General features: G+C 57.0%; 54 protein-coding genes (2 of these 54 running past the window's edge). 32 read left to right on the plus strand and 22 right to left on the minus strand.

The window, feature by feature from the left end; translation table 11 throughout:
* From ahr to IFU29_RS14260, 3 genes are all read right to left on the minus strand, one after another.
* On the minus strand, nt 1–678 hold the 5' portion of the coding sequence (gene ahr / locus IFU29_RS14250) for an NADPH-dependent aldehyde reductase Ahr (protein ID WP_191934501.1). 339 nt of this gene lie to the left of the window's left edge; the window shows 678 of its 1,017 coding nt (coding positions 1–678); it begins with the start codon at nt 676–678; its stop codon lies off the left edge, out of view.
* A 154-nt stretch (nt 679–832) separates the two neighbouring features.
* A complete protein-coding gene (gene proP, locus IFU29_RS14255; protein ID WP_191934502.1) occupies nt 833–2,338 on the minus strand; it encodes a glycine betaine/L-proline transporter ProP in 1,506 nt (501 codons plus the stop codon).
* 257 nt (nt 2,339–2,595) lie between these two features.
* The gene (locus IFU29_RS14260; protein WP_191934503.1) at nt 2,596–4,167 is read right to left on the minus strand and encodes an EAL domain-containing protein; all 1,572 of its coding nucleotides are present in this window, start codon (nt 4,165–4,167) and stop codon (nt 2,596–2,598) included.
* 309 nt (nt 4,168–4,476) lie between these two features.
* On the opposite strand from IFU29_RS14260, the gene IFU29_RS14265 reads away from it, so the two are divergent.
* Nucleotides 4,477–4,806 (plus strand): DHCW motif cupin fold protein, encoded by a 330-nt coding sequence (locus IFU29_RS14265; protein ID WP_191934504.1) that lies wholly within the window; start codon nt 4,477–4,479, stop codon nt 4,804–4,806.
* A gap of 51 nt (nt 4,807–4,857) precedes the next feature.
* Here IFU29_RS14265 and uxuA read toward each other — a convergent pair whose 3' ends face one another.
* Together uxuA and IFU29_RS14275 are read right to left on the minus strand one after the other, a co-directional pair.
* A complete protein-coding gene (gene uxuA / locus IFU29_RS14270; protein ID WP_191934505.1) occupies nt 4,858–6,045 on the minus strand; it encodes a mannonate dehydratase in 1,188 nt (395 codons plus the stop codon).
* Nucleotides 6,046–6,104: 59 nt separating this feature from the next.
* Nucleotides 6,105–7,394, minus strand: coding sequence for an MFS transporter (locus IFU29_RS14275; protein ID WP_191934506.1), 1,290 nt, complete (start codon nt 7,392–7,394; stop codon nt 6,105–6,107).
* 214 nt (nt 7,395–7,608) lie between these two features.
* On the opposite strand from IFU29_RS14275, the gene IFU29_RS14280 reads away from it, so the two are divergent.
* Nucleotides 7,609–8,295 carry a FadR/GntR family transcriptional regulator gene (locus IFU29_RS14280; RefSeq protein ID WP_191934507.1) on the plus strand — a complete coding sequence of 229 codons (687 nt, stop codon included), beginning with the start codon at nt 7,609–7,611 and terminating at the stop codon, nt 8,293–8,295.
* 62 nt (nt 8,296–8,357) lie between these two features.
* Here IFU29_RS14280 and IFU29_RS14285 read toward each other — a convergent pair whose 3' ends face one another.
* The 4 genes from IFU29_RS14285 to IFU29_RS14300 form a co-directional block, all read right to left on the minus strand.
* Nucleotides 8,358–9,395 (minus strand): AI-2E family transporter, encoded by a 1,038-nt coding sequence (locus IFU29_RS14285; RefSeq protein WP_191934508.1) that lies wholly within the window; start codon nt 9,393–9,395, stop codon nt 8,358–8,360.
* A 94-nt stretch (nt 9,396–9,489) separates the two neighbouring features.
* A complete protein-coding gene (locus tag IFU29_RS14290) occupies nt 9,490–11,145 on the minus strand; it encodes an ABC transporter permease (protein WP_191934509.1) in 1,656 nt (551 codons plus the stop codon).
* 45 nt (nt 11,146–11,190) lie between these two features.
* A complete protein-coding gene (locus tag IFU29_RS14295; protein WP_191934510.1) occupies nt 11,191–12,165 on the minus strand; it encodes an ABC transporter substrate-binding protein in 975 nt (324 codons plus the stop codon).
* Nucleotides 12,162–12,866 (minus strand): ABC transporter ATP-binding protein, encoded by a 705-nt coding sequence (locus tag IFU29_RS14300; RefSeq protein ID WP_191934511.1) that lies wholly within the window; start codon nt 12,864–12,866, stop codon nt 12,162–12,164. Before IFU29_RS14300 ends, IFU29_RS14295 begins: the two co-directional genes overlap by 4 nt.
* A 170-nt stretch (nt 12,867–13,036) precedes the next feature.
* Here IFU29_RS14300 and IFU29_RS14305 point away from each other — a divergent pair, with 170 nt between their 5' ends.
* Complete coding sequence (locus tag IFU29_RS14305; RefSeq protein ID WP_191934512.1) at nt 13,037–14,230, plus strand: MFS transporter; 1,194 nt, start codon at nt 13,037–13,039, stop codon at nt 14,228–14,230.
* A gap of 133 nt (nt 14,231–14,363) precedes the next feature.
* Here the strand turns inward: IFU29_RS14305 and IFU29_RS14310 are convergent, their stop codons facing one another.
* Nucleotides 14,364–15,179 carry a TIM barrel protein gene (locus IFU29_RS14310; RefSeq protein ID WP_191934513.1) on the minus strand — a complete coding sequence of 272 codons (816 nt, stop codon included), beginning with the start codon at nt 15,177–15,179 and terminating at the stop codon, nt 14,364–14,366.
* Nucleotides 15,180–15,697: 518 nt separating this feature from the next.
* Here IFU29_RS14310 and IFU29_RS14315 point away from each other — a divergent pair.
* Together IFU29_RS14315 and iolB are read left to right on the plus strand one after the other, a co-directional pair.
* Nucleotides 15,698–17,203, plus strand: coding sequence for a CoA-acylating methylmalonate-semialdehyde dehydrogenase (locus IFU29_RS14315; protein ID WP_191934514.1), 1,506 nt, complete (start codon nt 15,698–15,700; stop codon nt 17,201–17,203).
* A gap of 48 nt (nt 17,204–17,251) precedes the next feature.
* Nucleotides 17,252–18,073 carry a 5-deoxy-glucuronate isomerase gene (gene iolB / locus IFU29_RS14320; protein ID WP_191934515.1) on the plus strand — a complete coding sequence of 274 codons (822 nt, stop codon included), beginning with the start codon at nt 17,252–17,254 and terminating at the stop codon, nt 18,071–18,073.
* Between the two features lie 114 nt (nt 18,074–18,187).
* Here iolB and IFU29_RS14325 read toward each other — a convergent pair whose 3' ends face one another.
* Both IFU29_RS14325 and IFU29_RS14330 read right to left on the minus strand, forming a co-directional pair.
* The gene (locus IFU29_RS14325; protein ID WP_191934516.1) at nt 18,188–19,027 is read right to left on the minus strand and encodes a MurR/RpiR family transcriptional regulator; all 840 of its coding nucleotides are present in this window, start codon (nt 19,025–19,027) and stop codon (nt 18,188–18,190) included.
* Nucleotides 19,028–19,260: 233 nt separating this feature from the next.
* Nucleotides 19,261–21,183, minus strand: coding sequence for a bifunctional 5-dehydro-2-deoxygluconokinase/5-dehydro-2-deoxyphosphogluconate aldolase (locus tag IFU29_RS14330; RefSeq protein WP_191934517.1), 1,923 nt, complete (start codon nt 21,181–21,183; stop codon nt 19,261–19,263).
* A 596-nt stretch (nt 21,184–21,779) separates the two neighbouring features.
* Here IFU29_RS14330 and iolD point away from each other — a divergent pair.
* From iolD to iolE, 4 genes are all read left to right on the plus strand, one after another.
* Nucleotides 21,780–23,720: a 3D-(3,5/4)-trihydroxycyclohexane-1,2-dione acylhydrolase (decyclizing) gene (iolD, locus tag IFU29_RS14335; protein WP_191934518.1), complete on the plus strand. Its 1,941-nt coding sequence runs from the start codon at nt 21,780–21,782 to the stop codon at nt 23,718–23,720.
* 199 nt (nt 23,721–23,919) lie between these two features.
* Complete coding sequence (locus IFU29_RS14340; protein ID WP_191934519.1) at nt 23,920–24,933, plus strand: Gfo/Idh/MocA family protein; 1,014 nt, start codon at nt 23,920–23,922, stop codon at nt 24,931–24,933.
* A 95-nt stretch (nt 24,934–25,028) separates the two neighbouring features.
* Nucleotides 25,029–25,913: a sugar phosphate isomerase/epimerase family protein gene (locus IFU29_RS14345; RefSeq protein ID WP_191934520.1), complete on the plus strand. Its 885-nt coding sequence runs from the start codon at nt 25,029–25,031 to the stop codon at nt 25,911–25,913.
* 44 nt (nt 25,914–25,957) lie between these two features.
* Nucleotides 25,958–26,854 (plus strand): myo-inosose-2 dehydratase, encoded by an 897-nt coding sequence (gene iolE, locus IFU29_RS14350; RefSeq protein WP_191934521.1) that lies wholly within the window; start codon nt 25,958–25,960, stop codon nt 26,852–26,854.
* An 87-nt stretch (nt 26,855–26,941) separates the two neighbouring features.
* Here iolE and IFU29_RS14355 read toward each other — a convergent pair whose 3' ends face one another.
* Nucleotides 26,942–27,502, minus strand: coding sequence for a DcrB family lipoprotein (locus IFU29_RS14355; protein ID WP_062748255.1), 561 nt, complete (start codon nt 27,500–27,502; stop codon nt 26,942–26,944).
* Nucleotides 27,503–27,599: 97 nt separating this feature from the next.
* The gene (locus tag IFU29_RS14360; RefSeq protein WP_191934522.1) at nt 27,600–28,265 is read right to left on the minus strand and encodes a 7-cyano-7-deazaguanine/7-aminomethyl-7-deazaguanine transporter; all 666 of its coding nucleotides are present in this window, start codon (nt 28,263–28,265) and stop codon (nt 27,600–27,602) included.
* A 206-nt stretch (nt 28,266–28,471) separates the two neighbouring features.
* Here IFU29_RS14360 and tusA point away from each other — a divergent pair, with 206 nt between their 5' ends.
* On the plus strand, nt 28,472–28,717 hold the full coding sequence (tusA, locus tag IFU29_RS14365) for a sulfurtransferase TusA (RefSeq protein WP_062748262.1): 246 nt from the start codon (nt 28,472–28,474) through the stop codon (nt 28,715–28,717).
* A gap of 84 nt (nt 28,718–28,801) precedes the next feature.
* Here the strand turns inward: tusA and IFU29_RS14370 are convergent, their stop codons facing one another.
* Both IFU29_RS14370 and IFU29_RS14375 read right to left on the minus strand, forming a co-directional pair.
* Nucleotides 28,802–31,069 carry a zinc/cadmium/mercury/lead-transporting ATPase gene (locus tag IFU29_RS14370; RefSeq protein ID WP_191934523.1) on the minus strand — a complete coding sequence of 756 codons (2,268 nt, stop codon included), beginning with the start codon at nt 31,067–31,069 and terminating at the stop codon, nt 28,802–28,804.
* Between the two features lie 92 nt (nt 31,070–31,161).
* Entirely contained in the window at nt 31,162–31,788 is a 627-nt protein-coding gene (locus tag IFU29_RS14375) for a lysoplasmalogenase (protein WP_191934524.1), read from the minus strand.
* A 142-nt stretch (nt 31,789–31,930) separates the two neighbouring features.
* On the opposite strand from IFU29_RS14375, the gene IFU29_RS14380 reads away from it, so the two are divergent.
* Complete coding sequence (locus tag IFU29_RS14380) at nt 31,931–32,296, plus strand: DUF2500 domain-containing protein (protein WP_191934525.1); 366 nt, start codon at nt 31,931–31,933, stop codon at nt 32,294–32,296.
* Between the two features lie 100 nt (nt 32,297–32,396).
* On the opposite strand, the gene IFU29_RS14385 is transcribed toward IFU29_RS14380, so the two are convergent.
* A complete protein-coding gene (locus IFU29_RS14385; RefSeq protein ID WP_191934526.1) occupies nt 32,397–32,666 on the minus strand; it encodes a DUF1145 family protein in 270 nt (89 codons plus the stop codon).
* The gene (gene rsmD / locus IFU29_RS14390; protein WP_191934527.1) at nt 32,656–33,261 is read right to left on the minus strand and encodes a 16S rRNA (guanine(966)-N(2))-methyltransferase; all 606 of its coding nucleotides are present in this window, start codon (nt 33,259–33,261) and stop codon (nt 32,656–32,658) included. The genes IFU29_RS14385 and rsmD overlap by 11 nt, the downstream gene beginning before the upstream one ends.
* Before the next feature lie 175 nt (nt 33,262–33,436).
* Between rsmD and ftsY the strand changes: the two genes are divergently transcribed.
* The 9 genes from ftsY to IFU29_RS14435 all read left to right on the plus strand — a co-directional run bounded on the left by ftsY (nt 33,437) and on the right by IFU29_RS14435 (nt 41,325).
* Nucleotides 33,437–35,026, plus strand: a complete 1,590-nt coding sequence (ftsY, locus tag IFU29_RS14395; protein WP_191934528.1) for a signal recognition particle-docking protein FtsY — start codon at nt 33,437–33,439, stop codon at nt 35,024–35,026.
* Nucleotides 35,027–35,031: 5 nt separating this feature from the next.
* A complete protein-coding gene (ftsE, locus tag IFU29_RS14400) occupies nt 35,032–35,700 on the plus strand; it encodes a cell division ATP-binding protein FtsE (RefSeq protein WP_191934529.1) in 669 nt (222 codons plus the stop codon).
* On the plus strand, nt 35,690–36,685 hold the full coding sequence (gene ftsX / locus IFU29_RS14405) for a permease-like cell division protein FtsX (protein WP_191934530.1): 996 nt from the start codon (nt 35,690–35,692) through the stop codon (nt 36,683–36,685). Before ftsE ends, ftsX begins: the two co-directional genes overlap by 11 nt.
* 290 nt (nt 36,686–36,975) lie before the next feature.
* Nucleotides 36,976–37,830 (plus strand): RNA polymerase sigma factor RpoH, encoded by an 855-nt coding sequence (rpoH, locus tag IFU29_RS14410; RefSeq protein WP_191934531.1) that lies wholly within the window; start codon nt 36,976–36,978, stop codon nt 37,828–37,830.
* Nucleotides 37,831–38,035: 205 nt separating this feature from the next.
* On the plus strand, nt 38,036–38,881 hold the full coding sequence (locus tag IFU29_RS14415; protein ID WP_191934532.1) for an AraC family transcriptional regulator: 846 nt from the start codon (nt 38,036–38,038) through the stop codon (nt 38,879–38,881).
* A gap of 146 nt (nt 38,882–39,027) precedes the next feature.
* Nucleotides 39,028–39,702, plus strand: coding sequence for an AzlC family ABC transporter permease (locus IFU29_RS14420; protein ID WP_118665916.1), 675 nt, complete (start codon nt 39,028–39,030; stop codon nt 39,700–39,702).
* Complete coding sequence (locus tag IFU29_RS14425) at nt 39,702–40,016, plus strand: AzlD domain-containing protein (protein ID WP_118665308.1); 315 nt, start codon at nt 39,702–39,704, stop codon at nt 40,014–40,016. Before IFU29_RS14420 ends, IFU29_RS14425 begins: the two co-directional genes overlap by 1 nt.
* Nucleotides 40,013–41,179, plus strand: coding sequence for a fatty acid desaturase (locus tag IFU29_RS14430; RefSeq protein ID WP_198424995.1), 1,167 nt, complete (start codon nt 40,013–40,015; stop codon nt 41,177–41,179). Before IFU29_RS14425 ends, IFU29_RS14430 begins: the two co-directional genes overlap by 4 nt.
* A complete protein-coding gene (locus tag IFU29_RS14435; RefSeq protein ID WP_191934533.1) occupies nt 41,179–41,325 on the plus strand; it encodes a hypothetical protein in 147 nt (48 codons plus the stop codon). Before IFU29_RS14430 ends, IFU29_RS14435 begins: the two co-directional genes overlap by 1 nt.
* A gap of 53 nt (nt 41,326–41,378) precedes the next feature.
* Here IFU29_RS14435 and panM read toward each other — a convergent pair whose 3' ends face one another.
* Complete coding sequence (gene panM / locus IFU29_RS14440; protein ID WP_191934534.1) at nt 41,379–41,765, minus strand: aspartate 1-decarboxylase autocleavage activator PanM; 387 nt, start codon at nt 41,763–41,765, stop codon at nt 41,379–41,381.
* 389 nt (nt 41,766–42,154) lie between these two features.
* On the opposite strand from panM, the gene IFU29_RS14445 reads away from it, so the two are divergent.
* The 10 genes from IFU29_RS14445 (at nt 42,155) to ugpQ (ending at nt 52,251) form a co-directional block, all read left to right on the plus strand.
* Nucleotides 42,155–43,270 carry a branched-chain amino acid ABC transporter substrate-binding protein gene (locus IFU29_RS14445; RefSeq protein ID WP_062747716.1) on the plus strand — a complete coding sequence of 372 codons (1,116 nt, stop codon included), beginning with the start codon at nt 42,155–42,157 and terminating at the stop codon, nt 43,268–43,270.
* Between the two features lie 87 nt (nt 43,271–43,357).
* Entirely contained in the window at nt 43,358–44,284 is a 927-nt protein-coding gene (gene livH, locus IFU29_RS14450) for a high-affinity branched-chain amino acid ABC transporter permease LivH (RefSeq protein ID WP_191934535.1), read from the plus strand.
* Nucleotides 44,281–45,555: a high-affinity branched-chain amino acid ABC transporter permease LivM gene (locus IFU29_RS14455; RefSeq protein WP_062747712.1), complete on the plus strand. Its 1,275-nt coding sequence runs from the start codon at nt 44,281–44,283 to the stop codon at nt 45,553–45,555. The genes livH and IFU29_RS14455 overlap by 4 nt, the downstream gene beginning before the upstream one ends.
* A complete protein-coding gene (gene livG / locus IFU29_RS14460; RefSeq protein ID WP_191934536.1) occupies nt 45,552–46,319 on the plus strand; it encodes a high-affinity branched-chain amino acid ABC transporter ATP-binding protein LivG in 768 nt (255 codons plus the stop codon). Before IFU29_RS14455 ends, livG begins: the two co-directional genes overlap by 4 nt.
* 1 nt (nt 46,320) lies before the next feature.
* Entirely contained in the window at nt 46,321–47,034 is a 714-nt protein-coding gene (gene livF / locus IFU29_RS14465; RefSeq protein ID WP_191934537.1) for a high-affinity branched-chain amino acid ABC transporter ATP-binding protein LivF, read from the plus strand.
* A gap of 267 nt (nt 47,035–47,301) precedes the next feature.
* Complete coding sequence (gene ugpB / locus IFU29_RS14470) at nt 47,302–48,618, plus strand: sn-glycerol-3-phosphate ABC transporter substrate-binding protein UgpB (RefSeq protein ID WP_191934538.1); 1,317 nt, start codon at nt 47,302–47,304, stop codon at nt 48,616–48,618.
* A 90-nt stretch (nt 48,619–48,708) separates the two neighbouring features.
* Nucleotides 48,709–49,596: a sn-glycerol-3-phosphate ABC transporter permease UgpA gene (gene ugpA, locus IFU29_RS14475; protein ID WP_191934539.1), complete on the plus strand. Its 888-nt coding sequence runs from the start codon at nt 48,709–48,711 to the stop codon at nt 49,594–49,596.
* Nucleotides 49,593–50,438: a sn-glycerol-3-phosphate ABC transporter permease UgpE gene (gene ugpE / locus IFU29_RS14480; protein ID WP_062747702.1), complete on the plus strand. Its 846-nt coding sequence runs from the start codon at nt 49,593–49,595 to the stop codon at nt 50,436–50,438. Before ugpA ends, ugpE begins: the two co-directional genes overlap by 4 nt.
* A 2-nt stretch (nt 50,439–50,440) precedes the next feature.
* On the plus strand, nt 50,441–51,511 hold the full coding sequence (locus IFU29_RS14485; RefSeq protein WP_191934540.1) for a sn-glycerol-3-phosphate import ATP-binding protein UgpC: 1,071 nt from the start codon (nt 50,441–50,443) through the stop codon (nt 51,509–51,511).
* Nucleotides 51,511–52,251, plus strand: a complete 741-nt coding sequence (gene ugpQ / locus IFU29_RS14490; RefSeq protein ID WP_191934541.1) for a glycerophosphodiester phosphodiesterase — start codon at nt 51,511–51,513, stop codon at nt 52,249–52,251. The genes IFU29_RS14485 and ugpQ overlap by 1 nt, the downstream gene beginning before the upstream one ends.
* A 108-nt stretch (nt 52,252–52,359) precedes the next feature.
* Here the strand turns inward: ugpQ and IFU29_RS14495 are convergent, their stop codons facing one another.
* A complete protein-coding gene (locus IFU29_RS14495) occupies nt 52,360–52,650 on the minus strand; it encodes a DUF2756 domain-containing protein (protein WP_062747695.1) in 291 nt (96 codons plus the stop codon).
* Nucleotides 52,651–52,805: 155 nt separating this feature from the next.
* Here IFU29_RS14495 and ggt point away from each other — a divergent pair, with 155 nt between their 5' ends.
* Nucleotides 52,806–54,554: a gamma-glutamyltransferase gene (gene ggt / locus IFU29_RS14500; protein ID WP_191934542.1), complete on the plus strand. Its 1,749-nt coding sequence runs from the start codon at nt 52,806–52,808 to the stop codon at nt 54,552–54,554.
* 43 nt (nt 54,555–54,597) lie between these two features.
* Here the strand turns inward: ggt and IFU29_RS14505 are convergent, their stop codons facing one another.
* Nucleotides 54,598–55,740, minus strand: a complete 1,143-nt coding sequence (locus tag IFU29_RS14505) for a phytanoyl-CoA dioxygenase family protein (protein WP_191934543.1) — start codon at nt 55,738–55,740, stop codon at nt 54,598–54,600.
* 10 nt (nt 55,741–55,750) lie between these two features.
* Nucleotides 55,751–56,581 (minus strand): SDR family oxidoreductase, encoded by an 831-nt coding sequence (locus IFU29_RS14510; RefSeq protein ID WP_191934544.1) that lies wholly within the window; start codon nt 56,579–56,581, stop codon nt 55,751–55,753.
* A gap of 314 nt (nt 56,582–56,895) precedes the next feature.
* On the opposite strand from IFU29_RS14510, the gene IFU29_RS14515 reads away from it, so the two are divergent.
* Nucleotides 56,896–56,966, plus strand: the start of a protein-coding gene (locus tag IFU29_RS14515) for a PDZ domain-containing protein (protein WP_191934545.1). The gene runs 1,117 nt beyond the window's last position; only the first 71 of its 1,188 coding nucleotides appear in the window; the start codon lies at nt 56,896–56,898; its stop codon lies off the right edge, out of view.

A 56,966-nucleotide genomic window follows, 5' to 3' on the forward strand; every position in this document is an offset into this window, starting at 1 on the left:
CGCTTTCAGCGCTTCCGGGTCACGGCTGTTGATGACTTCATCGGCACCCATATCCAGGATGGACTGCTTTTTATTGGCTGTGGAGCTGAAAGCCACCACTTCGGCTCCCATCGCCCGCAGGATCTTAATTGCGATATGGCCCAGACCGCCGATGCCGATGACGCCCACGCGGCTGGTGGCCGTGATATTGCTCATCAGCAGCGGTTTAAACACGGTAATGCCGCCGCACAGCAGCGGACCGGCTGCGGCTGCATCCAGGCTTTCCGGTAGCGGGATCACCCACTGCCAGTCAGCGCGCAGTTTCTCAGCAAACCCACCGTTGTTCAGGATGGTCGGGGTGGTGCCTTTTTCGCAGTTCACCTGCTCGCCGTTGATACAGGCATCACAGTGCTGACAGCTTTTTGCCGTCCAGCCAATCCCCACGCGCTGGCCGATGGACAGGCCTTTATTTTTTGCCGCCTCACCCAGGGCGGAAACGCGCCCGATCACTTCGTGGCCGGCAATGGTCGGATACTGAGAGATACCCCATTCGTTGTCGATCATCGACAGGTCAGAGTGGCAGACGCCACAGTATTCAACCTCGACTTCCACTTCCTCTGTGCTCAGTTCGCCTGCGTCGTATTCATACAGTTCAAGAGCCTGTCCTGCTTGCATGGCCGCGTAGCTTTTAATTTTCATTTCATACCTCAGATTCGGTTTACGGTCAGGGGGGAGAGTTTAGCTGTTCAGGGAAACAATGTGGCTTTTTGCCGCACGTAAGGTTTATCTGAAGGACTGACTGCGGAGAAAATGGACAAAAAGAAGGGCGGCCCTGTTCTGGCCGCCCGGATGTTTATTCGTTGATACGCGGATGCTGATCGATCAGGCGGGAGCGTTTCGCTTCCAGCTCACTGATCTGCTCGCTGATATCTTCGATTTTCTGCTCGATGTTATCGTGATGCTCTTGCAGGATCTCTTTGGCTTCCGCCATATCCGACGCCGCTGGCGTGGCACCGCGCAACGGCATGTTGGCGGTTTCTTTCATGGTCAGACCGGTAATCAGACCAATCACAGCGACCACCATCAGATAGTAAGCCGGCATATAGAGATTGCTGGTCGTTTCGACCAGCCATGCCGCGATGGTCGGGGTCAGACCTGCCACCAGTACCGAGATGTTAAAGGCACTGGCCAGCGCACTGTAGCGGATGTGGGTCGGGAACATCGCTGGCAGAGAGGAGGCCATCACACCGGTAAAGCTGTTCAGGATAACCGCCAGCAGCAGCAGGCCGGCAAATATCAGCCCCATCACGCCGCTGTTGATCAGCATAAACGCCGGAATAGACAGCACCAGCAGTGCGATGCTGCCGATAATCACGAACGGACGACGACCAAACTTATCGCTCATCAGACCCATGACCGGCTGCACAAACAGCATACCCAGCATAATAGCGATGATAATCATCACGCCATGATCTTCCGAGTAGTGCAGGTTATGCGACAGGTAGCTCGGCATGTAGGTGAGCAACATGTAGTAGGTAACGTTAGTAGCAATCACCAGACCCACGCAGGAGAGCAGGCTTTTCCAGTGTTTGGTGGCAATCTCTTTAAACGAGACTTTAGGGCCTTCTGCCAGGCCTTCACGATCACCCTGTTCCAGCTTGTCGACATGCTGCTGGAAGGCCGGGGTTTCTTCCAGCGCATGGCGCAGATAGAGCCCGATGATACCCAGCGGCAGCGCCACGAAGAACGGAACACGCCAGCCCCACTCAAGGAAGCGGGCTTCGCCGATCACCGCAGAGATCAGCACGACCAGGCCGGCACCGAGCACGAACCCGGCAATGGAGCCGAAGTCCAGCCAGCTACCCATAAAGCCACGCTTACGGTCCGGGGAATACTCGGCAACAAAGATAGATGCGCCGGTGTATTCGCCACCAACCGAGAAGCCCTGCGCCATTTTACACAGCAGCAGCAGGATCGGTGCCCAGATGCCAATCGAGGCATAGGAGGGAATTAAGCCAATACAGAAGGTACTGATCGACATAATGATGATGGTAATCGACAGAATTTTCTGGCGACCATATTTGTCACCCAGGGCACCAAAGAACAGGCCACCTAACGGGCGAATTAAGAAAGGAACGGAGAAAGTTGCCAGTGCGGCAATCATTTGTGTACCTGGATCAGCGCCGGGGAAGAAAACCTGCCCCAGTGCATAGGCGACAAACCCATATACGCCGAAATCGAACCATTCCATCGCATTGCCCAGCGAGGCAGCGGTAATGGCTTTACGTAATCTGGTGTCATCAATAATGGTGACGTCTTTTATCCCAATAGGCTTAACACGCTTCCTACGTAGCTTCATAAAGAACACCCTGTAATTATCTGTTTTCCAACTCAATATTCACACTGTTCAGGTCAGGCCCGTGTTGTCTGCCTGACCTGTCACGGGTGAAAAACCTGCAGCACAATACGCTATCAACAGTTATGGCCAGGGGCCATAACGGCACGGCAGCGCATTCCGCCAGCTATACAGTATATAGACACTTCGCACTCGGACATAATTCCAGTCGGAAACTTCTTACTCCAGAGGGAAAAAACGGCATGGAAACCGCCGCTGATCTACACCGGGCCAGCCGAAGGTGTGCGCTGCTGTTCAATCCACTGCATCAGCGCCGCGTTGTCCATCGGACGGGCATAGTAGTAACCCTGAATGTACTCCACGCCCCGATTTTTCAAATAGTCCCGCTGCAGTGTCGTTTCCACGCCTTCTGCCACTATGTTCAGCGCCAGCTTCTGTGCCAGCAGGATAATGGCATCCAGCACCGGCGTCGTGCCTTCCAGCGTCTCGATGGCGTTGACAAAGCCTTTATCGATCTTCAGATAGTCGATCGGGAAGGTTTGCAGATAGGACAGTGAGCAGTGGCCGGTACCGAAATCATCAATGGCGACTTTCATGCCTTCGCGCCGCAGCTCTGCCAGTTTGTCTCCCACTTCTTCGCCGTCGCGGATCAGGCTGCGTTCCGTCAGTTCCAGCGTAATACAGGCATTAAGATGGGCAATATCATGGGAAAACTGGCGCATATCACTAACAAATTCATCATGTTGCAGGTGATCGGCCGCCAGATTAATACCAATGTTAAAATCAGCGGGAACCTGCCAGCTGGCGCAGTCTTTTGCCACCAGCGCCAGCAAATGCCGGGTGAGGGGAATAATCATTCCTTCATCTTCGGCCGCGGCAATGAACACATCCGGGCGCACCCAGCTTCCGTCCGGGCGTTGCCAGCGCAACAGCGCTTCGGCCCCGGATAACTCGCCGGTCGCCAGATTACACACCGGCTGATAGTTGACGGTGAATTCGCCACGGGCGATACCCCGGCCAATTTCATCGTGGAATGAGCTTCTGCGCTTCAGCCAGTTAAGCGTGATCATGATGAACAGCAGGGACAGGATGATCGCCATGGGCAGGAAAGTGAACAGGATCTGTCGCCAGCTTTGCAGCGCCTCGGCACGCGGCGAGGTAATGGTTACCGTTATCGGATAGCGGTTGTCGGAGCGGGTATAACGGGTGGTGCCAAGGATGCCCTGGTAGATATACAGCGGTCTGCCGCTGGAAATACGGTAGCCGCCGCCAAACTGCATGGTGATATGGTAGCCATGCTTGATACCGGCTGCGGTCATAAAGTCGATCAGGTACTGCCCCTCCACCAGCGCATAGCGACCAAAACCATGACTATCTTCGCGCATAAAGATCACCGCAGGGCGATCTTTCATACTGTAGGTTCCGGCTACGGAGAGCATCCATGATGCTGCGCGGTGTTCAGGCGGTGGCACCAGAATCATACTTTTTACGCTGCCCCTGATCGCCCCGAAGGCTGAGGAACAATAGACCTGATCGCCTTTCGCCACGCCCACAGACCGAAAGTAAGGGTAGATCGTGCCGTACTGCTGAAGCATTGAGCGGATCGCCGGGCAGTCCTTGTCCCTGAACGTATCGAGGTGGTCGGTCATTGACCACGCCAGCTGGCTGATATGAGCGGCCTGCTCAAGCATCATAGACGCCGTGAGCTTTTGCTGATGAACCACGCTTTTACGCGCTTCAATAAATGTGAATATCAGGCAAAGTACCAGCGGTAACAGCCCGGCAAGGATTAACCAGATTTTCTCATGCTTAGGCTTTACGAGTGCTTGCAAGCGCTTCCCCTGTTAACGGCATAAATAGATCGCAGCGGCGGTGTACGACCAATTATTGTCCTGTGCTGTCCCTGAGTGATTCCCGCACCGGAGAGCGTTAGTATTATGCCAATTATTGTTTAATGCGCTATCTCTCACCATGAAATCTTTTTGTCACAGGGGGCGGCGCACAGCGGATGCCTCACCCCGTGCGTCAGGGAAGCCGGCAACGCAGTGTGATTCTCTGGGGCAGGGGCGACATCCTGCACTTGCCGCCGTTAACGTGCTGACGTAGTGTATTTTTTTGTCACCCCTTATGGAAGCCAGACAATGAACATCAGTGACATTCCTTTCGGCACCACGGCCTGGTCGGCGCTGGAAGCAACGGAACACCCGGGCGAAACGGGTACTGCCTGGTGGCGCACCCGGCAGTTCGGCGAGATACGCGTCAGGATGGTGGACTATACCGCAGGGTATCTGGCCGATCACTGGTGCAGCAAAGGGCACATTCTGCTGTGCCTTTCCGGTGAGTTACACACTGAGCTGGAGGATGGGCGGGTATTTACTCTGACGGCGGGCATGAGTTACCAGGTGGCGGATAACGCAGAAGCACACCGTTCCTGGACGGAGAACGGTGCACAGCTTTTTATTGTCGACTGACGCCTGTCCTGCAAACAGCAGGTGCGCTGGCGACACCTGCTGTTTCCGACATCAGTCAGCGTTAAAAAAGGTCTGTTTTAACGCCAGCTCCACGCCACGAATTTCCGCCAGCCCCTTCAGACGTCCAATCGCTGAATAGCCGGGATTGGTTTTTTTATGCAGGTCATCCAGCATCTGATGGCCGTGATCCGGACGCAGCGGAATCGCCCGCAGGTTGCCTGCGCGGCGGCGCTTCTGCTCTTCGGCGAGGATCACCTTAATTACGCCGACCATATCCACATCCCCCGCCAGATGCGCGGCTTCGTGGAAGCTGTTCGGGTTCGCTTCGCGCTGTGTTGAGCGCAGATGGGCAAAGTGAATGCGGTCAGCAAAGGTTTCGGCCATTTTCACCAGGTCATTATCCGCGCGCACGCCGTAGGATCCGGTACAGAAGGTGAAACCGTTGTGTACGCTGTCGACGGTCTCTTTCAGCCACTGCATATCGTCGATCGTCGACACGATGCGCGGCAGGCCGAGGATCGGACGCGGTGGATCGTCCGGGTGTACCGCCAGTACGATACCTGCTTCCTGGGCCACCGGGACGACGGCGCGCAAAAATTCTGCCATATGTTCGCGCAGCTTCGCGTGGTCGATGCCGTCATACTGCGACAGCTGTGCCTGAAACTGTTCCAGCGTATAGCCCTCTTCGGCCCCCGGCAGCCCGGCGATAATATTGCGCGTCAGGGTGTCGATTTCCTCCTGACTCATGGCGGCAAAACAGGCGGCGGCCTGTTGCTGCTCATCTGCGCTGTAATCCTGCTCTGCATTAGGGCGTTGCAGGATATGCAGCTCGAATGCCGCAAAGGCGATATGGTCGAAGCGCAGCGCTTTGGCACCATCCGGCAGCGTCCAGCCGAGGTCGGTGCGCGTCCAGTCCAGCACCGGCATAAAGTTGTAGCATACGGTGTCGATACCGCAGGCACCGAGGTTGCGCAGCGACTGCTGATAGTTGGCGATGTATTTTTGGTAATCACCGCGCTGCGTTTTAATCGATTCGTGGATTGGCACGCTTTCCACCACCGACCACACCAGGCCTTTTTCTGCCAGCAGGGCCTGGCGTGCTTTTATCTCCGCCACCGGCCAGACGTCGCCGTTAGGGATGTGGTGCAGGGCGGTGACAATACCGGTGGCCCCCGCCTGGCGGGCGTCGTCCAGTGATACCGGGTCTTTAGGACCGTACCAGCGCCATGTGTGTTCCATGTGATCTCCTTGCGGGGCTCTCTGCTGAGATCGCCCCGGATAATGAATGGTTCGGTTAATTAATCCGCAATCGGGTCTTTGACGATAAAGAAGTAGGCCAGTGCGCCCGCGAAGGTAACGCAGGAGCAGATCACCAGCGCCATATTGAACGAACCGGTGGTATCGACCACCCAGCCGGTGACAATCGGCGCGAAGGAGGCACAGATAAAGCTGCCGAAGTTCTGAATACTGCTGACCGACGCCACCATGCGTGACGGGGCCATGACCTGCACCAGACCCCATGCTGAGGTACCGGCAAAATGGACAAAGAACAGCGCCAGACTGATAAAGCCGACGGCCATGGCGGTCGAGGTGGACTGCACTACCAGCAGGGTACAGGCCGCCGAACAGACCAGGCCAAAACAGATCAGGGCTTTACGGGTTTTTGCCAGCCCATAGCCACGGCGGGCGAGGCGGTCGGCCACGGTACCGTTCACCAGCATCCCTATTGAGCCAAACAGGAACGGAATGGCGGCGACCCAGCCGGTACTGGCCAGGCTCAGGCCGCGTTCGGCCTGGAGGTAACCCGGCAGCCAGGAGAGATACAGCCAGCCGGTGTAATTCACGCCACTGAAGCCGAGGATCATCCCCCACACGGTGCGTTTTTTAAACAGCGCGCCCCACTCTTTCAGGGACACGCGGGTTTTCTGCGACGGTGTGGATCCCTGGTTCAGGTACTGTTCTTCTTCCGGGGTCAGCGCAAAACGGTCGCGGTTACGATACCAGGCATACCAGCAGAGGGCGATGGCAACCCCGGCTACGCCGATAATCACAAACATCATGCGCCAGCCGAAGGCCAGCATCAGTGCCACAAGGATCGGCGGTGCGAAGGCCTGGCCGAAGGTGGTGGAGGAGTTGAAAATGCCCATCGGCAGGCCGCGCTCGCGGGCATTAAACCAGTCATTCACCACCTTGACGCCGCTGGGCATAAACGGTGCTTCACCGATGCCCAGCCCGATACGCAGCATAATAAAGTGGCTGAAGCTGTTCACCGCACCGGCCATTGCCTGCATCACCGACCAGAACAGCAGGCCGCCGCCAAGCACGATACGCGGGCCGAAGCGGTCCAGCAGCAGTCCGCTGGGTAGCTGGGAGATACCGTAAGAGAGGGAAAACGCCGAGAGCAGCACGCCAAATTCCGTGGCAGACAGGCCGAGATCGCTGCGGATCGCCGCATTGGCGATCGACAGGGAGCCGCGATCGAGGAAATTGATAATCCCGGCGAGAAACAGCAGGGTGAGCGACACCGTCTGTATCCGCTTGAGCCGGCTGGATTTTTGGAGAGGTGATTCAAAGGCTGAAACCGTCATCGGCGTTCCTTGTACGGCTCAACGGCCGTTTTTATGTCAGAGCGTCACAGGGGAAAGTGTCTGGCCCAGTGGTCAGGCCGCTGGACCAGAGAATAAACGTGAAAGGCTGTTCAATACCGTGATGGTGATCGCAGCATGCGGATCGAGGGCCATTTACACGCGACCGAAGCGCTGTGATAAGCTCTGCTCATCACATCGTCCGCGTGGAATGGGTATGGAATTACCGACACTGAAAGTTGAGCGCCTTTACCGGCAGATTTCTAACCTGCTGATTGGCTGCATTAAAAAGGGACAGTTTCCCGCCGGGGCGATCCTGCCGCCGGAGCGTGAGTTAGCCAAACAGCTGGGCGTCAGCCGTTCATCGATTCGTGAGGCGCTGATCGCGCTGGAGATCACCGGCTGGGTTGAAATCCGCACCGGTAACGGCGTGTACGTGATGGACCCGCTGCCGCAGACTGAGGCCGCCCCGGCGGAGGAGGAGTTCAGCCTGAAGGCGCTGATTCAGGCGCGTCAGGTGTATGAAGCGATGACGGCAGAGCTGGCCGCACGCAACGGCAGTGACGATCAGCGTGCAGAGCTGCAGGAGATCACCCAGGATCTCATCCAGTTACACGTCAATGACGACAAGTTTCTGCGGGAAGATAAGCGCTTCCACCTGCTGATTGCCGAGATGACGGGCAACGAGGTGCTGCGCGACATGATGGAATACCTGTGGAATAAGCGAAAGAGCTCACGCTTCGTGCGGCTGGAAAGCCACTACGCGGAGAGTGATTTTCCGCGTGAGATGAATCAGGACCATGAGGATATTGCCCGGGCAATCATTGCCCGCGATGCGGTACATGCCCGTGCCTGTATGGAGCGCCATTTACAGCATGTCTACGATCGCTTGTTTATTGAGTAACGCGGCGGGCAGGGCGGGTGGAGCGAAAAAAGGTCCGCCCCGACCCGACGCCTGTCACCGTGTTACAGCGATTTGCGGCCGTTGCCTAACAGGATCGCCAGCTTGCTGCCGCCGGGGGTGGTCTCCATCAGAATTTTACACACGCTGGTGAGCGGAACCGACAGCAGCATGCCCACCGGGCCGAGCAGCCAGCCCCAGAAAATCAGCGACAGAAACACCACCAGGCTCGACAGGCCCAATCCGCGTCCCATCACCCGGGGTTCCAGCAGGTTGCCCAGTAGCATATGAATAGCGATAAACAGCGCCCCTACCAGCCCGGCTTCCAGCGGCGTGTTCAGCAGCAGCGCCTGTAAAACCGGGGGAATGCCGGCGATCACCGGCCCGATATTGGGAACAAAATTCAGCACAAAGGCCACCAGGCCCCACAGCAGCGCAAACTTTACCCCCAGCGCCATCAGCGCCAGCCATACCAGAATACCGGTCGCCAGGCTGATCAGCGTTTTCAGTGCCAGATAGTGCGTCACGCCTTTCAGCGCTCTGTGCAGCCCGGCAATGCGGATCTGCGGATTGACCAGGGCATAGCGCAACTTGTACGGCAGATGGTGGACTTCAAACAGCATAAAGATCACCGTCATCATCACCAGAACGATCTGCGTCATGGCCCCGGAGAACTGGCCGAGCATGGTGGTGGCGACATCCATCACCGCATTAGGATCCAGCCGCTGTGCCAGCGATTCAGGTGAAATCATGATGTGAAATCGCGCGGCAAAGTGCTGGATGATGGCGAGTTTCTGCTCTGCCTGCGCCTGAAGCTGCGGATACACCTCGCTGAACTCCTGCAGTGAACCGGCAATCATTGCAATCATCAGCGCCAGCCCAATCAGCACCACCAGGATCACCAGACTGATGGCGAGGCCGCGACGGATGCCGCGCCGCATCAGCCAGGTGACCAGCGGGTTCAGCACGATGGCGAAAAACAGTGCCATCAGAAAAGGCACCATAATCTCAGCCGACAGTTTGATCCCCCCGAGGATCACCACCAGCGTCGCCAGTTTCAGTAAAATATTTTGCCCGATCTTCTCCTGCGGCAATGGGTTCATCGCGCCTCCGTTTAAGAACTCTGCGCAGCAAGTGTAGCGGCTGTTTACACGCCGCCGCTCACTTTAGGAATGATCGGATTTTAGTCCATCACCGCTATCTGCGTTCACGCCGCTGCAGGATAGCCAGCGCGGTGAGCATCAGTGCCAGACCGGTCGCCATCGCGATGCTGGCCATCGCCATGCCCTGACCCACGGAACCCTGCTCAAACTGACGCCAGATAAACACGGACACCGTCTGCGTTCCCGCCGGGGCCAGCAATAGCGAGGTCACCAGTTCGCGCGAGGCGATGGCAAAAACCATCAACATGGCCGCCAGCAGGCTGGGGAACACCAGCGGGATGACGATATGGCGCAGTGCCGCCAGGGCGCTGGCACCGTGAACCCGGGCGGCGGGTTCCAGATTGCTGCCGAGCTGCTTCAGCGCACTGCTGACATAGCGCACCGGCCACGGCAGCAGCAGACAGCAGTAAGAGAGCAGCAGGATCGGCCAGCTGTTATAAGGCGTCACAGGCCAGAAGGGCTGGTTCCACAGCAGAATCAGCCCGACGCCCACCACCACACCCGGCAGCGCCGCCGGCAGCAGGGAGAGTGCATCGATCAGCGCGGCCCCGCGAATGCGGCGAACCACCACCAGCCAGGCAGCCAGGAATCCCAGCAATCCGGTCACCAGCGACGTGCCCAGTGCCAGGCCAACGCTGGTGGAAAGGGCTGTCACGGCATCCCCCTGCAGGGCAAACAGGGCAGCAAAGTGGCGCAGCGTCAGGTTGCTGAGATGTATTCCACCGGACAGCGTGGAAAGTAGCGCCGTCAGCAGCATGGAACTCATCGGGATCGCCACCATCACGGTCGCTACCGCAGCAAATAGCAGCAGCACTGGCCAGCGCCACGGTCCGAGGGGGCTGCCGCTGTTTTGCGCTGGTTTGCCGTTAATGCTGGTGACATCTTTATGGCCCACCCACCGTTTCTGTAAGGCAAACGCGGCCAGGGCCACCATGACCAGCAGTACTGACAGCAGCGACGCGCCTGGCAGATCAATGGGCCAGTCGGCCAGACGCTCTTCGATACCGACCGTCAGCATCACCACCCCGGCACGGGAGCCCAGCGCGGCGGGAACGCCATACTCTTCAATCGCCAGGGTAAAGGCCAGCAGCACGCCTGCTGCCAGCGCGGGCAGCAGCATGGGCAGGGTGACATGCCAGAAGGCGCGCCAGGCGCTGGCACCGTGTACCCGCGCCACGATAGCCAGCTGCTGTTCGCTCGCCAGCAGGCTGCGTGATACGGCAAAGTAGACCACCGGAAAAATATTCAGCGTCATCACCAGCGTAATGCCGCTCTGGCTAAACAGCAGATCGTTGAGATCGACGCCGATCGCTTGGTACAGATAGCCGTTGTGCTGCAGCGCCAGCATCCAGCTGAGGGCAGAAATATAGGGCGGAGTCAGAAACGGGATCAGCAGCAGCAGGTCCCAGAGACGCGCCAGTGGCAGATGAAACAGCCCGCGCAGTGTGCCGAGCGGGATACCGATCAGCGCACTGAGCAGCGCCACGCTCAGGCCGGTTGTCAGGGTGCCCCGCAACAGTGCGGGCAGCTGCGGGTCTGCCAGCAGCCGGGTGACAGGGGTGAACGCTCCGGCCAGCGAGCCCTGTGCCAGCGCCGGAAACAGCGCCTGCAGCAGGATAAACAGCAGCGGCAGCGCCACCAGGATCAGCAGCAGCGCCACGGTTAGCAGCGGCAGTAAACGAGAGGTCATCGCAGGTTCCTGAGGGGGGTGGCAGGTGCGCCACCCCAGGCAAGATTAAGGGTGGCTGAACAGCGTGCCAAAGCGTTGCAGGACGGCGCTGCGGTCAGCGCTGCCGCCGCTCTGTGCGGGCAGAAGCTTGAGATCGCGAAGCAGGGGACGCTTGCCGCCGACGTCGGAGCGCGCGGGCATTAACCACGCGTCGGCCACTTTCTGCTGCCCCTCTTCTGACAGCACATAGTCAACAAATGCTCTGGCGTCCGCCGCGTGCTGGCTGCTTTTCAGGATCATCATCGGACGCGGTGCCACGACGGTGCCGCTGGCGGGGAAGATCACTTTAATCGCCTCACCGTCCTGAATGCTGCTATACGAAACGTAATCCACTGCACCAAAAACGGCAGCTTTCGCACCCTGCAGCACCGGTGTCAGCGCCTGGGCATTGGGCCCGGCAATGACCATACCGTTCATTTTCAGCCTGCTGAACAGCGCCCATGCGTCGTCGCCCATACTGTTATGCAGGCCGATCAGCAGGTCGAGAGATGCACCGGACAGTGACGGGTCGGGGGTGGTCACCCGACCTTTAAACTCGGGGCGGGTCAGATCGTTCCACTCTCTGGGCTCCGGGGTGCCGCTCCCGGTATTCCAGACGATCCCCAGCGCGGAGATGCCCTGGGCAACGTAAGCGTCGGTTTTAAAGGCGGCCGGCACCTGTTTTGCGTTGGGGCTCTGATACGGCAGCAGCCAGCCGCGCTGCTCCAGCTCTTCGGCCGTATCCCAGGAGGCAGAAATCAGTACATCGGCCTGCGGGTTGGCCTGTTCGGCCTCCAGCCTCGCCATCACTTTTCCGGTCGTGGCCTGAAATATATTCACTTTGACGCCCGTCTGCTTTTCGTAGCCTGTGGCCAGGCTTTTCGCCAGTGAACCCGGCCCGGCGGTATACACCGTCAGCGCCTGTGCGTCAGCGATCATCATGCCGGAAGATAGCAGCATCGTTAATAGAGCTCCTGTTTTCATCGAATTCAATACGTTCATGCAAGTTCCCCGGAGAGTGATGTAACGGTTTGACGGGCGGCAACCGATCCGGCCGACAGCCAGACGATACGATCGGCCAGCATTTCCGCCTCGCTGCGATCGTGGGTGACATAGACGGCGGTAGTGCCGAGCTGGCGCAGCAGGCCTGCCATCTCACGGCAGAGGGATTCACGCAGGTCGCGGTCAAGATTCGACAGCGGTTCATCGAACAGCAGGATCGCAGGTTCAGCGATAATCGCCCGCGCCAGCGCCACGCGCTGCTGCTGGCCGCCGGAGAGATCGGAAGGCTTACGCTGTGCGAAGTCAGCCAGACCTACGCGCTGCAGAGCCATCATGACCCGCTCGTCGCGTTCGTGTGCCGGTACCCGGCGCATCAGCAGCGGAAAGGCGACGTTCTGCGCCACGCTCATATGTGGCCACAGGGCATAGTCCTGAAAGACCATGCCGATATCGCGCTGTTCAGGAGGGGTGCAGACGGCGGCGCTGGCCATCAGCCGGTCGCCAAAATGCAGCGTGCCCTGCCGGGGTTGCAGCAGCCCGGCGAGTATTTTCAGAAGGGTGCTTTTGCCACAGCCCGAGGGGCCAAGCAGTGCGACAATGCTGCCCGCCCCGATGTCGAGATCGAGATGGTTGAGCACCGTCTGCGTGCCGAAAGCATAGTGAATGCCCTTCAGCGTCACGGAAGTGGGAGAACGGACCATATTGTTATCCTCTTTGGGACTTTTCCCCCCGGAAATGGGGAGTTACGGGGGAGTATAGGGAGGGTGTATGACGGATTTATGGCGGAAGAAAGACGCCTGCGATTGTTAACGGTTGCAGGATTTCGGGTATAGTGATCGTCACTTCTTTTGACCCTGCGAGCAGGATTTTCATGTCTGAGCAGCCCGCCGGTGCCACCGCGCTAAGTGGCTTCCGTTTAAATCTGCGTATTTTCTCCGTCGTGATGTTTAACTTTGCCAGCTATATGACTATCGGCTTACCGCTGGCGGTGCTGCCTGGCTATGTCCACGATGTGATGGGCTACAGCGCGTTCTGGGCAGGGCTGGTGATCAGCCTGCAATATCTCACCACTCTGATCAGCCGCCCGCATGCCGGGCGTTATGCCGATCTGTGGGGGCCAAAAAAAGTTGTGGTCGTCGGGCTGTGCGGCTGCTTTATCAGCGGCTTGTGCTATGCGCTGGCGGCGATCAGCAGCTCCCTGCCCGTGCTCAGTCTGCTGCTGCTCTGCGCGGGCAGGCTGATACTGGGCGTCGGGCAGAGCTTCGCCGGAACCGGCTCCACGCTGTGGGGCGTCGGCGTGGTCGGGTCGCTGCATATTGGTCGGGTGATCTCCTGGAACGGTATTTTCACCTATGGCGCGATGGCGATAGGTGCGCCGCTCGGCGTGGCGATCTATGACCAGGGCGGACTGCTGCTGCTGGCGGGGATCATTACGGCGATTGCGCTGCTGGGCATCCTGCTGGCGCTGCCCCGGGCGCAGGTCAAAAGCAGCGCGGGCCGGCCGCTGCCGTTTCGCGCCGTACTGGGCCGTATCTGGCGTTTCGGCCTGCTGCTGGCGATGGGATCGGCCGGGTTTGGCGCAATTGCCACCTTTATCACCCTGTTTTACCAGGATAAAGGTTGGGATGGTGCAGCCTTTGCGCTGACGCTGTTCAGCGTGGCTTTTGTCGGTACGCGGCTGCTGTTCCCGCAGGCGATTGCCCGTCACGGTGGGTTGAACGTGGCGCTGGTGTGTTTTGCGGTGGAAGCCCTTGGGCTGTTTATGGTCTGGGGGGCTGGGGATCCGTGGCTGGCACGCGGCGGGGCGCTGCTGACCGGGGCCGGGTTCTCGCTGGTTTTTCCGGCCATTGGCGTGGTGGCGGTCAGTGCCGTACCGCCGCAGAATCAGGGCAGTGCGCTGGCAACTTATACTGCGTTTATGGATCTGGCGCTGGGTATTACCGGGCCGCTGGCGGGGCTGATAATGAGTGCTATGGGGGTACCGTCGGTCTATCTTCTCAGCGGTTTACTGGCCTGTCTGGCGATGGCCGTAACGGTGCATCTGAAAAAAGCGGTCCCGGCTTAGTGGGACCGTTGTCAAATGACACAGATAAGTCGGTTGCCGTTCCAGGGGCGATCATTGCTGAACGGCCCCTGCTGAGGGTATTGATGTCAGGTCAGTCCCGGGTGAGTTCCTGCCAGCGACCCGGGTGAAAGGATTACTCCTGAAGCAATGCGATGCTCTGGCGGATTTCGCGCTCGATATCCGCCGCACTCCAGCTATCCATCACTGAGGCAAACGGTTCGAAGGCATACACGCCGGTGTAGCCCAATGCTTCCAGACGCTGGACCTGCCAGACGCTTTTCAGCAGGTCATCACTGCTTAACATCAGACGCTCTTCGTCGGTCAGTTCGCTGACCGGGCGACCGTCGATGACGCCGGACAGGTGCACCAGGCCAATCTGATCGATATCGATACCGTCGGCAAAGTCCTGCTCTGCGCCTTCATACAGGTGGTGATGGAAGGTATCCAGCACGATCTTAAAGGGCACGTTGGCCTGCGTGATCAGCTGCTGCGCCTGCGCGGCAGAACGCAGTGAGCTGACCGGGAAGCCCAGTGGCTCAACGAGACCTTCAACACCATAGCGTGCAAACAGCGGGGCCAGCGTAGTCAGGGCCTGCTGGGTGTCTTCGGCGGAAATCTTTGTCCCGTCGTTGAGCGGGCACATCACCAGTGCTTTAGCGCCAATTCCCTGAGCATCTTTCAGCAGGCTTTCAGCGCGGGCCAGCAGGTCATCACTGATCTGGTTGAACGGATACAGGGCGTTGATGGTGACAATTTCCAGACCATACTTTTCCGCCAGCTCACGTACCTGCTGATGACTCAGGTTATCCGTGACGCTGCCGCCTTTCATATCGTTACGCAGTTCGACTTTATGCAGACCCAGTTTATGCACCAGCTGGAAAAAAGCGTCAATGCTCAGGGCCGGTGCGATTTTACGGTTAACACAAAAACGGGTTGGATCGATAGCCATCGTAGGGTTCCTGTTGAGTAGGGTAGGAAGGTAAAAGGTTCATTAAGCGTGACCGCCAGCCATTTATTGTTGATTACAGGCCGGTCAGGGGTGTTTCACAGACTACAGGAAAACATTTATTTCATGTTTGGTGAATAATGAAATTTAAATTTTTAGATCCGTCTCGCAAAATTTCACTCCGGGCCTCATAAAAGGGCCCAGAATACAGAGTAATCCTGGGGTTTTAACAGGGCGAAAGTCGGTGTGACGGGAGGGGGTGACTGAAACGATTGCTCCGCGTACCGCCTGCGTTGGGGGCTTTTTTCTTCTGCCGTCAGTATGGGGAGGAAATCCCCGACCCCCGTGACCTGAAAAATGCGATCCAGCCCGCTAAAAATGAATTTTCTAAAGTGAAATATTTGAAAAATTTATTTCAATATTATACTGTCTCAACACGAATCACGGTTTTACCCGGCGTGGCAGCGGTATGACGTCAGACTGCCTGCAAGGGAATTCATTACTAATACAGAGGCCAGCACATGACTATCGTAGGAAACTTTATTGGCGGTAAAACCTCTCTGAGCGCCAGCAACGAAACCATTCCAATTTACGATCCGGCAACCGGTCAGCCGGTGCGTGAACTGACGCAGAGCACCAGCGATGAAGTGGCCCATGCCATCGCCGTTGCGCATGAAGCCTTCGATAGCTGGTCCCGCACGTCGCCGCTGCGCCGCGCCCGTATTCTGTTTAACTTTAAAGCCCTGATGGAAGAGCACCGCGACGAGCTGGCCGGACTGATTGTCAGCGAGCACGGAAAAGTGTGGTCCGATGCGCTGGGTGAACTGACCCGGGGTCTGGAAGTGGTCGAGTTTGCCTGCGGTATTCCGCACCTGATCAAGGGTGAAAACTCTGCCGATGTCGGTACTGGCGTGGACAGCTATTCATTAATGCAGCCGCTGGGCGTGGTGGCCGGGATTACCCCGTTCAACTTCCCGGCGATGGTGCCTCTGTGGATGTTCCCGATTGCTCTGGCATGCGGGAACACCTTCGTACTGAAGCCGCCAGCCCTTGATCCGTCAGCGGCGGTGCGTATGGCCGAACTGCTAACCGAAGCCGGTTTGCCGGACGGTGTGTTCAACGTGATTCACAGTTCGAACGACAATGCCGAGCAGCTGTATAAAGATCCGCGCGTACAGGCGGTGAGCTTCGTCGGTTCTTCCGGCGTGGCAGAGCATATTTACACCACGGCCAGCGCCCACGGTAAGCGCGTACAGGCATTCGGCGCAGCGAAGAACCACGCGATCGTGATGCGAGATGCTGACCTGGATGCGACCGTGAATGCCATTATGGGGGGCGCGTTTGGCTCTGCCGGTGAGCGCTGCATGGCACTGCCGGTGGTGGTGGCCGTGGGTGATGACACCGCTGACAAACTGATTGCTGCACTGACCCCGCTGGTCAAAGCCCTGCGCGTCGGTCCTGGCATCCACAAAGGTAAAGACGAAAACGAAATGGGGCCGGTTGTTTCTGCCGCGCACCAGAAGAAAGTGCTGGGCTACATCGATAAAGGTGAGGCTGAAGGCGCGAAGCTGGTGGTTGACGGTCGCGGCATCCAGGTGGAAGGCCATCCTGAGGGCTACTACGTTGGCGGCACGCTGTTTGATAACGTCACCACTGATATGGTGATCTGGCGCGAAGAGATCTTCGGGCCGGTACTGAGCATCGTTCGTGCCCCTGATTACAAAACTGCGCTGGACCTGGTCAACAGCCACGAGTTCGGTAACGGCAGCGCCATCTTCACCAGCAACGGCCACACCGGGCGCGACTTCGTCCGTGAAGTGCAGGCGGGCATGGTTGGGGTGAACGTTCCGGTTCCAGTGCCGATGGCCTTCCACAGCTTCGGCGGCTGGAAACGTTCCGTGTTCGGTGCGCTGAATGTACACGGCCCGGACGGCGTGCGCTTCTACACCCGCATGAAAACCGCCACCGTGCGCTGGCCAAGCGGTCAGAAAACCGTGTCAGAATTCAGTATGCCAACGTTAGGTTAAATCTCAGCAGGGTGAGGTCATACTCGCCCTGACGGACAGAGAGGCTGTATGTCATTACTATCCAAAGTAAAAGAGCCGGATGCGCAGGGTCGTATCCAGCATGTTACCCCGGAAAGTGCAGGCTGGCGCTATGTCGGTTTCGACGCTTATCAGTTGAAAAAAGGTCAGACGCTGCGGCTGGAAAGCGGCAGCAAAGAGCTGTGCCTGGTGCTGGTTGCCGGCATGGCGTCGGTGAAAACCCGCCTGGCTGAATTCCCGCATATCGGCAAACGTATGTCACCGTTTGAACGGACGCCTCCTTATTCGGTGTATGTCCCGGGTAACGAGCAGGTCGAGGTGGTAGCAGAGTCTGACCTTGAGCTGGCGGTGTGTAGTGCGCCGGCGACCGGGGGCAAACTGCCCGCACGGCTGATCGCACCCGCCGATGTCGGCGTTGAGCAGCGCGGCAAAGGTAATAATAAGCGTCTGGTGCATAATATTCTGCCTGACGACAAGCCGGCAGACAGCCTGCTGGTGGTCGAAGTGTATACCGATGAGGGTAATACCAGCTCCTACCCCAGCCATAAGCACGACCAGGAAGACTCTCCGGATGAAACCTACCTGGAAGAGACGTACTACCACCGTTTTAATCCAGAGCGTGGTTTTGCCATGCAGCGCGTCTATACCGACGATCGCTCGCTGGATGTCTGTATGGCACCCTACAATCAGGACGTGGTGACCGTGCCGCGTGGCTATCACCCGATGTCGACCGTTGCCGGCTATGACAACTATTATCTGAATGTGATGGCCGGGCCGGTACGCCTGTGGAAATTTACCTGGGAGAAAGATCACGCCTGGGTGAACAGTGATGAGTATCCGCGTAAGGGATAATGCTGCAGGGGGAGGCAGGCCTCGGCCGATGTTGACGTGAGCAACCAGCCCCGTCAGATGGGATGTTGAAACCAGCGATAAAACGGGCAGTCCTTGCGGGCGGCCCGTTTTTCTTTAGTTTTTAACGTTGGTCAGCGCCAGCGAAACCGCCAGCGTCTGGGCCAGGCACAGGGACGCTACCTGAGAGCGGAAACCATCGACCTGCGCCTCACGCACCACAAAGCAGACATCGCTGAAGGCGGCCAGCGGGCTGACCTGGCTGTCGGTGATCGCGATCTGATGCGCACCGCGTTTTGCTCCCAGCTCCACCAGTTCCACCGCTTCGCGCGCGTAAGGTGAATAGCTGATCGCAATCACCACATCTTTCGGGTTGACCATGCTTAACTGTTCGGCAAACATCCCGCCCAGCCCGTCGATCAGGAAGGCGCGGCGCTCCAGATGGCGCAGGGCATAGGTCAGGTAGGAGGCAACGCTGAACGAACGGCGTAAACCAATGACGTAAATGTTATCGGCTTCATCCAGCATCTTCACCGCTTTTTCCAGCTGTTCAGGATTCACCTGCATCGCCAGCTGCTGCAGCGCCTGCGAGTTCACCATGGTGAATACATTGAGAATTTCTGCCGGGCTTTCGGGTGCGCTGGCGCTTTCATCGGTGGCGGTCTGGCGGAACAGACGCGCCCGCTCCGTATAGTTGACCGTCTCTTCCATCAGGTGCTGACGGAAGACCTGCTTCATTTCATTGAAGCCGCTAAACCCGAAGGCATTTGAGAAGCGGATCAGCGTCGAGGGCGGGACATCGGCCTGCTGGGCGATAGAGGCGACGGTATCAAAGGCGATGCTGTTGCTGTTATCAAGAATATAGCGAGCCACCTGCTTCAGGCGTTTACTGAGAGTGTCGTAGCGGCGACGGATATCGTCCTGCAACAGAGAAAGTTGGGTCGGATTATTAGTCATTACACGGCTCGCAAAAAGGAAAATAGTGTTCTTCTGTGCGTTATTCTACCAGATGAACAAAAAATTTCACTTGATGAAGAAAGCGGCAGGCCGTATTTCATCAGGGTTGGGAATCAGTTCACAAAATCGTAACCTTCTGCCCTCAGCAGATAAAATAATTCATTCGTTTCATAAAAAAAGGGTAACCCTGTACCGGGTTACCCTTTTTTGTGGCCTCTGAAAAAGAGGGGGGATTACTGCGCCGGGCGCGCCTCGCGCCAGTAGCCGATCAGCGTCAGATAGTTGTTCTTCACCTTTTCGATCAGTCCGGCATCGTCCAGCTCACCCTGCAGCCACTGGCGTGATGGCTGGCCGAAGATGGTCCGCCCGACAGCAAAGCCCTTGACCCACGGGGATTTTGCGGCGGCGGCGAAGCCTGCTTTCAACTCCTCTTCCGGCGCATCCAGACCCAGCAGCAGGATGCCCCGGCAGTGTGGATCGTGCTGTTCAATCAGCGCACTGATCGCTTCCCAGCTGGCGTGGGACAGCGGCGGCAGTTTCCACCAGTCAGGCTGAATGCCCAGGCTGTAGAAGTGAGTGAGGATCTCCAGATAGTATTTCTCATCCTTATCCGGATGGCTTTCCGGCAGGATCACTTCCAGCAGCAACTCGTGACCGGACTTGTTACAGCCGTTCCACACGTCGAGGATCAGATCGTCCTGCTCTTTGCGCAGTTCCGCGCTGTCTTTCGGATGATAGAAGGTCAGACATTTGACCACGTGCTCCTGCGGCCAGTCGATCAGCTGGGAACCAATATTACCGTGTTCCAGACGCAGCGGCCGCGAGCTCGGCAGCTCGATCGGGCGACCGATCCACCAGCCTTTACCGGTGATGGCATTCAGCGCCGGCTGACCGTAAGTGGTATCGGCGAGGATGCCGCAGCGACCGTCGTCCAGACCGGCTTCCTTCGCCGCCGCCTCGGCCCCCTGCAGCAGCAGTAGCTTCAGGTCAGGGATACGTGACGCGTCAACGCCCGCTTCTGCCGCCATATCAGCCAGCTGTTTGCGGTGGTCAAAGGCAAAAATATTCAGTTCGTGCCACTGCTGCTTGCGGGTCGTGACGCGATGCAGATGGTTGAGACGACTGTCAAGATCCGGCCGTTTCACATCATTATCACGGCCGAGGAAGTCGTCCAGTTCTTCTTTGGTTGGCATCGCAGGCGCACAGCCGTGACGTGACACCACCAGCGCACCGCAGGCGTTGGCATAACGGCAGGCCTGTTCCCAGCTCTCATCGTTCAGCCAGCCGCGCAGCAGACCGGACATAAAGGCGTCGCCTGCACCCAGTACGTTCAGCACTTCCACACGCACGCCTGTTTGCAGCGTGGTCTGATCCCAGCTGTCCGGGATCTCGCCTTCAAACACTACACAGCCCAGCGGGCCGCGTTTGCACACCAGGGTGGCCTGGGTGGCTTTACGCACGTTTTTCAGTGCCGTCAGGCTGTCGGTGCTGCCCCCGGCGATATGGAACTCTTCTTCCGTTCCCACCACCAGGTCGAAATAGTGCAGCACTTCCTGCAGCTGCTGCGTTACGCGCTCTGACTCCACAAAGCGCGTTTCGCCATCACCCAGTGAGGTCAGGCCCCACAGTACCGGGCGGTAGTCGATATCCAGCGCGGTACGCAGGCCGTGACGACGGGCAATCTCCAGCGCTTTCAGCACCGCAGCACGGGTGTCCGGGTGTGACAGATGCGTTCCGGTGACCGCCACGGCCCGGGCAGAGGCAATATACTCTTCCTGAATATCGTCCGGTACCAGGCCCATATCGGCACAGTTATCGCGATAGAACACCAGCGGGAAGGTTTCCTGATCCTTGATGCCGAGGATCACCAGACCCGTCAGACGGGTTTTGTCGGTGATCAGGCTCTGAGTATCACAGCCAACGCGTTGTAGCTCTTCACGCAGGAAGCGGCCCATATGTTCATCGCCAACGCGGGCAAGCATGGCGGATTTCAGACCCTGGATTGCAGTGCCGTACGCTACATTTCCTGAGGAGCCACCCAGGTATTTCGCGAAGGTGGTTTCATCTTCCAGGCGCGCGCCAATCTGCTGGCCATAAAGGTCGACGGCGATGCGCCCGATACAAATCACATCAAGGCGCTTCTGTTGTGTACTCATACCTGTTGTTTCCTCTGTTTGTACCCTGCCTGCTGGTCGTTTAACGACAACGTCAGTGGTAGTGGGCAGTGCCGATGCTGTTGAGCCTTCCCGGCAGGTCGGAGCAATAAGCCCGATCGAATCCGGATCTAACATGTCGCAAAGTATGAGGAATAAAAATTCCAAATTCAATATGAAATGAAATTATTACCCCAAAAGTGTGAGGGGGTTAAAACTCTTGTAATGCGGATTTAGCCCCTCGGTAAATGGCCGGTGTTTCAGGCCATTCAAGAGATGTGAGCAGTCTCTCAACTTTCTTAGACCATATTGGCGAACATATTGAAGTGAAACGATTTTTCTCTTTCAGACATCACCGCATTGTTATCGTTTCATTTATGGCTTGTTACTGCCGCTGTGGTGGCGGGTTTTACTGCAGAATTTGATCTCTCTCGCAAAATGAAATGTTTCTTCTGTAATTCTGTTTAGTGAAAAAAATATTTGTTTATAATCGGCTCACGTTTCACTTATAACTGTCGCCGTTTTGTTTCTCTGGCGACCACAAATGCGAACTCCGGTGGACCTGATGATGTGGCCACTGATACCGAAAGGAAGAGCAAATGGGCAAGATCAGATTAACCACAGCACAGGCTCTGGTCAGATTCCTGGATAACCAGTATCTGTCGGTAGATGGCGTTGAAACCAAATTTGTTAAAGGGATCTTTGCCATCTTCGGTCACGGCAACGTGCTCGGCTTAGGCCAGGCGCTGGAGCAGGACAGCGGCGATATGGTGGTGTATCAGGGGCGAAATGAGCAGGGTATGGCGCATGCGGCTATCGGTTTTGCCAAGCAGAAACTTCGCCGAGAGATCATTGCCTGTACCTCCTCCGTCGGGCCGGGTGCCGCCAACATGATCACCGCGGCTGCCACCGCCACGGCGAACCGTATTCCTTTACTGCTGCTGCCGGGCGATGTCTTTGCCACTCGCCAGCCCGACCCGGTTTTACAGCAGATTGAACAGAGTCACGATCTCAGCATCAGCACCAATGATGCCTTCCGCGCCGTCAGCAAATACTGGGACCGCGTCAGCCGCCCGGAACAGTTGATGACCGCCTGTATCAATGCCATGCGCGTACTGACCGACCCGGCAGATACCGGTGCCGTAACAATCTCGCTTCCGCAGGATGTGCAGGGTGAAGCCTATGACTTCCCGGACTACTTCTTCCAGAAACGCGTACACCGTCTGGAACGCCGTCTGCCAACCGAAGGCCAGCTGGCCGATGCGCTGGCGCTGATTGCCGGTAAGAAAAAACCGATGATTATCTGCGGCGGCGGGGTGAAATACTCCGGTGCAGGCGATGCGCTGCGCGCTTTTGCGGAACGCTACAATATCCCGTTTGCGGAAACCCAGGCGGGTAAAGGTACCATTGTTTCTGACCATCCGCTGAATGTGGGGGGCGTCGGTGAGACGGGCTGTCTGGCCGCCAACCTGCTGGCTAAAGAGGCGGACCTGGTGATCGGTATCGGCACGCGTTACACCGACTTTACCACCGCCTCAAAGTGGATCTTCCAGAATCCTGAGGTCAGCTACATCAACATCAACGTCAGTAACTTTGATGCCTACAAGCTTGATGCCGTGCAGGTCGTTGCGGATGCGCAGGAAGCCCTGACCGCGATTGACAGCCGCCTGGCGGAAACCGGCTTCAGCCACGGCTGGGGAGAAAAAGTGGGGCAGGCGCAAAGCAAGCTACTGAAAGAAACGCAGCGCGTTTACAGCTCTGTCTACAGCGGAACTGATTACGTGCCGGAAATAGATGACCATATGGATCGCGACGCGGTGTGGGCCGAGTTTAATCGCCTGACCGACTCGTTCCTGACCCAGTGCAGCGTTCTGGGTACGCTCAATGAACATCTCCCAAAGGATGCAGTGATTGTGGCGGCCGCGGGCAGCCTGCCGGGCGACCTGCAACGCATGTGGCGCACCAAAGATTACAACAGCTATCACGTCGAGTATGGCTACTCCTGCATGGGTTACGAAGTCAACGCTTCCCTGGGCGTTAAGCTCGCGGAACCGCAGCGTGAGGTTTACACCCTGGTGGGGGATGGCTCCTTTATGATGCTGCACTCCGAGCTGGTGACCTCAATCCAGGAGGGGGCGAAGATCAACGTCATCCTGCTGGATAACATGACCAATGGCTGCATTAATAACTTGCAGATGGAACACGGTATGGACAGTTTCACCACCGAGTTCCGCTTCCGTAATGCCAACGGCGGCAAGCTGAACGGCGGTTTTGTGCCGGTCGACTTTGCGGCGATTGCCGCAGGTTACGGTTGCAAAACCTATCGTGTCACCACGCTTGAGCAGCTGGAGGCGGCGTTGACCGATGCGCAGAAACAGACCGTATCAACGCTTATCGATATTAAAGTTCTGCCAAAAACCATGATTCACAAGTACTTCAGCTGGTGGCGCGTAGGTGGTGCCCAGGTGTCCCAATCAGAGCGCGTAGACGCCGTGGCCCGGATGCTGAACGAACATATCGACCAGGCGCGTGAATATTAATTATACCCTTCATTCTTCACGCTGCAGGTGCGTTGGCTGCGCCTGTTCACCCCAGTCACATAGTTATCTATGCTCCTGGGGATTCGCAGGCTTGCCGCCTTCCTGCAGCGAGAATTATTTTGGGTATAAACATTTGTTGTTTATTTAACGGGCATTTTTATTTCGCCCGCTCTTATCCCCCTACATGTAAGGACCTGTTATGACTTTAAAATTAGGTGTAATCGGAACGGGCGCCATCGGCCAGGAACATATTCGTCGTTGCAGCAAAGTGCTGCAGGGTGCGCAGGTGGTTGCCGTCTCTGATATCAACGTGGACGGTGCCAAAGCTGCGCTGGCGCGTATCGGTATTGACGCCGAGGTGTTTGCTAACGGCCACGATGTGGTGACGTCACCGAACGTGGACGCCGTGCTGGTCACCTCCTGGGATCCGACGCACGAAGAGTTCACCCTGGCGGCCATCGCCGCAGGCAAGCCGGTTTTCTGTGAAAAACCGCTGGCGATGAGTGCGGAAGGCTGCCGCCGCGTGGTGGATGCCGAAATCAAATTCGGCAAGCGTCTGGTGCAGGTAGGCTTTATGCGCCCGTACGACAGCGGCTATCGTGCGCTGAAAGACGTGATCACCAAAGGGGAAATCGGCGAGCCGCTGATGCTGCACTGTGCGCACCGTAACCCGACGGTACCAGAGAGCTACACCACCGATATGGCCATCACCAACACACTGATCCACGAACTGGATGTGCTGCGCTGGCTGACCGAAGATGATTACAAATCGGTGCAGGTGGTGTTCCCACGCTCTACCTCGAAAACGCACAGCAAACTGCGCGACCCGCAGGTGGTGCTGTTTGAAACCCGTAAGGGCATCCGCATCGACGTTGAGATCTTCGTTAACTGTGCCTACGGTTACGACATTCAGTGTGAAGTGGTGGGTGAAGAGGGCATCGCTAAACTGCCAGAGCCTTCAGCCGTGCAGATGCGTAAAGACGCCAAGCTGTCGACGTCAATCCTGACCGACTGGAAAGATCGCTTCATCGATGCCTACGACGTGGAACTGCAGGCGTTTATCAACGATGCCACCGCTGGCACACTGACCGGGCCATCCGCCTGGGACGGCTATGCTGCCTCTGTGGCTGCCGATGCCTGTCTGAAAGCGCAGGAGAGCGGTGCGATTGAGCCGGTGGAACTGCCAGAGCGTCCCGCCTTCTACGCTAAATAAATTTTTGGGCGTCTGCAGCGGGCGCGCTCAACCCCCCGTCATCACGGCGGGGGATCACCGCAAAACAGCGTACTGATTTATTCACGGAGAGTCTGATGAAAATTGCCTTTGATGTTGATGTCATCCGGGATATGGGCATCACAAAAATGGTTCACCAGGTGGCTGACTGGGGCTACAAATATATCGAACAGTCCCCGCATCCACAGATCAACCCGTTCTATAAGCATCCTAAAGCCAGTCGCGAGATCATTACCGAGTACAAAAACGCGCTGCGTGAGACCGGGCTGGAGATCTCCTCATTTATCGTGGTGTACCGCTGGTCCGGTCCGGATGAAGCGCGCCGTCAGGCCGCTGTCAGAAACTGGAAACGAATGATTGAGATCGCCGTGGAAACCGGCGTACAGGTAATCAATACCGAGCTTTCCGGTAATCCGAACGAGCCTGAAATCTGTGAAGAGATGTTCTACCGGTCGATGGAAGAACTGCTGCCGATCGTTGAACGCGAAGGCATCCGCATCGAAATCCAGTCCCATCCGTGGGATTTCTGCGAAGAGAGCAACGAAACCGCCGACATGGTGAAATCGTTCCGCAGCGAGAACGTCAAGTATCTTTACAGCGTGCCGCATACCTTCTTTTACGACAAAGGAAAGGGGGATGTGAAAAGCATGCTGGAGTATTCCGGCATCGATCTGTCGCACGTCCTGATTGCCGACACCATGAACCACACCAAACACTGCCGCTATATTGTCAACCCGCCGGGCGTGGATGCGACGATCCACCAGCATGTAGGCGTGGGCGAAGGAGAGGTCGATTTTCAGACGCTGTTCCAGACGCTGCGCGATATGGACTTTGCTAACCGCACCTTCAAAGTTGGCGGCGAGTCGATTATTGCCTCGTCACTGTTTGGCTACCCGGAAAAAATGAACCGTCAGGCAGTCGAAACGCGCGAACTGATCGAACGTGAACTGCTGAGAAAATAATGCAGGGCGGCGAGTGCCGCCCGGTGAACCCCTGAGGCAACACCATGAACAAAGATAACGTCAGACTGGCGATTGCGCCGATTGGCTGGACCAACGATGACATGCCGGAACTTGGCAAAGAGAATACCTTCCAGCAGATCGTCAGTGAAATGGCGCTGGCGGGTTTTACCGGCAGTGAAGTAGGCAGCAAGTACCCGCGCGACCCGGCGATCCTGAAGCCGATGCTCGATATCCGGGGCATTGAAATCGTCAATGCCTGGTTCAGCACCTTCTTTGCCAACGGCGATAAAGCCAAAACCATTGATGAATTCATTAACCATCGTGATTTCCTGCACGCGATGGGGGCGAAAGTGATTGGCTGTTCAGAGCAGAGCCTGAGCATCCAGGGGACGACCAAAGCCGTACTGGAAGAGAAGCCACACTTTACTGATGAACAGTGGCGTCTGACCGCAGAAGGGTACAACGAGCTGGCGAAACTGGCGGCGGAGAAGGGCATGACCGTCGGTCTGCATCACCATATGGGCACGGGCATTCAAACCACCGCCGAGGTGGATCGTTTTATGGCCGAAACCAATGAAGATGTCTACCTGCTGTTTGATACCGGCCACGCTTACTATTCTGAAGGGACGCAGGAAGCCATGCTGGCCATCCTGACGAAGTATCTGCCGCGTATCAACCACGTGCATCTGAAAGACGTGCGCGATGAGGTAGTGGCACAGGTGAAGAGCCAGAAACTGTCCTTCCTGGATGGCGTGAAAAAGGGCACCTTTACCGTACCGGGCGACGGCGTGATTGATTTCGATCCGGTGTTCAAAATCCTCGACGACTTCGGCTATAAAGGCTGGATGGTGGTGGAAGCAGAGCAGGACCCGGCGCTGGCGAACCCGTTTGAATATGCAGTAAAAGCACGCAAGTACATTCGCGAACACGCCGGTCTGTAACCGCCAGGGCGGACAGCAACAGAGGTTTGCCTTTACGCACGGGCCGATCGGTTTATCGATCGGCCCGTGTCACGTCAGGCGATAGTGTTATTTGAGTTCGATGGTGCTGATAATGCTTTCGGCTTCGGTCTGCGCCTGCTGCTGATTGTCCGCAGGCAGAGTGATTTGCAGCGTCAGAAGTTTACCGTCACTTTTACCCAGCACCACGGAAGACCAGGATGACTGGTTGTTGGCTGAGATCACGGTATCCAGCTGCTGGAGCTGCTTGCCCTTCACCGTAATGGATTTGTTGGTCACGACCTGCAGCTGTGGGTCACGGTTGCGCTGTTGGGCTTCCAGGCGACCGGCCAGGACGTCCAGACCTTCGTCAGTACTTTCGCCGTCAATCACGATGATCGCCTTCTGGCCTGATTCATCGGCATAGACGTGCATATTGTTCGCCTGGGTACCAAGCTTACCGCTCTTATCAGACATGCCTGCCGGCAGGGTAAAACTCAGCTTGCCATCCATCAGGGTGACATTCTGATTTGACTGGCTGCTGCTGACGCCATTGTCATCGGCTGCGGCCTTTTCATCTTTCTTACCATCACAGGCAGCCAGGCCGGCTACCAGTACAGCGATTCCGGCATATTTCAGTAAGTTACGCATCAGGGTCCCTTTTCACATTGGTCGCGTAGAATTCAGGCCTTCAATACAATCGTATTCAGCGCCTAAAAGCAACTTAACAACGGTTACCGATAGCACACTAGCCGAAGTTGACTTTCACGCCGTGCGATTTTTCTGCCAGGCGCTTCAGGGCGGCATTCAGCAGGACGCCATAGGCAGGCAGGAAGAACACCATGCAGATAAGCACTTTGAAGCAGTAGTCTACCATCGCAATCTCGACCCAGTGGGTGGCCATAAACAGGTCCGGGCTCTTGTAGAAGGCGATAAAGAAGAAGGCCAGCGTATCGCTGATATTACCGAGAAACATGGCGGCTGCCGGAGCCATCCACCACGCGGCTTTCTGACGCAGGCGGTTAAAAACGTGAATGTCGAGGATCTGACCGAGCGCGTAGGCCATAAAGCTGGCGCAGGCGATGCGGGCGACAAACAGGTTCATCTCTTCCAGCGCCGCAAATCCCTGCCATTCACCCTGATAAAACAGGGCCGAGATGGCATAGGAGATAAACAGGGCCGGGACCATCACCGCGAGAATAATACGCCGGGCCAGCGGAGCGCCAAAAATACGTACCGTCAGGTCAGTGGCCAGGAAGATAAACGGGAAGCTGAAGGCACCCCAGGTGGTGTGCAGGCCAAAAATAGCCACGGGCAGCTGCACCAGATAATTACTGGAGGTGATCACCAGCAGATGGAACAGGGACAGCCAGACCAGCGCATGGGTGCGCTGACGCGTTGAAAAAGCAATCATCGTTGTAAGCCTTTTTAGATTGGGGTGAGGGAACCCATGAACATGTATCTGTGTTTCGCGCAGGCGAATTCGCGGCATATTACCGCGTTGCCCTGCTATTGCAATGGTTAATTTTAACGCAAACGTTATCGTGAAACGCAATCCTTGCACGCACCATGGCCGGCGTTAAAATAGGCGCTGACCTTTATCGAATAATTGAGAATCTCATGAGCGATCTCTTCGCGAATCCCGACCGGACCCTTGATGCGCTAGGCCTGCGCTGTCCTGAACCCGTGATGATGGTGCGCAAAACCGTGCGCCATATGCAGGAGGGAGAAACCCTGTTGATTATCGCCGATGACCCGGCGACGACGCGTGATATCCCCGGTTTTTGCCGTTTTATGGAACATACGCTGGTGGCCCAACATACTGACGCCCTGCCCTATCAGTTCTTACTGAAGAAAGGGGTGTAGCGGGCGACACATGTCCGGTCATCCCATGGCGGGCTGACCCAAAAAGAAGGTCAGCCCGTGCAGTAGGGTGAAAAGGACATCCTGCTATTTCTTACGCAGTAACCGCAGGGCGTTCGCTGTCACTAACGCCGTTGCGCCCGAATCCGCCAGCACTGCCAGCCAGAGCCCGGTGATGCCCATCAGCGTGGTGACCAGGAAGATACCCTTCAGCCCCAGCGCCAGTGCGACGTTCTGGCGAATATTCGCGTGGGTGGCGCGTGACAGGCGGATCATCGCGGCCAGACCATTGAGCCGGTTGTGCGTCAGCGCGGCATCGGCGGTTTCCAGAGCGACATCGCTGCCGCTGCCCATCGCAATACCGACGGTGGCGGCCTTCATAGCGGGCGCATCGTTAATGCCATCCCCGACCATCGCCACCGGCTGCTGCTGATTAAGCAGGCTGATGGCCGTGACTTTGTCCTCTGGTAGCAGGCCCGCGCGGTAATCGATATCCAGCTCACCGGCAATCGCTGCCGCCGCTCGCGGGTTGTCTCCGGTCAGCATCACCGCATGAATACCCAGTGCCCTGATTTCATCCAGCGCCGCCCTGGCATCGGCACGCAGCGTATCACGCAGGGCGATAAGCCCCAGCATCTGCTGGCCGTCGTGTAACACCACCACCGTATTGCCCGCGTTTTCCAGCGCCTCTGTGCGGCCCCGCTCTGCGGTCAGCATCCCGTCCGGCAGTCTGGCCGGTGAGCTGATGGTCAGTAAGCGTCCATTGACTTCCGCTTCAACCCCGCTTCCCGCCAGGGCACGCAGGGCAGTCGCCTGCGGCAGCGTCAGCTGACGCTGCGCTGCGGCCGCCGTGATAGCCTGCGCCAGCGGATGGGACGATCCCTGTTCAATGGCGGCGGCGGTAGCCAGCAGCTGATTTTCGTCCAGGGTGGCCAGCGGCAGGATAGCGGTGACCTGCGGTTTCCCCTCGGTCAGCGTACCGGTTTTATCAAAGGCCATCGTGCGTACGCTGCCCAAACTTTCCAGCGCCGCGCCGCCTTTGATCAGCGCACCACGGCGTGCCGCCGCGGCCAGTCCGGAGGTGATCGCCGCCGGGGTGGAAATAACCAGCGCACACGGGCAGCCAATCAGCAGCAGCGTTAATCCCTTATAGATCCAGGGCTGCCATGCGGCCCCCAGCAGCAGCGGTGGCACCAGTACCACCCCCAGCGCCAGCACGATAATTATCGGTGTGTAGATGCGGCTGAAACGGTCAAGGAAGCGTTCAATGGGCGCACGCCGCTCTTCGGCTTCTTCAATCAGGTGCAGAATACGATCGATGGCACTTTTACCCGGCTCTGACATCACCTCCAACTGGACCAGGCGGTCAACGCTCAGACAGCCGGCGGCGATGGTTTCATTCTGCTGGCGTTCCACCGGCACCGATTCCCCGGTCAGCGCACTTTCATCAAAGCTGGCGAAGCGGCTCAGCAGCTTCGCATCCGCTGGCAGGCGGGCACCGGCGGCCACTTCAATCACGTCGCCGGGGCGTAAATCGCTGACCGCGACATTTTCCCGCTGCCCCGCCCGCAGGCGAACAGCAGTATCGGGTTTCAGCGCCATCAGCGCCGTCACCCCTTTGCGCGCGCGACCGGCGGCAAACGATTCCAGCCGCTCCCCGAGCATAAACAGCAGCAGCACCATTGCCGCCTCGGCAGTGGCACCGATAAACAGGGCACCGACCGCAGCTACGGTCATCAGGGTTTCAATGCTGAACGGCGACCCGCTGCGCATCAGGCGCAGGGCGCTGCGGCCAATCGGCCAGACGCCAAATAGCGTGGTGGCGATAAAAGCGATCTGGCCCGCCGGATGATCAATACTTTCCAGCAGCCAGCTCACTGCCATCATCAGTGTGAGTACGATCAGGCTGAGGTTTTCCTGCCAGAGGCTTTTTTCAACGGCTGGCGGTGCGGCGACATCACTGCGCTGTAGCTTGAACCCGGCCTGCGACACGGCCTGTTCAACGGCATCACGAACATCGCTGCGGGCATCGACCAGCAGTTTTTCGCTGGCGAATGCCACGCGGGCCTGAACGATTTCCGGCAGCTGTTTTATTGCGGTTTCGACCTTGCGCGCGCAGGCCGGGCAGTCCATTCCCTTCACCTGCCAGGTAAATCGAACATCGCCCGAGGGCCTGTCGCCCTCATCATCGGGGTCGTCTCCCGAATGGCAGGCCGTATCTTCACAGCAGGGTGATGCGGTGCCAGTTGGGCTGGCGGGGGTGATTTTCTGGATCACTGGACGCGGGCGGGTGCTGCATCCGTGCTGAGTGCTGGCGTGGTGGTGACCACAACCACATGAAGAGTGCTGTTGCATAACGCCTCCTGACCGGTATCGGCGGGCAACACTGCCCGTCGATACCTATCTTACACTCTGGAGTGGACTCCAGAGTCAAGCGTCAGTTCAGCTTATAACCATAAGGAGCGCACGATCATAAAGTGGCCGGCAAAGTAGCAGGCGGCGATCACGGCGCGGTCGGCGCTGAAACGGCGGCGATAATGGCTGACCAGCCAGACAATATTTCCCAGCAGCAGCAGGACGGACCCGGCCATCAGGGTAAAGGTATCGTCGGTAGGTAGCATGAAATACTGTTCCATACCCAGCCAGACCATCAGCAGCGTAACGCCGAAAAAGGTGCAGATCGGCCAGCGTAGCTCTTCCAGTCGGCTCCAGACGGTCGCTGCCACCAGTCCACCAATAATCAGCAGCGCCAGCGGAATGGGCCAGAAGAAGCTCAGCGTCATCTGGCTGGCGAAATAGAGCGTGTACAGCAGGTGGGAAAGGAAGAATGCCCCAATGGCGTACAGCATACGTTTGGTGGGCAGCAGGGTGAGGGCATCCCCGACCAGTGTGGCCAGCACGCCAAGCAGGATCAGATAGTCCGTGGTTTTCAGCACCGGAGCCTGCCAGGCCCAGGCCAGCAGCAGCAGCATGGTGACGGGTTTAAAGACCCAGCGCTGCCACTGTGGGCCGCGATAGGAGGCATCAACATACAGCCAGCCTGAAAAAAGAACCGCAAGGAAAGACCAAATCATATTGTTATCCTTAGATTAAAAACTCCGCAACTCCCAATCAGTTTAGGTGAAGCACGGTGGATGTGACAATGAGAGGGCTCCGGTTGTATCCTGATGCGCACACGATGCACACTGTCCGTTTTTATTTCCGCAGGGAGAAGAAATGCAGCCCCCTCAGATCTTTTTTATCGTACTGGCCATCATTGCTGTTCTGGCTACCCGCCAGTTTATCCGGCAGCGACGCGAGGCAGCGGTTAATGATGCCTCACCGCTGCGCACCCTGGCCGTGGAGGTGAAATCGAAACGCGAATATCCGGCCCCGAACCGCCGTTCACGCCAGCGTGAACACATCCCGGTGGAAGAGATGCGCTACGAGGCCTGGTTTCGTCCGTTAAACGGTGCGGGCGATTTTAAGCTGGTGCTGAATGCCGGAGACTACCACCAGATGGATAAGGGGAGTAAAGGTGAACTGAAGGTGAAAGGGACCCGCTTTATCTCATTTGCGGCCAGTCCCACTGCGTCCTGTTGATACGGTGGGAAAAGATCGCCAGAAAGGGCGTTGTGTCCCTCTGTATGCTCTGCTTTCCCGGTCCGTATCGTCTTGTTGCCACCCAGACCAGGATGTCCGCTTATTGCTTAGGAAAATTCTTTTTTTGCCAGGCCAGCAGTTCAAACACGCCGAAGAAAAATACCTTTGCCTGCATCACACCGCTGAGTTTCTCTGCACCTTTCGGCTGGGTGGTGCGCATCAGCACCAGCTGCAGCCCGTGCATGATCACCATGAAAAACAGCGCAACGTTGACGAAATAGGTCAGGGGTTTCGGGAACGGGTGAACAACGTTAAGCAGTAAAAAGGCCCAGACAAACAGCATCAGCACGCGGCCTGCATTAATCAGCATCGGAAATCTCCCTGGTATGGCGGTGACGGACGTAGAGTCGATAGGCCACCTGTCCGGCAATCTTTTCGCGATGGAGCTGCCAGTTGACCGGGACGGGCGGCAGGCCGTGCTCGACTTCGCTTTCAACATACACTAACGCACCGTCACTCAGCCAGCCGTTATGCTCAAGCAGCTCTACGGTCTGCTCCAGCAGCCCTTTACGGAACGGCGGGTCGATAAAGACCAGCTGATGTTCATCGCCCTTCTGTGCCAGAAACTGCAGCGTGTTGGTGTTCACCACGCGTCCGCTCTTTGCCCCGAGGGTGGCGAGGTTTTTCTCAAGTTGCTGCGCCACCGGGCGCTCCAGCTCAAGCAGGGTGGCGCTGCCCGCGTGACGGGACAGGGCTTCCAGACCGAGTGCGCCACTGCCGGCGTAACAGTCGAGGCATTTTGCCTGCTGTATATCCGCGGCCAGCCAGTTAAATAACGTTTCGCGTACGCGATCGGTGGTCGGGCGCAGGCCCGCGCTGTCCGGAACCGGCAGTTTACGTCCACGCCACTGACCGCCAATAATACGTATTTGCCCGGCTGCGCCGCTGCGGGGTTTCTTATTCATCTTGCTGAACTCTTAATAATTTGTTGCATAGTTTAACGGGCTAACCGGGCGGAGGAAACGTAAAAAGGGTGCTGTGATGCGCTCTGCAGAAAGTGTTAGACTAAGAGATTAATTAACAGATTAATTTTCGTACCGGAACCGTAACGGTTTTTCCCGCGAGGAGTGTGGTTGCACCATGGCAAAGAACAAAAAACGTGGCTTTTTTTCCTGGCTTGGTCTGGGGCGTGAAGAACAGACACCACAGGAAGAGGTAAAAGAAACGTTACCACCACAGCCTGCTGTCGATTCGCCGGCAGAGGCACCTCCTGCCGCCCCAGCGGAGGCGGACGCCGTTGACCGTGCAGAGGCCGAAGCCGCTGCCCGCGCGGAAGCTGAAGCCGCTGCCCGCGCGGAAGCTGAAGCCGCCGCCCGCGCGGAAGCTGAAGCCACCGCCCGCGCCGAAGCTGAAGTCGCTGCCCGCGCCGAAGCTGAAGCCACCGCCCGCGCCGAAGCCGAAGCCGCTGTCCGTGCAGAGGCTGAAGCCGTTGCCCGTGCTGAAGCTGAAGCCGCCGCCCGCGCGGAAGCTGAAGCAGCTGCCCGTGCAGAGGCCGAAGCCGCTGCCCGCGCGGAAGCTGAAGCCGCTGCCCGTGCGGAAGCTGAAGCCGCTGCCCGTGCGGAAGCTGAAGCCGCTGCCCGTGCGGAAGCTGAAGCCGCTGCCCGCGCGGAAGCTGAAGCCGCTGCCCGCGCGGAAGCTGAAGCCGCTGCCCGCGCGGAAGCTGAAGCCGCTGCCCGTGCTGAAGCCGAAGCCGCCGCCCGCGCGGAAGCGGAAGTGCCGCAGCAGGTAGCAGAGCAGGAGCGCCCGACGAAAGAAGGTTTCTTTGCCCGCCTGAAGCGCAGTCTGGTCAAAACCCGTCAGAATCTCGGTTCCGGATTTATCGGCCTGTTCCGCGGCAAGAAAATTGATGACGATCTGTTTGAAGAGCTGGAAGAACAGCTGCTGATTGCGGACGTCGGGGTGGAGACTACGCGCCGGATTATCGCCAGTCTCACCGCACAGGCCAGCCGCAAGGAACTGCGCGACGCCGAAGCGCTTTACGGCATGCTGAAAACGGAGATGGCCGGTATTCTGGCTACCGTGGAAGCGCCTCTGGATGTCAGCGGTAAAACCCCCTTTGTTATCCTGATGGTCGGCGTCAATGGCGTGGGGAAAACCACCACCATTGGTAAGCTGGCCCGCCAGTTCCAGGCGGAAGGGAAGTCCGTGATGCTGGCGGCGGGTGATACCTTCCGTGCCGCCGCCGTTGAGCAGCTTCAGGTGTGGGGTGAACGCAACAACATTCCTGTAGTGGCGCAGCATACCGGTGCGGATTCTGCCTCGGTGATCTTTGACGCCATCCAGGCCGCGAAAGCGCGCCACGTTGACGTGTTAATTGCGGATACGGCCGGACGCCTGCAGAACAAATCGCACCTGATGGAAGAGCTGAAAAAAATCACGCGTGTGATGAAAAAGCTCGACGACCAGGCGCCGCATGAGGTGATGCTGACCATTGATGCCAGCACCGGCCAGAATGCGATCAGCCAGACTAAACTGTTTCATGAGGCCGTTGGCCTGACCGGGATCACCCTGACCAAGCTGGATGGCACGGCAAAAGGGGGGGTGATCTTCTCGGTAGCGGATCAGTTCAACATTCCTATTCGCTATATCGGCGTTGGCGAAGGCATTGAAGATTTACGATCGTTTAAGGCTGACGATTTTATAGAGGCACTTTTTGCCCGAGAGGACTAATTAGGATGATTCGCTTTGAAGAAGTCAGTAAGGCTTATCTCGGCGGTCGGCAAGCGCTGCAGGGGGTTGATTTTCATCTGCAACCCGGCGAAATGGCGTTTCTGACCGGACATTCCGGGGCGGGGAAAAGTACTTTGCTGAAGCTGATCTGTGGCATTGAGCGCCCGAGCGCCGGGCAGATCTGGTTTGGCGGGCACGATATTAGCCGTCTGAAAAGCCGTGAAGTCCCGTTTCTGCGCCGTCAGATTGGTATGATCTTTCAGGATCACCACCTGCTGATGGATCGCACCGTGTACGACAATGTGGCGATCCCGCTGATCATCGCCGGGGCCAGCGGGGAAGATATTCGCCGTCGCGTGTCGGCGGCTCTGGACAAGGTTGGCCTGCTCGACAAAGCGAAAAATTTTCCTATTCAGCTTTCGGGCGGTGAACAGCAGCGCGTGGGTATTGCCCGTGCCGTGGTAAATAAACCGGCGGTGCTGCTGGCGGATGAGCCCACCGGGAACCTGGACGAAGCGCTGTCGGCAGACATTTTGCGTCTGTTTGAAGAGTTCAACCGCGTCGGCGTGACCGTGCTGATGGCAACGCATGATATGGGGCTGATCGGCAGTCGCAATTACCGACTGATGACGCTGAGCCAGGGACGTTTGCACGGAGGTCATCGTGGTCAATAAACGTAATTCACGCCCGGCAGCGGCGGCAAAAACGGTGAAACAGAAGCAGCCGTCAAAGCGTAAAGCGCTGAAGGGCGGCTGGCAGGAGCAGTGGCGTTATGCCATGCATGGTTCGCTGTCCGAGATGTGGCGTCAGCCGCTGGCGACGCTGCTGACAGTGATGGTGATTGCCATCTCTCTGACCCTGCCAAGCGTATGTTATATGGTGTGGAAAAACGTCAGTCAGGCGGCAGATCAATGGTATCCGGCTCCGCAGTTGACCGTCTACCTCAGTAAAACGCTGGATGATGATGCCGCTGAAAATGTCGTGGCCCAGCTGAAAAAAGAAGAGGGCGTCGACAAAGTTAACTATCTGACGCGTGAAGAGGCGCTGGGCGAGTTCCGTAACTGGTCTGGCTTCGGCGGCGCAATGGATATGCTGGAGCAGAACCCGCTGCCTGCTGTGGCGATCATCACGCCCAAGCTCAATTTCCAGAATTCCGGCACCATGGATAGCCTGCGCGATCGTGTATCGAAAGTGCAGGGGATTGATGAAGTGAAGATGGATGACAGCTGGTTTGCCCGCCTCGCGGCGCTGACCGGACTGGTCGGCCAGGTGGCGGCGATGATCGGCATTCTGATGATTGTGGCGGTGTTCCTGGTGATTGGTAACAGCGTGCGCCTGAGCATTTTCGCCCGTCGTGACACCATCAACGTGCAGAAGCTGATTGGCGCGACCGACGGCTTTATCCTGCGGCCGTTTTTATACGGCGGGGCGCTGTTAGGCTTTAGCGGCGCACTGCTGTCGCTGGTGCTGTCAGAAGTGCTGGTCATGCGACTTGAATCGGTGGTCACCCAGGTGGCATCGGTGTTCGGTACGACCTTTGGGCTGCATGGCCTGGCGTGGGATGAAAGCCTGCTGCTGCTGCTGATTGCCGCGATGATTGGCTGGATTGCCGCCTGGCTGGCGACCGTTCAACATTTACGTCGTTTTACGCCTCAGTAACCCCTTCACACGTTTTTTTGATATAATCTTCCTCTGCTGCGTGAAAGTTTGCCGCAGAGGAAGTTCATCATTCTGTCACTTCCCCCTGCGACGCTGGTTCCTGCCACGCACACTGTGTGCAAAATATCCACTGCCTGAGTTGAACTTGTGGATAACTTTATGGTCTGAGTCAGCAGAGACGGGCATAACGCTTCGCACAGATTGCTTTCGATTTTTGCGAACAATTCGCGTAGTGTAGTCGGCGCGTCAGGGACTGGCGCTGTTGCGATGATTAAACAGAGAGGGTTTGAATGACCAAAGAAATGCAAACTTTAGCTATTGCTCCTTTAGGCAACCTGGACGCATATATCCGGGCAGCTAATGCCTGGCCTATGCTGACGGCAGAAGAGGAAAAAGCGTTGGCTGAACAGCTGCATTACCAGGGCGATCTGGAAGCAGCTAAAACGCTGATCCTGTCTCACCTGCGCTTTGTCGTTCATGTCGCTCGTAACTACTCCGGCTATGGGCTGCCGCAGGCGGACCTGATCCAGGAAGGTAACATCGGCCTGATGAAAGCCGTGCGTCGTTTTAATCCGGAAGTGGGCGTGCGTCTGGTCTCCTTTGCCGTCCACTGGATCAAAGCGGAAATTCATGAATACGTCCTGCGTAACTGGCGTATTGTGAAAGTCGCCACCACGAAAGCTCAGCGTAAGCTGTTCTTTAACCTGCGTAAAACCAAGCAGCGTTTAGGCTGGTTTAATCAGGATGAGGTCGAAATGGTGGCCCGCGAGTTAGGGGTCAGCAGCAAAGACGTGCTGGAAATGGAATCGCGTATGGCAGCGCAGGATATGACTTTTGATCCGACGCCGGACGACGAAGGCGAAGGCCGTTCCATGGCCCCGATGCTCTATCTGCAGGATAAATCTTCTGACTTTGCTAACGGCATTGAGGAAGATAACTGGGACGATCACGCTGCTGAGAAGCTGAGTGATGCGATGCAGGGTCTTGACGAGCGTAGCCAGCATATCATCCGTGCCCGCTGGCTGGATGACGACAACAAAACCACCCTGCAGGAACTGGCCGATCAGTATGGCGTGTCCGCAGAGCGTGTGCGCCAGCTTGAAAAGAACGCGATGAAAAAACTGCGTCTGGCTATCGAAGCCTGAACCGCCCCTTCTCTGCACTAACCCGTGCAGAATGTTAAAAACACCGCCCTCCGGGCGGTGTTTTTATTTGTGCCCTCTCCCGTCATGCTGGCTTTATATAACGGCGCTACGTAGAATAAAAAAACATAAATAATTTTCATCTGTCCGCAATTTTGTTCCAGGCTGGCTGAGGGATATGGTTCCGGCGTTAAGGGAGTAGTCGCGTATGGACGGCGAGAAAATGCCAAAAGAGCAGGCGACCATGCACCATCTGGATGAATTTGACGGTCTGGATATGCTTGAAGCCAGATATTACCGTCAGCGTTTTCCCCGGCATGTGCATGAAACCTTTTGCATTGGTGTCATTGAAGAGGGCGCACAACGGTTCTGGCGCAGCGGCGGGGAACACGTCGCGCCTGCGGGCGATATTATTCTGGTGAATGCCGATGAAGTGCATACGGGATGTGCCGAAGTTGAGAATGGCTGGGCATACCGGGCCATTTATCCCGCCCCTGAACTGCTGCGCCAGCTCACCCGCGACCTGAAGCATGAGAATGGCATCATCCCGTGGTTTCCCCAGGCGGTGGTTCACGATCCCGGTTTGTCCGCTCAGCTACAGCTGGTGTTTAACATGTTGCCCGTTGAGGGCAACAGCCTGCTAAAAGAGTCCCTCCTACTTACGGCTATCTCCTGGCTGATCATACGCTATAGCCGCACGCCCATTACGCCCGCCGCGCTGCCCTGCTCGAGGTCGATGATCCTTCAGGTCAGGGACCTGATGATGAGCTACCCGGAAAAAAACTGGTCGCTGAAACAGCTTTCTGATGTGGTACAGCTCAGTCCGTGGCATTTTCTACGTCAGTTTAAACAGACGGTGGGGATGACACCGCACGCCTGGCTGGTGCAGGCCAGGCTGCGAAAGGCCCGTGAAATGTTGCTGCAGGGTGTGACAATCATCGCTGTTGCTGCCCGCTGCGGCTTTTCCGATCAGAGTCATTTCACGCGTCATTTCAAAAATTCGATGGGGGTCACGCCCGGCGAATTTATCCGTTCATTACGTTCCGCCTGCTGATGTGAGCGGGATCCCCCCAGCAATTTTGTGCAATATTTCTACTCAGACAGCCCCTATTCTGCCTGCACAGGTTTGCAGGGGGCTGAGTGCGGAATATGGAGAAGTCGACAGGCGTGCCATTTGCTGAGACGAATGCACAGTCCGGGATGGGTTTTTTTACCGGCGTCGTTAACATGCTACCGCTGTGCCTTTCCGTCGTTCCCTGGGGAATACTGGCGGGATCGATGGCGGTGCAGGCGGGACTGACCCTACCGCAAAGTATCGGGATGTCGGCCATTCTCTTTGCCGGTGCAGCGCAGCTGGTCACGCTGGGTTTACTGCTGTCGGGTGCCAGCATTCCTGCGATGATCATTTCCGTATTCTTTATTACCTCCCAGCACTTCCTTTATGGTCTGACGCTGCGCGAAACCGTCTCCGTGTTACAGGCTCGCTATCGTCTGCCCATTGGCTTTTTATTGACTGACGAGCTGTTTGCCCTGAGTAGCGCGAACAAGGAGAAGAGGGCTGCCACGCCAGGATACTTAATCGGTGCCGGGCTGACCTTTTATCTCAGCTGGAATCTCTTCAGCCTGATGGGCATTTTTATGGCCTCTGCGGTGCCTGATTTGCAGTCCTATCATCTGGACTTTTCAATCGTGGCCACCTTTATCACCATTGTGGTGCCGATGATTAAAAACCTCAGCGTGTTGTGCGGTGTTGTGGCTTCCCTGCTGCTGTCGATGGTACTCAGTCTGTTCCACATCGAGGGGGCAACGGTCATTGCCGGACTGAGCGGGATGTTTTTATCCGTGGTCGTTTCCCGCTTAACGAGGGCAGCCTGATGTCCTGGATACTGTTACTGACGCTGGCTGCCGTGGTGTTTTTTAATCGCTATCTCTTTCTTGAGCCCGCTGTTCCGGTCCGCTTGCCCTCGCTGATCCGTGAGGCATTAAAATATTCTGCTCCCTGCCTGCTCACAGCAATATGTGGGCCCATTATTCTGCTGGATCATGATGAGTTACGTGAATTGACCTCGAATCCTTATTTATATGGGGCAGTCGCGGGCGTTGTTATTGCGTTTTTTGTTCGACAGATGGTTCTGTCGGTTTTGCTGTGTATGACAGTCTTTTACTTATTTTGCTGGATCGCTAAATGAAACCAAAAAAACGGAATTTGACTCAGCCAGTCCCTGCGGAAAACCTGCGCGACACCTACCTTATCCTGCCTTTCCAGGGCATCTGGACCTGGCTGACGGGTAAGGAGCTGGAGGGACGCCAGCCGCTGTGGCACTCCCATTCGCTGGAAATGGTCTGCTGGTCGCTGGCCTGGGTACTCGTCGGCTGTTTAATGACATCACTGGCCTGGTTTGGCAGCATGTCGCTGCCGCTCAGGCTGGCTCTTTATCTGACTGGAGTCTTATTTGCTGCTTCCGGGGCCCGGTATGTGGTGGCCACCATTATCCATCATGGTGTACATGGGCATCTGTTTAAAAGCCAGCGTGCGAATAAGATCCTCTGCGAAATCTTATCAACGATCTTCATCGTTCAGCCCTACGAATCTTACCGTCAGTTTCATGTTTATGAACATCACGGATCCGCCTTCTCGACATTTGAGGATCGCGACCTGGCAGCGATTTATCAGCTGGGGTTTAAACCGGGAAAAACCGTCAGACAGCTCTATCTTAATCTGTTACTCACGCTGTTCAGTCCGGTATTTCACCTGAAGTTTCTGTTGGGCAGGATGAAGTCCAACCTGATTGATCTGCCACTCTGGCGGCAGGCAATGTCACTGTGCTGGTGGGGCGTGCTCGTCTGTCTGGCGGTGAAATTGGGGGCCGCGTTCTTTCTGCTGAACGTATTGATTCCCTTTGTCGTGGTTTATCAGATGGCCTCATTACTGCACCTTCTGACCGAGCATACCTGGTGCTTACGCCAGCAGGGTGAAAGCGTACGTGACAGTCACATTAAAAATTGTCTGGGACGATTTTGCGGCAGCGCCTGCCCGCCAGAACTCTCCCTGCGCTGTAGCGCTGAGTGGGTGCGCTGGGCGTTGATACATCTGTTTTTCCATCTGCCATGCCGGATGCTTATCGTTCAGGGTTCGCTGGTCTGTCATGACTGGCATCACCGTTTCGGCAGCGTACGCCAGTGGTATGACTACGCCCGACTACGAGAGAAACACCGGCTTAAGCTGGAGGCTGAGGGTAAAAATGACTATATCGACATCTGGGGCATTCAGCATGCGCTGCGTTATGTATTTAGCCAGCTGAGCGCCATGGACGCGGTTAAAACCGAAAATCTGGCGTACCGGCTTAATTAATGAATACACAACGCTTGCACTACCCACTCTGGGCAGAAATGGCCGCGGAGGATCTTCGTCGATTTGCTGAACTGCACCCGCCACAGGCGTCAGCAGATAAAGAGTTTGTGTCTGAAAAACAGGCGGAAACGCCTGACCGGGAATAAACCCTCGTATTTCCCTGGTGTTGATGTGCTTTGGGCCCTTTCAGGGCCCTTTTTTATTTTCGCCATTCGCCTTTCTGCCGGGTGAATCCTGCCGATTGCATAAATGCAGCGATTACTTCCGGTTGCGCACTGCCGTCATTATCCATCGACCACTGTGTGACCTCCGGGTTTTGTGCCAGCGTTTCTTCCAGCAGATACAGGCCCACCCCGCGCCTGCGGGTCACCTCGCGGACTTCCAGCTGTGACAACCGTCCCTTCTGAGCGGTGATCCCGACCTGGACCGCCGCCAGCAGCCGGTCGTTAAAGCGCGCCGCGTACAGCCGGTGCTGCGCATCCAGCTGCGCGGCAAGAGCCTCAACATCAGCCTGCGGCCAGATTTTTTTTATATCGCTGCGATCCTGCTGTGACAACTGTTGCAGGCGGATGATAGTCAGTTTCATCGGAATAACCCGGTCATGAGAAAGGCATATTGTAGCGAAGTTGACCATACTATGACGTGTTAGTTTTCCTGTGAAAAAACGAGGCGATGTGTGGGGGGAGTGAACGGTATGCCGAGTAATCCATAGTCGATGTATCATTAATCCAGCACAAACTCCTGGAAATCTGGCTATTTTGGCACCGTTCATGTTAGTTGTTTGTCCTGTCTGCCCCGCTATTTACTGAATATGTCAGTTGATTTACAGCAGAATATTCCTGTTTAATAACCTGAAATTTAAAGCCTTATTCAAAAAAAATGCCGGTAATCATTCTAACTCGTTCTTAGTTAAGCGTTTATCGCTGATTCCACGGCAAATAATAAGTAGCAACCACAACAGATGGGGTAGTTCGGATGAAAATGAGTAAAGGAAGTGCGTTTCTGGCGGGCTGCGTAGCCCTGGCGATGAGCCACGCAGCAATGGCGAAAGATATCAAGGTAGCCATTGTTGGTGCCATGTCGGGCCCGGTGGCGCAGTATGGCGACATGCAGTGGACCGGCGCGCAGCAGGCGATTGCTGATATCAATGCTAAAGGCGGCGTCAACGGCGACAAACTGGTCGCGGTGAAATATGACGATGTCTGCGATCCGAAACAGGCCGTCGCCGTTGCCAACAAAGTGATTAATGACGGCATCCGTTATGTCATCGGCCACCTGTGCTCCTCTTCAACCCAGCCCGCTTCAGATATCTATGAAGATGAAGGCGTGCTGATGATCACCCCGGCCGCTACCGCACCCGATCTGACGTCTCGCGGCTACAAGCTGATTATGCGCACCACCGGCCTGGACTCTGACCAGGGCCCAACGGCGGCAAAATATATCCTTAATGAAGTGAAACCGCAGCGTATTGCCGTGGTTCATGACAAGCAGCAGTACGGCGAAGGTCTGGCACGCTCCGTTCAGGAAAGCCTGAAAAAAAGCGGCGGCAACGTTGTGCTGTTTGAAGGCGTCACCGCCGGCGATAAAGACTTCTCCACGCTGGTGGCGCGTCTGAAGAAAGATAACGTCGACTTCGTCTATTTTGGCGGGTATCACCCGGAAATGGGTCAGATCCTGCGTCAGGCGCGGGCAGCCGGTCTGAAGACCCAGTTTATGGGGCCGGAAGGCGTGGGTAACGCTTCTCTGTCTAATATCGCCGGTGCCGCCTCCGAAGGGATGCTGGTTACCCTGCCAAAACGCTATGACCAGGTTCCAGCCAACAAAGCCATCGTTGATGCGCTGAAAGCCAAAAAAGAAGATGCGACCGGCCCGTTTGTCTGGACCACCTACGCCGCCCTGCAGTCACTGGCTACCGGTATGGAGCGCAGCAAAAGTGCAGAGCCGGAAGAGATTGTGAAAAACCTGAAGGAAGGCGCAGCAGTGCCAACCGTGATGGGCGACCTGAGCTGGGATCAGAAGGGCGATCTGAAAGGCTTCGAGTTTGGCGTATTTAAATGGCACGCAGACGGTTCTTCCACTGCTGTTAAATAAACCAGGCGAGTTTTGGACATTAACGCCTGGTGATCTTTGCCAGGCGTTGATGTTTTCAGTGTGGGTGTATTCGTAAGGTATTCAGGTATGTCCGAGCAGTTTCTCTATTTTCTGCAGCAAATGTTCAACGGTGTGACGTTGGGCAGCACCTATGCGCTGATCGCCATTGGTTACACCATGGTCTACGGCATTATCGGTATGATTAACTTCGCCCACGGCGAAGTGTATATGATCGGCAGCTATGTCTCGTTTATCGTGATTGCTGCGCTGATGATGATGGGGATTGATGCCAGCTGGCTGTTGATCGGCAGCGGCTTTGTGGTCGCTGTGGTAATCGCTTCCTGCTACGGCTGGAGCATTGAGCGCGTGGCCTACAGGCCGGTACGCTCTTCCAAACGTCTGATTGCCCTGATCTCCGCGATCGGGATGTCAATTTTCCTGCAAAACTACGTCAGCCTGACCCAGGGCTCGCGCGACCTTGCGCTGCCAAGCCTGGTGACCGGGCAGTGGACGCTGGGTGAAAGCAATGGCTTCGCCGCCACCATTTCCACCATGCAGATGGTGATCTGGGGCGTGACCTTCCTTGCCATGCTGGCGCTGACGATATTCATCCGCTATTCACGTATGGGCCGTGCCTGTCGTGCCTGTGCGGAAGATTTAAAGATGGCCAGCCTGTTGGGCATTAACACTGACCGGGTGATCTCCCTGACCTTTGTAATCGGTGCGGTGATGGCGGCGGTGGCCGGTGTGCTGCTCGGCCAGTTCTACGGCGTGATCAGCCCTTATATTGGCTTTATGGCCGGAATGAAAGCCTTTACCGCCGCGGTGCTGGGGGGGATTGGCAGTATTCCAGGCGCGATGATCGGCGGTTTGATTCTCGGGATTGCCGAGGCCCTGACCTCTGCCTATCTCAGCACGGAATACAAAGATGTGGTGTCATTTGCCCTGCTGATTGTGGTGCTGCTGGTGATGCCTACCGGTATTCTCGGTCGCCCGGAGGTTGAGAAAGTATGAAAAAGCTCAACCTGCTGAATGCGGTGATCTCGTCGCTGATGCTGCTGATCCTGGCCGCATTCTTTATGGGGATGCGTCTGGATCTTGACGGCACAAAACTGGTGGTGAATAACGCCGGTGAGGTGCGCTGGAACTGGATTGCACTGGGATGCGGCGTGGTATTTCTGTTCCAGCTGCTGCGCCCGCTGGTGCAGAGCAGCCTGAAAAAAGTCTCCGGCCCGTCGCTGGTTCTGCCCGGGATTGACGGCTCGACACCGAAACAGAAACTGTTCCTGCTGGCGCTGATTGTGGCGGCGGCGGTTTGGCCGTTTCTGGTATCCCGTGGCACGGTGGATATCGCCACCCTGACCTTGATCTACGTGATGCTGGGCCTGGGCCTGAACGTGGTGGTCGGCCTGTCCGGCCTGCTGGTACTCGGCTACGGCGGTTTTTATGCCATCGGCGCTTACACCTTTGCCCTGCTGAATCACTACTACGGCCTCGGTTTCTGGCAGAGCCTGCCGCTGGCCGGCATGGTGGCGGCCGCGTTTGGTCTGCTGCTGGGTTTCCCGGTGCTGCGTCTGCGCGGTGACTACCTGGCGATTGTGACCCTCGGCTTCGGTGAGATCGTGCGTATCCTGCTGCTTAATAACACCGAGATCACCGGTGGGCCAAACGGTATCAGCCAGATCCCGAAACCTTCACTCTTTGGTCTGGAATTTAACCGCAGCGCACGCGATGGCGGCTGGGATACCTTCCATAACTTCTTTGGACTCAAGTACGATCCCAGCGACCGTATTATCTTCCTGTATCTGGTGGCGCTGCTGCTGGTGGTGATCACGCTGTTTGTGATTAACCGGCTGTTGCGGATGCCGCTGGGCCGTGCGTGGGAAGCGCTGCGTGAGGATGAGATTGCCTGCCGTTCGCTGGGACTCAGCCCGACGCGCATCAAGCTGACGGCGTTTACCATCAGTGCCGCCTTCGCCGGTTTCGCCGGTTGCCTGTTCGCTGCACGCCAGGGCTTTGTCAGCCCGGAATCCTTCACCTTTGCCGAATCAGCCTTTGTGCTGGCGATCGTCGTGCTGGGCGGGATGGGATCGCAGTTCGCGGTTATCCTCGCGGCTATCCTGCTGGTGGTGTCGCGCGAGCTGATGCGCGATCTTAACGAATACAGCATGCTGGTGCTCGGCGGTCTGATGGTGTTGATGATGATCTGGCGTCCGCAGGGTCTGCTGCCGATGAAACGCCCGCATCTGAAGTTAAAAAGTGCGGAAAAAGGAGAGCAGGCATGACTCAGCCTCTGTTAGCCGTCAATGGCCTGATGATGCGTTTTGGCGGCCTGCTGGCCGTCAACAACGTGGAACTGGAACTGCGCCCGCAGGAAATTGTTTCGCTTATCGGCCCCAACGGGGCCGGAAAGACCACGGTGTTTAATTGCCTGACGGGGTTCTATCGCCCGACTGGCGGCTCCATTCAGCTGGGTGATAAGCAGCTGGCGGGGCTGCCGGGCCAGAAAATTGCCCGCATGGGCATTGTGCGAACCTTTCAGCACGTGCGCCTGTTCCGTGAAATGACGGTCATTGAAAATCTGCTGGTCGCCCAGCATCAGCACCTGAAAAGCGGCGTGTTTTCTGGCCTGTTAAAAACCCCGGCCTTCCGTAAGGCAGAAAGCGAAGCGCTGGACAGGGCCGCCACCTGGTTGGATCGCGTTGGACTGCTGGCGCTGGCCAACCGTCAGGCCGGAAACCTCGCCTACGGTCAGCAACGCCGCCTGGAGATCGCCCGCTGTATGGTGACGCGGCCGGAGATCCTGATGCTGGATGAACCGGCGGCGGGCCTGAACCCGAAAGAAACGCACGAGCTGGATGAACTGATTGCCGAACTGCGCAACCAGCACAACGTCTCGGTCCTGCTGATTGAACATGATATGAAACTGGTCATGGGTATTTCCGATCGTATTTACGTGGTTAACCAGGGAACGCCGCTGGCTAACGGCACGCCGGACGAGATCCGTAACAACCCGGACGTGATCCGCGCTTACCTGGGAGAAGCATAATATGAGTCAGGCAATGCTTTCCCTGAATAATATCAGCACGCACTACGGCAAAATCCAGGCGCTGCACAACGTCAGTCTGCATATCAATCAGGGGGAAATTGTGACCCTGATCGGGGCAAACGGCGCGGGTAAAACCACCATTCTCGGCACCCTGTGCGGAGAGCCGCGCGCCACGGAGGGATCGATTACCTTCGACGGTAAAGACATCACCGACTGGCAGACGGCACGCATTATGCGCGAGGCGATAGCGATTGTGCCGGAAGGCCGCCGCGTCTTCTCACGTATGACGGTGGATGAGAACCTGGCGATGGGCGGCTTCTTTGCCGAACGCCAGCAGTACCAGCAGCGTATCAAACGTGTCTACGAGCTGTTCCCGCGCCTCTATGAGCGCCGGGTGCAGCGTGCAGGCACGATGTCGGGCGGTGAGCAGCAGATGCTGGCCATTGGTCGTGCGCTGATGAGCCAGCCGCGCCTGCTGCTGCTGGACGAGCCGTCGCTGGGGCTGGCACCGATCATTATCCAGCAGATCTTCGACACCATTGAGCAGCTGCGTCAGGAAGGCATGACGATTTTCCTCGTCGAGCAGAATGCCAACCAGGCGCTGAAGCTGGCCGACCGGGGCTACGTGCTCGAAAACGGTCATGTGGTGCTGGAGGATACCGGTGCCGCGCTGTTAGCCAATGAAGCGGTACGCAGCGCGTATTTAGGCGGTTAATCGTGTGGGCGGCCCGCAAAAGAGGGGCCGCCCCTGCAACAACCTGACCCGGGCCGTCCCGTTTTTTGGCTGGCCCTTCACTCTGGTTATTTTTTAGCCACACCTGTATCAACGCCTGCCACGAACTCACCTCCCTCCGCCGTCACCTTGCTGTCACCCTTCTGTCATAAACCCGTTATTTTTCTGTCATTTTCGCGTGTCATGTTACCTCCCGAATAACAGAATGCGCGATATCGCGCTTTACAATACCGGGTACAGGAAACCGACATGTCATCATTCGCATTTCGTCACACCGCAATTAGCGTGGTACTGGGTCTGACCTTCAGCGCCAGCGCACTGGCCGCCACTGAGATCCCGTTCTGGCACTCAATGGAAGGCGCGCTGGGCGAGGAAGTTAACTCGCTGGCCACCCGCTTTAATGCTGAAAACCCTGACTATAAAATCGTCCCGACCTATAAAGGTAACTACGAGCAGAGCATGTCTGCCGGTATTGCGGCGATCCGCTCGGGTAAAGCACCCGCGATTTTACAGGTGTACGAAGTGGGTACGGCGACCATGATGTCCTCGAAGGCGATTGTCCCGGTCAACGAAGTGTTTAAAAACGCGGGGATCCCGATGGATCCTAAGCAGTTTGTTCCGGCAGTGGCAGGCTACTACAGTGACGCCAACGGTCAGCTAATCTCCCAGCCGTTCAACAGCTCCACCCCGGTACTGTACTACAACAAAGACGCCTTCAAAAAAGCCGGTCTTGACCCTGAGCAGCCGCCAAAAACCTGGCAGGATCTGGCGAAATACTCTGCAGCCCTGCGTAAAGCAGGCATGACCTGTGGTTACGCCAGCGGCTGGCAGGGCTGGATCCAGATTGAAAACTTCAGCGCCTGGCACGGTCTGCCGGTCGCCACGAAAAACAATGGCTTCGACGGCACTGATGCGGTGCTGGAATTCAATAAGCCGGTGCAGGTGCGCCATATTGCCCTGCTGGAAGAGATGAATAAGAAGGGTGATTTCACCTACTTTGGTCGTAAAGACGAGTCCACCGCCAAGTTTTATAACGGCGACTGCGGCATCACCACCGCGTCTTCCGGCTCACTGGCCGATATTCGCAGCCATGCCAAATTTAACTACGGTGTTGGTATGATGCCGTACGATCCCACCGTGCCGAATGCCCCTCAGAACGCCATTATCGGCGGTGCCAGCCTGTGGGTCATGAAGAACAAAGATGCCGACACTTATAAAGGCGTGGCTAAATTCATGCAGTTCCTGGCCAAACCAGAAATTGCCGCGGAATGGCACCAGAAAACCGGCTATCTGCCGATTACCACCGCCGCGTATGAGCTGACCAAACAGCAGGGCTTCTACGACAAGAACCCCGGCGCTGACATTGCCACCCGTCAGATGCTGAATAAAGATCCACTGCCGTTCACCAAAGGGATGCGCCTGGGCAATATGCCTCAAATCCGTACCGTAGTGGATGAGGAGCTGGAAAGCGTCTGGACCGGTAAGAAAACCCCGCAGGCGGCTCTGGACAGCGCCGTTGAGCGTGGCAATCTGCTGCTGCGCCGTTTTGAACAGCAAACCCGATAGGATGTGTCGGGCGGGTCATTGACCCGCCCGCCAGGGCCGGCCAGAACAACGGCTGGCCCCTGCAACGTTTTTCGCACGAGATAAACCGCTATGTCCCAACCCCGTCCCGTCTTTCGCGCGAAAGCGCTGCCCTACCTGCTGGTACTGCCTCAGCTGATCATCACCATCGTTTTTTTCCTCTGGCCCGCCGGGGAAGCGCTGTGGTACTCGGTACAGAATGTCGATCCGTTTGGCATTTCCAGCACCTTTGTTGGCCTGGAAAATTTTACCCGCCTGTTCAGCGATGCTTATTACCTGGACTCGTTCTGGACCACCATCGTCTTCAGTAGCCTGGTTACCGTGATTGGGCTGGTGGTCTCCCTGCTGTTTGCCGCGATGGTCGACTATGTGCTGCGCCTCAAACGCTTTTACCAGACGCTGATGCTGCTGCCTTATGCGGTGGCTCCGGCGGTGGCGGCGGTGCTGTGGATGTTTCTGTTCAGTCCGGGCCTCGGTTTGATCACCCATTTCCTGGGGCTGATAGGGTACAGCTGGAACCACGCGCAAAACAGCGGCCAGGCGATGTTTCTGGTGGTGCTGGCGTCCATCTGGCAACAGATGAGCTACAACTTCCTGTTCTTCTTTGCCGCTTTGCAGTCGATCCCCAAATCTCTGGTCGAAGCTGCAGCCATTGACGGGGCAGGGCCGGTGCGACGTTTCTTCAGCCTGTCGCTGCCGCTGATCGCCCCCGTCGGGTTCTTCCTGGTGGTGGTTAACCTGGTGTATGCCTTCTTTGATACCTTCCCGGTGATCGATGCTGCAACGGGCGGCGGGCCGGTGCAGGCCACCACCACGCTGATTTATAAAATTTACCGCGAAGGCTTTGCCGGTCTGGATCTCTCCTCGTCATCGGCGCAGTCCGTGGTACTGATGGTGCTGGTGATTATTCTGACGGTGATCCAGTTCCGCTATGTCGAGAAAAAGGTGCGCTACCAATGATCGAAAACCGACGCGGGCTGGATATTTTCAGCCATACCCTGCTGGGCCTCGGTATCCTCACCGTGCTGTTCCCGCTGTATGTGGCGTTTATTGCCGCTACCCTTAGTACGGAGCAGGTGTTTCAGGTGCCGATGCCGCTGATCCCCGGTACCCATCTGTGGGAAAATATTGCCAGCATCTGGACCCACGGTGTCGGACAAAACAGTGCGCCTTTCAGCACGTTGCTGATGAACAGCCTGTTTATGGCGCTGGCGATCACCACCGGCAAAATCACCGTTTCCATGCTGTCAGCATTTGCGCTGGTGTGGTTCCGCTTCCCCCTGCGCAACCTGTTCTTCTGGATGATCTTTATCACGCTGATGCTGCCGGTTGAAGTGCGTATTTTTCCGACGGTGGATGTGATTGCCGACCTCAATATGCTCGACAGCTACAGTGGCTTAACCCTGCCGCTGATGGCGTCTGCAACGGCGACGTTCCTGTTTCGCCAGTTCTTTATGACGTTGCCGGATGAACTGATGGAGGCGGCGCGTATTGATGGTGCCAGCCCGATGCGCTTCTTCTGGGACATCGTGCTGCCGCTGTCAAAAACCAATCTGGCGGCGCTGTTCGTGATCACCTTTATCTATGGCTGGAACCAGTACATGTGGCCGCTGCTGATTGTCAGCGACAGCAAACTGGGCACGGCTGTCGCGGGCATCCGCAGCATGATTGCCTCCGGCGATGCGGCAACCCAATGGAACCTGGTGATGGCAGCAATGATCCTCACGCTGATCCCACCGGTAGTGATTGTTTTAGTGATGCAGCGCGCCTTTGTTCGCGGTCTGGTTGAGAGTGAGAAATAACGATGGCAGGTGTAAGACTTCAGGCAGTAACTAAATCCTACGATGGCGTCACGCCGATCATCCAGCCGCTCGATGTCTCGATCCGCGACGGTGAGTTTATGGTGATGGTCGGGCCCAGCGGCTGTGGGAAATCCACGCTGCTGCGTATGGTCGCCGGGCTGGAGCGCGTCACCAGCGGCGATATTTACATCGACACGCGGCGGGTGACCGAAGAGGAGCCAAAAGATCGCGGTATCGCTATGGTGTTCCAGAATTACGCGCTTTATCCGCATATGAGCGTGGAAGAGAATATGGCCTGGGGCCTGAAAATCCGTGGCATGGGCAAAGAACAGATCCGCCAGCGCGTGCTGGAGGCAGCACGCAGCCTGGAGCTGGAAGCGCTGCTGAAACGCCGCCCGCGTGAACTCTCCGGCGGCCAGCGCCAGCGCGTGGCAATGGGACGCGCTATCGTGCGGGAGCCAGCGGTGTTTCTGTTTGATGAGCCGCTGTCGAACCTTGATGCGCGTCTGCGTGTGCAGATGCGTCTTGAGCTGCAGCAGCTGCACCGCCGCCTGAACACGACCAGTCTTTACGTCACCCACGACCAGGTGGAGGCGATGACCCTGGCACAGCGCGTGATGGTGATGAATAAGGGCGTACTGGAGCAGCTGGGAACACCGGTTGAAATTTATGAGCGTCCGGCCACGCGCTTCGTTGCCAGTTTTATCGGTTCCCCGGCGATGAATCTGCTGGAAGGGCGGATGAATGCTGACGGTACACGCTTTACGCTGAGTGACAGCATGGCGCTGCCGCTGACAGTGCCGAAAGCAAAATGGGCGGACCGCCCGTTGACGATGGGGATCCGCCCGGAGCATATTGAGCTCTCTACACAGCATGACGGCGGCATTCCGCTGGTGGTGGAGTTACTGGAGATGCTCGGTGCGGACAACCTCGCCCACGGCCGCTGGGGTAAGAATAAAATGGTGGTACGTCTGCCGCACTCGGTGCGCCCTGAGCGGGGCAGCACGCTGTGGTTACAGGTTCCTCCGCAGGCGTTACACTTCTTTGATCATAATGGACAACGGATCGAATAATGAATAAAACCTGGCCATACCCGGCGATTGTCGCCCATCGCGGCGGTGGGAAACTGGCGCCGGAAAATACGCTGGCGGCCATCGATATCGGTGCGCAGCTGGGGCACCGGATGATTGAGTTTGACGTCAAACTGTCGCAGGACGACGCGATCTTCCTGCTGCATGACGATACCCTCGACCGCACCAGTAACGGCTGGGGTCTGGCGGGCGAACAGCCATGGGATAAGCTGGTGCAGCTTGATGCCGGCGGCTGGTTCAGTCATGCGTTCAGTGACGAACGCCTGCCGCTGCTGGCGGACGTAGCCGCGCGCTGCAGGCAGCATCAGATGATGGCGAATATCGAAATTAAACCGACCCCAGGGCTGGACGTGGACACCGGCCGGCGGGTGGCGCAGGCCGCCCGCGTGATGTGGGAAAATCAGGAGGCCCCGCTGCTCTCTTCGTTTTCATACCGGGCGCTGGAGGCCGCGCAGCAGGCGGCACCCGATCTACCGCGCGGTTTACTGCTCGACAGCTGGGACGAGAACTGGCTGGCGATGACGCAGGCGCTGGACTGTACGTCGATCCATCTCAATCATAAACTGCTGGATGAGGCGCGCGTCGCCGTGCTGAAAGAGGCCGGGTTGCGGATTCTGGTTTATACCGTCAACAGGCCCGCGCGGGCGCGTGAACTGTTGCAGTGGGGCGTGGACGCCATCTGCACCGATCGTATTGATATCATCGGGCCGGATTTTTGTTAACGAAAAGGGCGGGCCAGCGCTTCGGCCCGCCCCGGGAGAGAGGCTATTCCGGTCGTCCTCAGAGGACGGCTTTTTTTCCCGCTGCCCCTGTGGTGATCGCTGTCAGAATCAATTCTGCTGCAACGGCTTCACTTGTCCATTGCTGGTGCGCTGGGCGGCGCTGTCGCGCTGCTCCTGCATTTTACGCTGCAAATCCTGCTGCTGGCGCTGCTGATCCTGCTGCAGCTTGAGCTTCTGCTGTGATTGCTGATTCTGCATATCCTGTTTCAGACGCTGAGTGCTCGGGTTATACCCCTGCTGCTGGGGATCATTATTCGTGTTGCTGTTGTTATTCAACATGTTGGCCATGCCGGTTAACGGCAGTGCTGCGACCATAATCACTAACCATTTCATTTTCATTTTACGTCCTCCGTGTTACTCCCTTAAGTGTAAGCCAGCTCTACATCCTCCACTCCAGGAGTGCTCCTGATTTGCGTTAGCATTAGCAATTCATCCCGTTTTGTGTCTATTTATCAATGGCAAACATAACGTAAATATAATTAAAGGATGTAACAATGATGACACAAGCTATGCGGAAACGCCTGTCGTGGTCGCTGTTCGCCGGTTTACTGGTGTGGCAGGGGGCGGGAGCCGCGCCAGCGGTGCCACCTGTTTCCTACGGCGTCGGGGCAGATACTTTCCATCCGGTCAAGGCACAGCACGGTATGGTGGCCTCGGTGGATGCCACTGCGACGGAAGTGGGGGTGCAAATCCTTAAGCAGGGCGGTAACGCGGTCGATGCGGCCATTGCCGTCGGCTATGCGCTGGCGGTCACGCATCCGCAGGCGGGTAACCTCGGCGGCGGCGGTTTTATGCTGCTGCGTACCGCCTCCGGTAACACTACGTCCATTGATTTCCGTGAAATGGCCCCGGTGCGGGCCAGCCGCGACATGTTCCTGGATAGCGCCGGAAATGCGGACAGCAAAAAATCCCTGACCTCGCATCTGGCCTCCGGCGTGCCGGGGACCGTCGCGGGCTTTTCGCTGGCGAGCCAGAAATACGGCACCCTGCCGCTCAGTACCTTGATCCAGCCGGCGCTGACGCTGGCGCGCAAGGGCATTGTGGTGAATGAAGCGCTGGCCGATGACCTGAATGTGTATGGCAAAGAGGTGCTGCTGGCACACCCGAACAGCAAAGCGATCTTCTTTAAAGCCGACGGTACGCCGTACCGGAAAGGGGAGAAACTGGTGCAGCGCAACCTGGCGCGCAGCCTCGAATTGATTGCGCAGCAGGGGCCGGATGCTTTTTACAAGGGAAAAATTGCCGATGAGATCGCGGGGGAAATGCAGCAGCACGGCGGCCTGATCGGCAAGGCTGACCTGGCAAACTATCAGGCGATCGAGCGTAAGCCGATCAGCGGAACCTATCGCGGCTATCAGGTCTTCTCCATGCCACCACCGTCTTCCGGCGGGATCCACATTGTGCAGATCCTCAATATTCTGGAAAACTTTGACCTGGCAAAAATGGGCTCTGGCAGCGCCGATGCCATTCAGGTGATGGCAGAAGCAGAAAAATATGCCTATGCCGACCGCTCCGAATACCTGGGCGACCCGGCGTTTGTTAAGGTGCCGTGGCAGGCCCTGACCAGCAAAGCCTATGCGTCTTCCCTGGCAAAGCAGATCGACCTGGCGAAAGCGCGACCTTCCGCAGAGATCAAACCCGGCAAGCTTGCGCCCTATGAAAGCAACCAGACCACGCATTTCTCGGTGGTGGATAAAGACGGGAATGCAGTGGCAGTGACTTACACGCTGAACACTACCTTCGGCAGCGGGGTCATGGCGGGCAACAGCGGCATTCTGATGAATAACGAGATGGATGACTTCTCGGCCAGGCCGGGCACGCCAAACTTCTTCGGTCTGGTGGGCGGTGAAGCCAATGCAATCCAGCCTTACAAGCGCCCGCTCTCTTCCATGTCTCCAACGATTATCGCCAAAGACGGAAAAACCTGGCTGGTGACCGGCAGCCCGGGCGGCAGTCGTATTATCACCACCGTGCTGCAGATGGTAGTTAACAGCATCGATTTCGGGATGAACGTCGCTGAAGCGACCAGTGCACCGCGCTTTCACCACCAGTGGCTGCCGGATCAGCTGCGTGTAGAGAAAGGCTTCAGCCCGGATACGCTGAAGCTGCTGAGTGAGAAAGGGCAGAACGTAAAAGTGATGTCGGCGATGGGCAGCACCCAGAGCATAATGCTGGGGCCGGACGGAACGCGTTATGGTGCGTCCGACCCGCGCACCATTGATGATTTAACCGCAGGGTATTGATGCGATGAGGGCGACCCTTTTATCCGGTCGCCCCGTTACCCCCTCATGCCTGTCTTTTCTGCTGATGCGCCTCAAGCCGCTGATTAAACTGCGTCGGTGTCCAGCTTTCCCGCAGCGCCTGCGCCAGCAGCGACTGCTGGGTCTGGGGCACCAGGCCACCAACCGGCGGGTCGCTATCCAGATTGGTCGGAAAGGAGTAGCCTTCCGCCGCTGCCGCTATCACCGCGCTGATTTTTTCCTCTGACATTCTGCGCAGGCGCAGCGCCGGGTAGAGATGTTGCAGTACCTTACAATGATTAACCTTTTCCATCGTTTTACCGAACGCGGACGACACCTGCAGCAGGTTGGCGGTGCGGATATGGTCATGGGTGTGGTTACTGCCTGCCGCATGGAACAGCGCCGGGTTAAAGAACAGCCCATCCCCTTTTTCCAGCGGTAGCTGGATGGCGTTACGCCGGAAGTACTCGATAAACCTTTCATCCCGCCACGCCAGATACCCCCCCTGGTACTGATGCGACCACGGCAGCAGCTGCGTCGGACCGGACTCCACCGGCATATCGCTGTGCGCCACGGCACCCTGTAGCGTCAGATACTGTGACAGGATCTGCAGCGGCAGGGGGAAACGCGCCACCTGTTCATTACTCTGAAAACCAAGATGATAATCGCGGTGTGGCTGCTGCGCTTTACCGCCGGGGCGGACCTGATTGACCTGGGCGGTAAGAGTATAACCCGGGCCGACCCAGCTCTCGCAGATCAGCGCCAGCAGCGGGTTACAGTAATAATCAATAAAGGCATCGGCATCGCGCTCCGCCACTTTCTGTAGCGCATTCCAGATGCGCCCGTTATGCCCCGCCGCGGCAAAATGGTCGCCGCCGGCACTGTTTTCCGACTCACTCAGCAGGATCTGTTCAAACAGCATGCTGCTGCGATCTACCGCTGCGATATCGCTGAACAACCCTTTAACCACGAAGACGCCGGGGCCGGAGGAGAGCGCACGGTGCAGTTCGCTGAGGACCGACTGGCGATCGCCGGCGGCGGCGTTTACCAGTTCCCCACTCTGGTAAATCAGCACGTCCAGCTCGGCTTTATGCGCCAGCGGGAAATCTCTCAACTGCGTGGTCTGCTCACAGACGGTGGCAAACTCATCCACCGACAGCTGTTTTTCAGACAGATAAAGTGTGTTCATTTTCCGCTCCTTACGGGGCCAGTTTATGCTGAGGTTGCAGCGCGCCGTCATCACCGCAGCCCACCACGTTTTGATCGAAGTCGATGATCGCGCCGGTCATCATTCCCGACTCTTCTGAGAGTAAAAAAGCCACGCCGCGCGCCACTTCCCGGGGTTTCAGCAGGCGACCAAACGGCTGCGCACGCTCGGCTTTTTCCAGCCAGTCATCACCGGCCTGATGGTACTGTTTCTGAATATCATCCTCATGCGGCGTATCCATCCAGCCTATGTTCAGCCCGTTGACGCGGATGCGATTGCGCATCGCGCTGAAAGCGACATTTTTGGTCAGGGTCACCAGTGCCCCTTTCGAGGCCGCATAAGGCGTGAGGAAACTCTGTCCGCCGTGGGAGGTCATGGTAATGATATTGACGATGCTGCCTTCAACATCGCTGGCAATCATCAGCTTGATTGCTGCCTGCATCAGGAAGAAGGGGGCCCGAACGTTGACGGCAAAGATCGCGTCGAACAGCGCGGGGGAGGTGTCGATAATGGTGCCACGGTCGGACATGCCCGCGCAGTTAACCAGACCATGCAGCGTCCCGAAGTGCGTGGCGGCTTCTGCAATGACGCGCTCGCAGGCCTCGGGTTCGCTGATATCGGCGGTGACAAACCGGGCTTCACACCCCAGTGACTGCAGAGACCTGACCTGGGCCGCCCCTGCCTGCTGATTGCGGCCACAGAGTATCAGCCCACGAGCACCGCGCTCTGCCAGTAAGCGGGCAACGGCAGCACCCAGACCCTGCGTGCTGCCGGTGACCACATAAACCTTACCGTGAAACGAGTTTTCGATTTTTAAGCTCATGATTGTTATGCCTTTATTGTTAAGTTTGCCGATGTCATCAGGCTGAAAAGACGTCAGGAACACCTTATCACCAACATTTCGTTAACAATACGCAGCGATAACCTCATAAAAACCTCAAAAAAACCTTTTCCAGCGCACCTTAAGTCGGTAGAGACAATGCAGGTTTTTGCATTTTTACGGCACATCGCCGCTGATGACCGTTATCAGCACGTTTATCCCTCATTTTATCTCCCTTTTCCCGTACATTGTGGCGGCACAACACGCCATGTCGTCTGCGCCATGGGAACTGAGGATGTCGTATTACAAGGAATGTTATGAAGTACTCTGCGTTGGTCTTTACCGCTGTCGCGGCATTATTTATTGCGGCATCACCGGCTCTGGCTGA

The sequence above is a fragment of the Erwinia persicina genome (genome assembly GCF_014838825.1).
Taxonomy (GTDB): Bacteria; Pseudomonadota; Gammaproteobacteria; order Enterobacterales; family Enterobacteriaceae; genus Erwinia; species Erwinia persicina_A.

Coding starts and splice junctions, on each gene's coding strand:
- IFU29_RS14305 (WP_191934512.1), top strand. CDS start 13,037: ATGTCTGAGCAGCCCGCCGGTGCCACCGCGCTAAGTGGCTTCCGTTTA.
- iolE (WP_191934521.1), top strand. CDS start 25,958: ATGAACAAAGATAACGTCAGACTGGCGATTGCGCCGATTGGCTGGACC.
- ftsE (WP_191934529.1), top strand. CDS start 35,032: ATGATTCGCTTTGAAGAAGTCAGTAAGGCTTATCTCGGCGGTCGGCAA.
- IFU29_RS14485 (WP_191934540.1), top strand. CDS start 50,441: ATGGCAGGTGTAAGACTTCAGGCAGTAACTAAATCCTACGATGGCGTC.
- ggt (WP_191934542.1), top strand. CDS start 52,806: ATGATGACACAAGCTATGCGGAAACGCCTGTCGTGGTCGCTGTTCGCC.
- IFU29_RS14455 (WP_062747712.1), top strand. CDS start 44,281: ATGAAAAAGCTCAACCTGCTGAATGCGGTGATCTCGTCGCTGATGCTG.
- panM (WP_191934534.1), bottom strand. CDS start 41,765: ATGAAACTGACTATCATCCGCCTGCAACAGTTGTCACAGCAGGATCGC.
- livG (WP_191934536.1), top strand. CDS start 45,552: ATGACTCAGCCTCTGTTAGCCGTCAATGGCCTGATGATGCGTTTTGGC.
- IFU29_RS14435 (WP_191934533.1), top strand. CDS start 41,179: ATGAATACACAACGCTTGCACTACCCACTCTGGGCAGAAATGGCCGCG.
- iolB (WP_191934515.1), top strand. CDS start 17,252: ATGTCATTACTATCCAAAGTAAAAGAGCCGGATGCGCAGGGTCGTATC.
- IFU29_RS14330 (WP_191934517.1), bottom strand. CDS start 21,183: ATGAGTACACAACAGAAGCGCCTTGATGTGATTTGTATCGGGCGCATC.
- IFU29_RS14310 (WP_191934513.1), bottom strand. CDS start 15,179: ATGGCTATCGATCCAACCCGTTTTTGTGTTAACCGTAAAATCGCACCG.
- IFU29_RS14425 (WP_118665308.1), top strand. CDS start 39,702: ATGTCCTGGATACTGTTACTGACGCTGGCTGCCGTGGTGTTTTTTAAT.
- livH (WP_191934535.1), top strand. CDS start 43,358: ATGTCCGAGCAGTTTCTCTATTTTCTGCAGCAAATGTTCAACGGTGTG.
- IFU29_RS14380 (WP_191934525.1), top strand. CDS start 31,931: ATGCAGCCCCCTCAGATCTTTTTTATCGTACTGGCCATCATTGCTGTT.
- ugpQ (WP_191934541.1), top strand. CDS start 51,511: ATGAATAAAACCTGGCCATACCCGGCGATTGTCGCCCATCGCGGCGGT.
- IFU29_RS14345 (WP_191934520.1), top strand. CDS start 25,029: ATGAAAATTGCCTTTGATGTTGATGTCATCCGGGATATGGGCATCACA.
- IFU29_RS14360 (WP_191934522.1), bottom strand. CDS start 28,265: ATGATTGCTTTTTCAACGCGTCAGCGCACCCATGCGCTGGTCTGGCTG.
- IFU29_RS14285 (WP_191934508.1), bottom strand. CDS start 9,395: ATGAACCCATTGCCGCAGGAGAAGATCGGGCAAAATATTTTACTGAAA.
- IFU29_RS14280 (WP_191934507.1), top strand. CDS start 7,609: ATGGAATTACCGACACTGAAAGTTGAGCGCCTTTACCGGCAGATTTCT.
- IFU29_RS14415 (WP_191934532.1), top strand. CDS start 38,036: ATGGACGGCGAGAAAATGCCAAAAGAGCAGGCGACCATGCACCATCTG.
- IFU29_RS14355 (WP_062748255.1), bottom strand. CDS start 27,502: ATGCGTAACTTACTGAAATATGCCGGAATCGCTGTACTGGTAGCCGGC.
- IFU29_RS14385 (WP_191934526.1), bottom strand. CDS start 32,666: ATGCTGATTAATGCAGGCCGCGTGCTGATGCTGTTTGTCTGGGCCTTT.
- IFU29_RS14510 (WP_191934544.1), bottom strand. CDS start 56,581: ATGAGCTTAAAAATCGAAAACTCGTTTCACGGTAAGGTTTATGTGGTC.
- IFU29_RS14445 (WP_062747716.1), top strand. CDS start 42,155: ATGAAAATGAGTAAAGGAAGTGCGTTTCTGGCGGGCTGCGTAGCCCTG.
- IFU29_RS14265 (WP_191934504.1), top strand. CDS start 4,477: ATGAACATCAGTGACATTCCTTTCGGCACCACGGCCTGGTCGGCGCTG.
- IFU29_RS14340 (WP_191934519.1), top strand. CDS start 23,920: ATGACTTTAAAATTAGGTGTAATCGGAACGGGCGCCATCGGCCAGGAA.
- uxuA (WP_191934505.1), bottom strand. CDS start 6,045: ATGGAACACACATGGCGCTGGTACGGTCCTAAAGACCCGGTATCACTG.
- proP (WP_191934502.1), bottom strand. CDS start 2,338: ATGAAGCTACGTAGGAAGCGTGTTAAGCCTATTGGGATAAAAGACGTC.
- ftsY (WP_191934528.1), top strand. CDS start 33,437: ATGGCAAAGAACAAAAAACGTGGCTTTTTTTCCTGGCTTGGTCTGGGG.
- livF (WP_191934537.1), top strand. CDS start 46,321: ATGAGTCAGGCAATGCTTTCCCTGAATAATATCAGCACGCACTACGGC.
- IFU29_RS14505 (WP_191934543.1), bottom strand. CDS start 55,740: ATGAACACACTTTATCTGTCTGAAAAACAGCTGTCGGTGGATGAGTTT.
- ugpA (WP_191934539.1), top strand. CDS start 48,709: ATGTCCCAACCCCGTCCCGTCTTTCGCGCGAAAGCGCTGCCCTACCTG.
- IFU29_RS14420 (WP_118665916.1), top strand. CDS start 39,028: ATGGGTTTTTTTACCGGCGTCGTTAACATGCTACCGCTGTGCCTTTCC.
- IFU29_RS14430 (WP_198424995.1), top strand. CDS start 40,013: ATGAAACCAAAAAAACGGAATTTGACTCAGCCAGTCCCTGCGGAAAAC.
- IFU29_RS14300 (WP_191934511.1), bottom strand. CDS start 12,866: ATGGTCCGTTCTCCCACTTCCGTGACGCTGAAGGGCATTCACTATGCT.
- IFU29_RS14495 (WP_062747695.1), bottom strand. CDS start 52,650: ATGAAAATGAAATGGTTAGTGATTATGGTCGCAGCACTGCCGTTAACC.
- iolD (WP_191934518.1), top strand. CDS start 21,780: ATGGGCAAGATCAGATTAACCACAGCACAGGCTCTGGTCAGATTCCTG.
- rpoH (WP_191934531.1), top strand. CDS start 36,976: ATGACCAAAGAAATGCAAACTTTAGCTATTGCTCCTTTAGGCAACCTG.
- IFU29_RS14375 (WP_191934524.1), bottom strand. CDS start 31,788: ATGATTTGGTCTTTCCTTGCGGTTCTTTTTTCAGGCTGGCTGTATGTT.
- IFU29_RS14290 (WP_191934509.1), bottom strand. CDS start 11,145: ATGACCTCTCGTTTACTGCCGCTGCTAACCGTGGCGCTGCTGCTGATC.
- IFU29_RS14315 (WP_191934514.1), top strand. CDS start 15,698: ATGACTATCGTAGGAAACTTTATTGGCGGTAAAACCTCTCTGAGCGCC.
- IFU29_RS14295 (WP_191934510.1), bottom strand. CDS start 12,165: ATGAACGTATTGAATTCGATGAAAACAGGAGCTCTATTAACGATGCTG.
- rsmD (WP_191934527.1), bottom strand. CDS start 33,261: ATGAATAAGAAACCCCGCAGCGGCGCAGCCGGGCAAATACGTATTATT.
- tusA (WP_062748262.1), top strand. CDS start 28,472: ATGAGCGATCTCTTCGCGAATCCCGACCGGACCCTTGATGCGCTAGGC.
- IFU29_RS14325 (WP_191934516.1), bottom strand. CDS start 19,027: ATGACTAATAATCCGACCCAACTTTCTCTGTTGCAGGACGATATCCGT.
- IFU29_RS14275 (WP_191934506.1), bottom strand. CDS start 7,394: ATGACGGTTTCAGCCTTTGAATCACCTCTCCAAAAATCCAGCCGGCTC.
- IFU29_RS14370 (WP_191934523.1), bottom strand. CDS start 31,069: ATGCAACAGCACTCTTCATGTGGTTGTGGTCACCACCACGCCAGCACT.
- ugpE (WP_062747702.1), top strand. CDS start 49,593: ATGATCGAAAACCGACGCGGGCTGGATATTTTCAGCCATACCCTGCTG.
- ugpB (WP_191934538.1), top strand. CDS start 47,302: ATGTCATCATTCGCATTTCGTCACACCGCAATTAGCGTGGTACTGGGT.